The 57,671-nt window shown below is 69.8% G+C and carries 43 protein-coding genes, 5 pseudogenes and 1 riboswitch (1 of these 49 only partly in view); of the genes and pseudogenes, 28 read left to right on the forward strand and 20 right to left on the reverse strand.

Annotated elements, in window-relative coordinates; genetic code table 11:
- The 7 genes and pseudogenes from HW130_RS02415 to HW130_RS35565 form a co-directional block, all read left to right on the forward strand.
- Positions 1 to 1,427, forward strand: partial view of a VCBS repeat-containing protein gene (locus HW130_RS02415; RefSeq protein WP_309140296.1) — the 3' portion only. Its footprint begins 19 nt before the window's first position; the window shows 1,427 of its 1,446 coding nt (coding positions 20–1,446); its start codon lies beyond the left edge, outside the window; it ends in the stop codon at positions 1,425 to 1,427.
- 742 nt (positions 1,428 to 2,169) lie between these two features.
- Complete coding sequence (locus tag HW130_RS02420; protein ID WP_256355788.1) at positions 2,170 to 3,726, forward strand: VCBS repeat-containing protein; 1,557 nt, start codon at positions 2,170 to 2,172, stop codon at positions 3,724 to 3,726.
- A 23-nt stretch (positions 3,727 to 3,749) separates the two neighbouring features.
- Positions 3,750 to 7,394, forward strand: a complete 3,645-nt coding sequence (locus HW130_RS36630) for a LamG domain-containing protein (RefSeq protein ID WP_177147665.1) — start codon at positions 3,750 to 3,752, stop codon at positions 7,392 to 7,394.
- A 189-nt stretch (positions 7,395 to 7,583) separates the two neighbouring features.
- Positions 7,584 to 14,396, forward strand: coding sequence for a polymorphic toxin-type HINT domain-containing protein (locus HW130_RS02430; protein ID WP_177147666.1), 6,813 nt, complete (start codon positions 7,584 to 7,586; stop codon positions 14,394 to 14,396).
- A 32-nt stretch (positions 14,397 to 14,428) separates the two neighbouring features.
- On the forward strand, positions 14,429 to 15,334 hold the full coding sequence (locus tag HW130_RS02435) for a hypothetical protein (RefSeq protein WP_177147667.1): 906 nt from the start codon (positions 14,429 to 14,431) through the stop codon (positions 15,332 to 15,334).
- Positions 15,335 to 15,500: 166 nt separating this feature from the next.
- Positions 15,501 to 15,722, forward strand: coding sequence for a hypothetical protein (locus HW130_RS02440; RefSeq protein ID WP_256355789.1), 222 nt, complete (start codon positions 15,501 to 15,503; stop codon positions 15,720 to 15,722).
- Positions 15,723 to 15,824: 102 nt separating this feature from the next.
- Positions 15,825 to 16,051 (forward strand): annotated as a pseudogene (locus HW130_RS35565) (XRE family transcriptional regulator); the annotation flags it as partial.
- 41 nt (positions 16,052 to 16,092) lie between these two features.
- On the opposite strand, the pseudogene HW130_RS35570 reads toward HW130_RS35565, so the two are convergent.
- The 11 genes and pseudogenes from HW130_RS35570 to glgX form a co-directional block, all read right to left on the reverse strand.
- Positions 16,093 to 16,251, reverse strand: a pseudogene (locus HW130_RS35570) (site-specific integrase); the annotation flags it as partial.
- A gap of 150 nt (positions 16,252 to 16,401) precedes the next feature.
- Positions 16,402 to 16,494 (reverse strand): annotated as a pseudogene (locus tag HW130_RS35575) (integrase); the annotation flags it as partial.
- 420 nt (positions 16,495 to 16,914) lie between these two features.
- Positions 16,915 to 18,000, reverse strand: a complete 1,086-nt coding sequence (locus tag HW130_RS35580) for a hypothetical protein (RefSeq protein ID WP_305737791.1) — start codon at positions 17,998 to 18,000, stop codon at positions 16,915 to 16,917.
- Positions 17,989 to 18,657 (reverse strand): annotated as a pseudogene (locus HW130_RS36920) (glycosyltransferase family 2 protein); the annotation flags it as partial. The pseudogene HW130_RS36920 and the gene HW130_RS35580, both read right to left, overlap by 12 nt.
- A 26-nt stretch (positions 18,658 to 18,683) precedes the next feature.
- A pseudogene (locus HW130_RS36925) lies at positions 18,684 to 18,938 on the reverse strand (glycosyltransferase family 2 protein); the annotation flags it as partial.
- 78 nt (positions 18,939 to 19,016) lie between these two features.
- On the reverse strand, positions 19,017 to 19,292 hold the full coding sequence (locus HW130_RS02455) for a hypothetical protein (RefSeq protein ID WP_177147671.1): 276 nt from the start codon (positions 19,290 to 19,292) through the stop codon (positions 19,017 to 19,019).
- Between the two features lie 66 nt (positions 19,293 to 19,358).
- Positions 19,359 to 20,096, reverse strand: coding sequence for a Clp protease N-terminal domain-containing protein (locus tag HW130_RS02460; RefSeq protein WP_177147672.1), 738 nt, complete (start codon positions 20,094 to 20,096; stop codon positions 19,359 to 19,361).
- Between the two features lie 128 nt (positions 20,097 to 20,224).
- A complete protein-coding gene (locus HW130_RS02465) occupies positions 20,225 to 22,249 on the reverse strand; it encodes a M4 family metallopeptidase (RefSeq protein ID WP_177147673.1) in 2,025 nt (674 codons plus the stop codon).
- Positions 22,250 to 22,496: 247 nt separating this feature from the next.
- Entirely contained in the window at positions 22,497 to 24,707 is a 2,211-nt protein-coding gene (locus tag HW130_RS02470) for an ABC transporter ATP-binding protein (RefSeq protein ID WP_309140297.1), read from the reverse strand.
- Positions 24,704 to 26,536, reverse strand: coding sequence for an ABC transporter ATP-binding protein (locus tag HW130_RS02475; RefSeq protein WP_177147674.1), 1,833 nt, complete (start codon positions 26,534 to 26,536; stop codon positions 24,704 to 24,706). Before HW130_RS02475 ends, HW130_RS02470 begins: the two co-directional genes overlap by 4 nt.
- Positions 26,537 to 26,637: 101 nt before the next feature.
- The gene (gene glgX / locus HW130_RS02480) at positions 26,638 to 28,920 is read right to left on the reverse strand and encodes a glycogen debranching protein GlgX (protein ID WP_177147675.1); all 2,283 of its coding nucleotides are present in this window, start codon (positions 28,918 to 28,920) and stop codon (positions 26,638 to 26,640) included.
- A gap of 216 nt (positions 28,921 to 29,136) precedes the next feature.
- Here glgX and HW130_RS02485 point away from each other — a divergent pair, with 216 nt between their 5' ends.
- The 5 genes from HW130_RS02485 (at position 29,137) to HW130_RS02505 (ending at position 35,130) form a co-directional block, all read left to right on the forward strand.
- Entirely contained in the window at positions 29,137 to 30,363 is a 1,227-nt protein-coding gene (locus HW130_RS02485; RefSeq protein ID WP_177147676.1) for an Ig-like domain-containing protein, read from the forward strand.
- 233 nt (positions 30,364 to 30,596) lie between these two features.
- Positions 30,597 to 31,841 carry an Ig-like domain-containing protein gene (locus tag HW130_RS02490; protein WP_177147677.1) on the forward strand — a complete coding sequence of 415 codons (1,245 nt, stop codon included), beginning with the start codon at positions 30,597 to 30,599 and terminating at the stop codon, positions 31,839 to 31,841.
- A 108-nt stretch (positions 31,842 to 31,949) separates the two neighbouring features.
- On the forward strand, positions 31,950 to 32,717 hold the full coding sequence (locus HW130_RS02495; protein ID WP_177147678.1) for an enoyl-CoA hydratase/isomerase family protein: 768 nt from the start codon (positions 31,950 to 31,952) through the stop codon (positions 32,715 to 32,717).
- 260 nt (positions 32,718 to 32,977) lie between these two features.
- Entirely contained in the window at positions 32,978 to 33,481 is a 504-nt protein-coding gene (locus tag HW130_RS02500; RefSeq protein WP_256355790.1) for an ATP-binding protein, read from the forward strand.
- 455 nt (positions 33,482 to 33,936) lie between these two features.
- Entirely contained in the window at positions 33,937 to 35,130 is a 1,194-nt protein-coding gene (locus HW130_RS02505) for a YncE family protein (RefSeq protein ID WP_177147680.1), read from the forward strand.
- 36 nt (positions 35,131 to 35,166) lie between these two features.
- Here the strand turns inward: HW130_RS02505 and HW130_RS02510 are convergent, their stop codons facing one another.
- A complete protein-coding gene (locus HW130_RS02510; RefSeq protein ID WP_177147681.1) occupies positions 35,167 to 35,805 on the reverse strand; it encodes a GNAT family N-acetyltransferase in 639 nt (212 codons plus the stop codon).
- A 102-nt stretch (positions 35,806 to 35,907) separates the two neighbouring features.
- On the opposite strand from HW130_RS02510, the gene HW130_RS02515 reads away from it, so the two are divergent.
- Positions 35,908 to 36,123, forward strand: a complete 216-nt coding sequence (locus HW130_RS02515; RefSeq protein ID WP_177147682.1) for an EF-hand domain-containing protein — start codon at positions 35,908 to 35,910, stop codon at positions 36,121 to 36,123.
- 79 nt (positions 36,124 to 36,202) lie between these two features.
- On the opposite strand, the gene HW130_RS02520 is transcribed toward HW130_RS02515, so the two are convergent.
- From HW130_RS02520 to gcvT, 4 genes are all read right to left on the reverse strand, one after another.
- On the reverse strand, positions 36,203 to 37,570 hold the full coding sequence (locus tag HW130_RS02520; protein ID WP_177147683.1) for an L-serine ammonia-lyase: 1,368 nt from the start codon (positions 37,568 to 37,570) through the stop codon (positions 36,203 to 36,205).
- A gap of 156 nt (positions 37,571 to 37,726) precedes the next feature.
- A complete protein-coding gene (gene glyA, locus HW130_RS02525) occupies positions 37,727 to 38,986 on the reverse strand; it encodes a serine hydroxymethyltransferase (RefSeq protein ID WP_177147684.1) in 1,260 nt (419 codons plus the stop codon).
- Between the two features lie 23 nt (positions 38,987 to 39,009).
- Positions 39,010 to 39,384, reverse strand: a complete 375-nt coding sequence (gene gcvH / locus HW130_RS02530; protein WP_177147685.1) for a glycine cleavage system protein GcvH — start codon at positions 39,382 to 39,384, stop codon at positions 39,010 to 39,012.
- A 58-nt stretch (positions 39,385 to 39,442) separates the two neighbouring features.
- On the reverse strand, positions 39,443 to 40,558 hold the full coding sequence (gene gcvT / locus HW130_RS02535; RefSeq protein WP_177147686.1) for a glycine cleavage system aminomethyltransferase GcvT: 1,116 nt from the start codon (positions 40,556 to 40,558) through the stop codon (positions 39,443 to 39,445).
- Positions 40,559 to 40,703: 145 nt separating this feature from the next.
- Positions 40,704 to 40,800, reverse strand: a riboswitch (glycine riboswitch).
- A gap of 148 nt (positions 40,801 to 40,948) precedes the next feature.
- On the opposite strand from gcvT, the gene HW130_RS02540 reads away from it, so the two are divergent.
- From HW130_RS02540 to HW130_RS02585, 10 genes are all read left to right on the forward strand, one after another.
- Positions 40,949 to 41,620, forward strand: coding sequence for an AAA family ATPase (locus tag HW130_RS02540; RefSeq protein WP_177147687.1), 672 nt, complete (start codon positions 40,949 to 40,951; stop codon positions 41,618 to 41,620).
- 196 nt (positions 41,621 to 41,816) lie between these two features.
- A complete protein-coding gene (locus HW130_RS02545; RefSeq protein WP_177147688.1) occupies positions 41,817 to 42,596 on the forward strand; it encodes an enhanced serine sensitivity protein SseB in 780 nt (259 codons plus the stop codon).
- Between the two features lie 119 nt (positions 42,597 to 42,715).
- Complete coding sequence (locus HW130_RS02550; RefSeq protein ID WP_177147689.1) at positions 42,716 to 43,504, forward strand: enhanced serine sensitivity protein SseB C-terminal domain-containing protein; 789 nt, start codon at positions 42,716 to 42,718, stop codon at positions 43,502 to 43,504.
- Between the two features lie 189 nt (positions 43,505 to 43,693).
- The gene (locus HW130_RS02555; protein ID WP_177147690.1) at positions 43,694 to 45,361 is read left to right on the forward strand and encodes an ABC transporter substrate-binding protein; all 1,668 of its coding nucleotides are present in this window, start codon (positions 43,694 to 43,696) and stop codon (positions 45,359 to 45,361) included.
- Between the two features lie 84 nt (positions 45,362 to 45,445).
- Positions 45,446 to 46,450, forward strand: a complete 1,005-nt coding sequence (locus tag HW130_RS02560; protein ID WP_177147691.1) for an ABC transporter permease — start codon at positions 45,446 to 45,448, stop codon at positions 46,448 to 46,450.
- Between the two features lie 10 nt (positions 46,451 to 46,460).
- Entirely contained in the window at positions 46,461 to 47,414 is a 954-nt protein-coding gene (locus HW130_RS02565; protein WP_177147692.1) for an ABC transporter permease, read from the forward strand.
- Positions 47,415 to 47,420: 6 nt separating this feature from the next.
- Positions 47,421 to 48,419 (forward strand): ABC transporter ATP-binding protein, encoded by a 999-nt coding sequence (locus tag HW130_RS02570; protein ID WP_177147693.1) that lies wholly within the window; start codon positions 47,421 to 47,423, stop codon positions 48,417 to 48,419.
- Positions 48,416 to 49,771, forward strand: a complete 1,356-nt coding sequence (locus HW130_RS02575; RefSeq protein ID WP_177147694.1) for an ABC transporter ATP-binding protein — start codon at positions 48,416 to 48,418, stop codon at positions 49,769 to 49,771. The genes HW130_RS02570 and HW130_RS02575 overlap by 4 nt, the downstream gene beginning before the upstream one ends.
- A gap of 34 nt (positions 49,772 to 49,805) precedes the next feature.
- On the forward strand, positions 49,806 to 50,477 hold the full coding sequence (locus HW130_RS02580) for a trimeric intracellular cation channel family protein (RefSeq protein WP_177147695.1): 672 nt from the start codon (positions 49,806 to 49,808) through the stop codon (positions 50,475 to 50,477).
- Positions 50,478 to 50,499: 22 nt separating this feature from the next.
- A complete protein-coding gene (locus HW130_RS02585) occupies positions 50,500 to 51,354 on the forward strand; it encodes a thioesterase family protein (protein WP_177147696.1) in 855 nt (284 codons plus the stop codon).
- 118 nt (positions 51,355 to 51,472) lie between these two features.
- Here the strand turns inward: HW130_RS02585 and HW130_RS02590 are convergent, their stop codons facing one another.
- Complete coding sequence (locus HW130_RS02590; RefSeq protein ID WP_177147697.1) at positions 51,473 to 52,087, reverse strand: TetR family transcriptional regulator; 615 nt, start codon at positions 52,085 to 52,087, stop codon at positions 51,473 to 51,475.
- A gap of 94 nt (positions 52,088 to 52,181) precedes the next feature.
- Here HW130_RS02590 and HW130_RS02595 point away from each other — a divergent pair, with 94 nt between their 5' ends.
- The 3 genes from HW130_RS02595 to HW130_RS02605 all read left to right on the forward strand — a co-directional run bounded on the left by HW130_RS02595 (position 52,182) and on the right by HW130_RS02605 (position 53,939).
- Positions 52,182 to 52,334, forward strand: a complete 153-nt coding sequence (locus tag HW130_RS02595) for a hypothetical protein (protein ID WP_177147698.1) — start codon at positions 52,182 to 52,184, stop codon at positions 52,332 to 52,334.
- A 32-nt stretch (positions 52,335 to 52,366) separates the two neighbouring features.
- Complete coding sequence (locus HW130_RS02600; protein ID WP_375256501.1) at positions 52,367 to 52,639, forward strand: DUF4190 domain-containing protein; 273 nt, start codon at positions 52,367 to 52,369, stop codon at positions 52,637 to 52,639.
- A 136-nt stretch (positions 52,640 to 52,775) separates the two neighbouring features.
- Positions 52,776 to 53,939 carry a cysteine desulfurase family protein gene (locus tag HW130_RS02605; RefSeq protein ID WP_177147699.1) on the forward strand — a complete coding sequence of 388 codons (1,164 nt, stop codon included), beginning with the start codon at positions 52,776 to 52,778 and terminating at the stop codon, positions 53,937 to 53,939.
- Here HW130_RS02605 and HW130_RS02610 read toward each other — a convergent pair.
- Positions 53,936 to 54,634 carry an N-acetylmuramoyl-L-alanine amidase gene (locus HW130_RS02610; RefSeq protein WP_177147700.1) on the reverse strand — a complete coding sequence of 233 codons (699 nt, stop codon included), beginning with the start codon at positions 54,632 to 54,634 and terminating at the stop codon, positions 53,936 to 53,938. The two genes, HW130_RS02605 and HW130_RS02610, sit on opposite strands and share 4 nt — an antisense overlap.
- A gap of 60 nt (positions 54,635 to 54,694) precedes the next feature.
- Here HW130_RS02610 and mnmA point away from each other — a divergent pair, with 60 nt between their 5' ends.
- Positions 54,695 to 55,834, forward strand: a complete 1,140-nt coding sequence (gene mnmA / locus HW130_RS02615; RefSeq protein ID WP_177147701.1) for a tRNA 2-thiouridine(34) synthase MnmA — start codon at positions 54,695 to 54,697, stop codon at positions 55,832 to 55,834.
- Positions 55,835 to 55,927: 93 nt separating this feature from the next.
- Complete coding sequence (locus tag HW130_RS02620; protein WP_177147702.1) at positions 55,928 to 56,263, forward strand: hypothetical protein; 336 nt, start codon at positions 55,928 to 55,930, stop codon at positions 56,261 to 56,263.
- Positions 56,264 to 56,323: 60 nt separating this feature from the next.
- Here HW130_RS02620 and HW130_RS02625 read toward each other — a convergent pair whose 3' ends face one another.
- On the reverse strand, positions 56,324 to 56,530 hold the full coding sequence (locus tag HW130_RS02625; RefSeq protein ID WP_177147703.1) for a DUF397 domain-containing protein: 207 nt from the start codon (positions 56,528 to 56,530) through the stop codon (positions 56,324 to 56,326).
- A gap of 12 nt (positions 56,531 to 56,542) precedes the next feature.
- A complete protein-coding gene (locus tag HW130_RS02630) occupies positions 56,543 to 57,394 on the reverse strand; it encodes a helix-turn-helix transcriptional regulator (RefSeq protein ID WP_177147704.1) in 852 nt (283 codons plus the stop codon).
- Positions 57,395 to 57,671 lie beyond the last annotated feature (277 nt).

Consider the following 57,671-nt stretch of genomic DNA (forward strand, 5'->3'; position numbering starts at 1 on the left):
GTGGCGTGGAGTCGGACTTCAACGGCGACGGCATCCGTGACACGGCGATCGCCGATCCGGAGGCGACCGTCGCGGGTCACGCCGAGGCGGGACTCGTGAGGATCGTCTACGGCGGAGGGAAGGGGACGTACGAACTCTCGCAGGACTCGCCGAACGTACAGGGGTGGGCCGAGCGGGGCGACCGGTACGGATTCGCCCTCGCCGTCTACGACGCCGACGCCGACGGCTGTGCCGACCTGGCCGTCGGTGCCCCGTACGAGGACGTCTCCACCAACGCCGACGCCGGCCTGGTGCACATCGTCTACGGCTCAGCCGCAGGCCTCAACGGCGGCAAGGTTCCCAAGGAGCACCTCCAGGGGGAGGGAACGACCATCGGCGGTGCGGCCGAGCCGGGTGACTGGCTCGGGTACGCACTCGCCGCGGGCAGGACGTCCACGGGAAGCCCGTACCTCATCGCAGGCGTACCGGGCGAGTCCATCGGCACCGTGGAGGACGCCGGCGGCTTCGTCTACATCCACGGGACCGCGCAGACCGTCGTCGGCATCATCCACCAGGACGTCGAGACCGGAGGTGCGGTGCCGGGTGTCGCCGAGCCGGACGACCGGTTCGGCGCGTCGCTCGCCACCACGCCGACCCACTTCGCCGCGGGCACCCCGGGCGAGGCGCTCGGCACCGTGCCGTTCGCCGGTGGCGTGGCCGTCTTCAGCCACACGCTGTCCTCGGGCTACCCCAAGCCCCTTGCCGGCCTGGCCCAGGACCAGGACGTGATCACCGGGGCCGAGGAACCGGGCGACGGCTTCGGGACCGCTCTCGCGATGGTTCCGTACCGGGCGTCGGGTGCCACGTCCACCACCGAGTCCCTCCTGGCCGTCGGGGTGCCCGGTGAAGACCTGTCGACGACGGTCGACGCGGGAGCCGTGCAGATCTTCAAGATCTCCGCGAGCGGTGCCTTCACCGAGACGCTGTGGATCGACCAGAACACCGCGAACGTCGAGCAGGGGGGCGAGGCGGGCGACTTCTTCGGGCAGCGCCTGGCCGCCGTCAACACCGCTCCGAGCAGCACCAGTTCGGGGACGAACACCCGGCTCGCCATCGGCGTCCCCGGTGAGGAGCCGACCGAGGAGCACCGCGAGAAGGGCGGCGTCCACATCGTGCCCATGGTCGGCGCGCCCGGCGCGTCCGACTCCTGGATCGACCCGGGCTGGGGCATCCCCGGCGAACCGGCGCCGCTCCAGCTCGCGGGACTCAGCCTGGCGGCGACCCCGGGAGGGCTGTACGTCGGCATGCCGTACGGCCCGCAGGCCGGTCACGCCGTCCACCTCTTCCCGTGGAACGCGGCGAACGGCGGCGCGCCCACCCAGACCTTCAAGCCCGGTGAGGGCGGCATCCCCACGGGTGACACCTCCTTCGGTACGGCGGTGCGCTGATGAGCAACAGGAAGAACGGATACCTGTCCAGGCGCATACGACGCAGCCTCGTCCTGCGCGACGCGGTCGCCGCGGTGGCGGCCGGCGTCGTACTGACCGGGGGCTTCAACGCACTTCCCGGCGACTCAGACCGAACAGCACCGTGCCCGAGTAGTAGACGGTTGCTGCAGGCAAGCCGGTGCAGACAGAGGCCGAGGCGCTCACGATCGCCAAGAAGAGCGGCAAGAAGGTCGAGATTCTCGGCATGCGCACGGCTCGCCGTGAGATCTACGCCGAGCCAATGGCACGTTCACGGCCCAGGAGTACACCGACCCTATCCGTACCCATCAGAACGGCTCGTGGGTCGACATCGACAGGCCCCGTCGGCAGGTTCTACAGCGGAACGGTGCCCCATTCCGTTCCGTGAGACCACCGCGGATGCAGAAGCGGTCCAGCGGCCGACCGATCCGCATGGGGCGTGCTTCTGAACTGAAGGCCAGTGCGTGGTGTGGCATTCCCGACGACGGATGAGCCATCAGCTACCCCGACACCACGCAGGCGGCTGTGCTGCCTGTTCTGCCGTGGCGCGACTCGCCATCGAACGGATGTTCATATGTGGCGTCAACTCGGTGGTCCATCGACCGCACGCGAGCCGGTCGTATGCCTCCAGACCGGCAAGTAGTACCCGAATCTGGCTATTTCGGTTCAGATTTCGAAGACGTCCGGCGGTGAACCGCCGACCACCTAAGGGAGGACCAGTCCATTGGACATCAGAACGCCCCTGCGGCTGCGGGCCGTCCGACGGCGAACGGCGCTCGCCGCGAGCGCACTCGTCCTGACCGCCTCCGCCCTCGGTCTCGGCCCGGCGACGACCGGCGCGGTCGCCCCCGGCTGTTCCGGCGTGGAGTCGGACTTCAACGGCGACGGGATCCGCGACACGGCGATCGCCGATCCGGAGGCGACCGCCAACGGCAAGACGCGCGCGGGCGTCGTGCACATCGTCTACGGCGGCGGCAAGGGGGCCCTGCAGCTGTCACAGGAGACCCCGGGAGTCCCCGGCGGCTCCGAACCTGGCGACCAGTACGGCTTTGCCCTCGCCGTGTACGACGCCGACTCCGACGGCTGCGCCGACCTGGCCGTCGGCTCCCCGTACGAGGACCTCTCCACCAACGCCGACGCCGGCTGGGTGCATATCGTGTACGGCTCTCCGGCTGGTCTGAATGGTGGCAAGGCCGTCAAGGAGCACATGCAGGGCGACACAGCGACCCTGGGCGGCGCCGCCGAACCCGGCGACTGGGCCGGGTACGCACTCTCCGCCGGCAAGACGTCCGCGGACGTGCCGTACCTGATCGTCGGCATACCGGGGGAGTCGATCGGCACGGTGGAGGACGCCGGCGGCTTCGTCTACATCCACGGGACCGCGCAGACCGTGGCCAGCGTCAACCAGGACGTCGAGACGGGCGGAGCGGTACCTGGCACGGCCGAGGTGGACGACCGTTTCGGCGCGGCGATCGCCTCCACACCGACGCACTTCGCCGTCGGAACGCCCGGTGAGGCGATCGGCTCGGCGAGGTTCGCGGGAGGCGCGGCCGTCTTCAGCCACACGCTGTCGTCCGGTTCCCCCAAGCCGCTGTTCGGCTTGGGCCAGGACCAGGATGTGATCGGGGGCAGCGAGGAGCCTGGCGACGGCTTCGCGACATCACTGGCCATGGTCCCCTACCGCCCGGCAGGGGCGACGTCGACCACGGAGTCACTGCTCGCCGTCGGCGTCCCCGGCGAGGATCTGTCCACGACGGTCGACGCGGGTGCCGTCCACGTCTTCCGGGTCACCGCTTCGGGCACCTTCACCCAGACCATGTGGCTCGACCAGAACTCCGCCGACGTAGAGCAGGAGAGCGAGCCGGGCGACTTCTTCGGCCAGCGCCTTACGGCCGTCAACACCGCTCCCAGCAGTACCAGTTCTGCCGGCAATACCCGGCTCGCTGTCGGCGTCCCCGGTGAGGAGTCGTCGGAGGAGCACCGCGAGAAGGGCGGCGTCCACGTCGTGCCCATGGTCGGCGCGCCCGGGGTCTCCGACGCCTGGTTCGACCCGGGTTACGGCATCCCGGGCGAACCGGCCCCCAACCAGCTTGCGGGCCTCAGCCTGGCCGCCGCGCCGGGCGGTTTGTACGTCGGCATGCCCTACGGGCCCGCGGCGGGCCACGCGGTCCACCTCTTTCCGTGGAACGTCGCCAACGGCGGCGCCCCCACGCAGACATTCAAGCCCGGCGAGAGCGGTATCCCCGCCGGCGGCACCGCCTTCGGTGCGGCGGTCCGCTGATGAACCACAAGGAGAACGGACACGTGTCCAGACGTATACGACGCGGCCTCGGGCTGCGCGGCGCGATCGCCGCGGTGACGGCCGGCGTCGTACTGACCGGCGGCTTCCACGCGCTGCCGTACGAACCGGATGGTGCGGACGCCGCACCGAAGCAGTCCGCCGTCGGCGCGGGGACCCCCGTGCAGACGGAGGCCGAGGCCCTCGCGGTCGCGAAGAAGAGCAACAAGAAGATCGAGATCCTCGGCATGCGCACCGCGCGCCGGGAGATCTACGCCGAGCCCAACGGGACGTTCACGGCCCGGGAGTACACCGATCCGATCCGCACCTTCCGGGACGGCTCGTGGGTCGACATCGACAAGACCCTGGTGCGCCGGTCCGACGGCAGTGTGGCGCCGAAGGCGACCGCCGTGGCCCTGTCGTTCTCGGACGGCACGGCCGGCAAGCCGTTCGTCAGGATGAACCAGGCGGGCCGCGAACTGTCCCTGACCTGGCCGTACGGAAAGCTGCCGGCACCGGTCCTCGACGGTGAGACGGCCACGTACAAGGACGCGCTGCCCGGTGTGGACCTCACGGTGCGCGCGGAGGCCGACGGCTTCGGCCACCTCCTGATCGTCAAGACCCCCGAGGCCGCCGCCGATCCGAGGATCGCCCGGGTCGACCTGGGCCTCACGACCGACGGACTGAAGGTCACCGAGGCTGCCACCGGCGCGCTCAAGGCCGAGGACGCCGCCGTCGGCGGCACCGTCTTCGAGGCCGGCAAGCCCGTCATGTGGGACTCGGCCGCCGTCAAGGAGGCCGCCGCCAGGAAGCAGGGCCCGCGGGCCGTCTCCAAGGCGCTCGCCGCCGCGTCCGCGGACGCGGCTCCCGCCCCGGCCGTCGCCCCGGAGCCCGCGCTCGCCGGTCCCGGCGGTGGGGGCAAGACCTCGCCGCTCGGCGTCCAGGTCGGCAAGGGGAAGCTGTCCCTGGTGCCCGACCAGAAGCTTCTCAAGGGCAAGGACACCGTCTTCCCGGTCGTCATCGACCCGATCCAGCGCACCACCTCGCGCACCGCGTGGACCGGCGTGATGTCGGGCATGCCGACCGAGCAGGACTGGAAGTACTCCGGCAGCGCCGGTGTGGGCAAGTGCCCCACCGACTACAACCCGGTGTCCTGCAACGGCGTCGGCGTCCGCCGTGTTCTGTTCACCATGCCGATGTCGTTCTACTCGGGCAAGCAGATCCTCGGCGCGACGTTCTCCGCACGCGTCGAGCACATCTACAGCGCGACGCCGACCGCCGAGCCGATCCGGCTCTACCGCATCGGCGGCAAGAACTACAGCATCACCTCCTCCTCCAACTGGTCCAACACCTCGGACGACTGGCTCGACCACATCGGCACGGTCGAGAAGGCGATCTCGCCGACGAGTTGCTCCAGCCAGGCCAACCTGCACTTCGAGGCCGGCGCCACGGGCGAGCTGACCACCGAGGTGAAGACGGCCGCAGCCGAGGGCTGGTCCTCGATGACGCTCGGCCTGCGAGCCGCCGACGAGACCCGGCTGCCGGAGTGGAAGCGGGTCTGCGGCAACGCGTATCTGTCGATCAGCTACAACAACCTGCCGCGGAAGATCACCACGCTGTCGCAGAACCCTGGCGGTGTGTGCGCCACGGGCGCCGGCCGCCCCTATGCGGAGGTCCCGCCGCAGCTGCAGGCGGTGGCGAGCGACCCCGACCATGCCAACGGTCAGACCGACAAGGTCAAGGTCGAGTTCAAGGTGGACTGGACGGACCCGGTCACCAAGGAGGCGAAGAGCTACACGTACCTCACCCCGAGCTGGCTCGCGCCGACGCCCAGCACCAAATTCACGCACACGGTGAAGTCGACGATCCCGCAGAACACCGTCATCTTCTGGAGCGCACGCGCCTACGACGGTGACGGTTACGGGCCCTGGAGCTATGACGGCGACACGGTCCGCTGCGAGTTCATCTACGACAAGACATTGCCGGGCAAGCCGAACGTGCTCTCCAAGGAGTACCCGTCCGACAGCGTCTACCACGACGGCGTCGGCACCTACGGCTCGTTCACCTTCTCGCCCAACCCGAACGACTCGGTGCCGGACACCGATATCGTGAAGTACCGGTACGCGTTCGACAGTACGGCCTCCCCGGCTACGACTGTCAACGCCACGTCGGCAGGCGGTCCCGCGACCGTGACGTGGATGCCGCCCCGTGCGGGACGCCACTGGGTCGACGTCATCGCCGTCGACAAGGCGGAGAACCCCAGCACCAAGGCGCACTACGAGTTCCTCGTGACCGAGGGCACCCCCGTCACCGCCCAGTGGAACCTCGCCGACGCGCCGACCAGCACCGAGGCGCACGACGAGACCGGAGCCTTCTCCGCGAACGCGGGCACGGGCGTCACCTTCGGCGTGGAGGGCCCCGGCGGCAAGGTCGACGCGGCCGCCCGCTTCGACGGCACCTCCGCCGCCTACGCGGACGTCAACGAGACGGTCCTCGACTCCTCGAAGAGCTTCAGCGTCAGCGCCTGGGTCCGCCCGAAGGGCACCCCGACCCGTGACATGGCCGTCGTCAGCCAGGACGGCACCGGCGAGCCCGGCTTCACCCTCGGCTACGACCACACCGCTGGCACCTGGGCGTTCTCCGTCCCGGTGACCGACGTCGACTCGCTCGGCGAGTGGAAGGCGGTCGCCACGGGTGTCAGCGTCGTACCGGACCAGTGGATCCAGCTGACGGGTGTCTACGACGCGACCAAGTCCGAACTGCGGCTCTACGTCAACAAGGACTCCAGGGGTGTCGCCTCCCGCCGCTCGGTGTGGCGGTCCTACGGCCCGCTGCAGCTCGGCCGCACCACGGCGAAGAGCGGATACCGCGACAACTTCGACGGCGACCTCGCCGAGGTCCGCATCTTCGACCGCGTCCTGCCCGCCGCGCAGGTGGCGGAGATGATGACGGTCAAGCCGGAGCGCAAGAACTACTGGCAGCTCGACTCCTCCTCCTCGGGCTCGTCCCCGGACACGGGGACGGGGCAGGCGCTGACGCTCGCCGGCAACGCGTTGATCTTCACCATGCCGGAGGACCCGCTTTACGACGGCTACGGCCCGATGGTGGGAGCCGGTCATCTGCAGCTCGACGGCGACGGTGACTATGCGTCGACCGGGACGGCTCCGGTCAGCGGCGCGGCGAGCTTCACGGTGTCGGCACGTGTGCGGCTCACCACGCTCGACCCCGCAAGGGCGCAGACGGTGTTCTCTCTGCCCGGAATGGCAGCCAATCGTTTGAGTGTCCGGCAGCGTCCGGCGCCGGATGCGCAGACCCCGTCGATGTGGGAGCTGGCCGTCGCCGAGTCCGACTCGGCCACCGCCGCCGTGAAGACCTTCACGGACAGCCAGGCACTGCCGGAAGCCGATCCGGAAGGGCAGCACCTTGCCGTCGTCTACGACGCCTTCGGCAACACGATCCGGCTGTATGTGAACGGCCTCCTCGCCAGTGAGGCGTACGGGGAGGACAGCACCCTCTGGAGTGCCACGGGCGGTCTCCAGGTGGGCCGTTCGGCACTCGGCGGCAGCGAGTACTTCGCGGGCGCGATCGACGAGGTCCGCGTCTACAGCGGAGCCGCGGACAAGACCGCGATCCAGCAGATGGCCAGCCTCACGGTCCTGCCGGACATGTGATCCCGGCGGCGGGCGCGCCGGCCTTCCGGGGCCGGCGCACCCGCCTGTTGCCATTCCATCCCTTTCTACGTGTGGAGACACGTGATGCCATTTCGTGGCCGGTTGCTGAACCGGCGCATACCCAGGCGGCTGCTTGCAGCGACCGCCTTGGGGGTGACCATTGCCCTGACCGGCGGTACGGTCCAGGCGATGCCGCTCACCCTGCAGGAGCAGGGCCGGGGCAGACCCGGCGTGCAGGACTTCGGCGACCCCATCGAGGGCAAGGACGCCAAGGCCGCACCACGTCCGGCCGATCCGGCGAAGAAGGCCGCGGTCAGGGCGCTCGACAAGGCGGTCTGGCCCGGCGGCGGCAGCGCCGAACTCGCCGTCGCGTCCACCGCGCCGAAGGAGACGACGGTCGGCGGACTGCCGGTCGCGGTCTCCTCGGTGCCGGCCAAGGCAGCGAAGTCGGCACGCGCCGGCAGCGCCTCCGCCCCAGCCGCCCCGGCCGAGGTGAAGGTCGACGTGCTGCCCGCCAAGCGGGCAGCCGAACTTCACTCAGCCGCGCTGCTGCGCATTGAGCGCGCCGACGGCAAGGCGAAGGACGCGAAGGTGCGCCTGACCGTCGACTACTCCTCCTTCGCGGAGGGCTACGGCGGCTCGTACGCCTCCCGCCTGCACCTCGTCCAGCTGCCCGCCTGTGCGGCCGTAGCAACCCCCGGCAGCAAGGCGTGCCCCGAGCTGCCGAAGCCGCTGCCGACGGTCAACGACCCCGAGGACCGCACGGTCTCCGCCACCGTCGTCGCTGCCCCCGCTCGGGAGTCCGGCCCGTCGACGATGGCCGTCGAGGGCACGGAGATCGTCGCGCTCGCGGCCGGTCCGTCCTCGGCGCAGGGCACGTACAAGGCGACCTCGCTCTCCCCGTCGGCGAGCTGGAATGTTGCCAACTCGTCCGGCGGCTTCAGCTGGAACTATCCGATGCGGACGGTGCCCACGCCGGGCGGCCAGACGCCGACCGTGGGCCTCGGCTACTCGTCCCAGTCGGCCGACGGCCGTACCTCCGCGACCAACAATCAGGGTTCGTGGATCGGTGAGGGCTTCTCGTACGACGCGGGCTACATCGAGCGTCGCTACAAGCCGTGTGCCGACGACGGCCACTCTTCCTCAGGCGAGCAGTGCTGGGCGTTCGACAACGCCACGGTCATGCTCAACGGCAGCTCCAGCGAGCTGATCAAGGACGACAAGACCGGCGACTGGAAGTTCTCGTCCGACGACGGTACGAGAGTGGAAAAGCTCACCGGCGCCACGCACAATGGCGACAACGACGGCGAGCACTGGAAAGTCACCACTTCCGACGGCACCGAGTACTGGTTCGGTCTCAACCGTCTGCCCGGCTGGGCCACCGGTAACGAGCAGACCGGCTCCACGTGGACCGTCCCCGTCTTCGGTGACGACTCCGGCGAGCCCTGTTACAACGCCACCTTCACCAGCGCGCACTGCAAGCAGGCCTGGCGCTGGAGCCTGGACTACGTCAAGGACACCCACGGGAACGTGATGTCCTACTTCTACGCACCCGAGACGAACCACTACGCCCTCAACGGCAAGACGGACGTCAACGGCACGGCATACCACCGCGGCGGCTATCTCAAGCGGATCGACTACGGCGAGCGCGACGGCTCCGTCTACGCGGCCGATGCACCCGCCCGCGTCGTTTTCAACGTTCTCGAACGCTGCCTGCCCACCACGGACTTCGATTGCGCGGAGTCCAAGCGCACCAAGGCGAACGCCGCGTACTGGCCGGATACACCGGTCGACCAGGAGTGCAAAGCCGACACCAAGTGCACCGTCGGACAGACCTTCTGGACGACGAAGCGGCTGACCGGCATCACCACCCAGATGCGCAAGGACGCGGCCACCTACCAGGACGTGGACGCGTGGACGTTCACCCACCTTTTCACTGACAACGGCGACGACTCGAAGACCCTGTGGCTGTCGAAGATCGACCACGAGGGACGGGTCGGCACCGCGGCGAAGCTGCCCACGCTGGAGCTGTACGGCGAGCAGCTGGTCAACCGGGTCGACGCGATCGGCGACAACATCGCGCCGTTCCACCGCTACCGCCTCGCAGCCGTCCTGAGCGAGACCGGGGCCCAGCTCGACATCAACTACGCGCCGACCGAGTGCACCAAGGACGCGCTGCCCAAGCCGGGTGAGTCGACCAAGCGCTGCTACCCGGTCAAGTGGGCACCGCCCGGAACGATCGAGCCGATCACGGACTGGTTCCACAAGTACGTCGTCGCCGAGATCGTGGAGACGGACCGCACCGGTGGCGGCGACAGCCTGGTCACCCGGTACGCCTACCAGGGTGACGCGGCCTGGCGTAAGGCGAAGCCGGACGGCATCACCGAGGACAAGTACCTCACGTGGGGCGGCTGGCAGGGCTACGGCAAGGTCACCGTCACCTCGGGCAGCGCAGACAAGCAGACCTCGCGGATCGACTACACGTATCTGCAGGGCATGGACGGCGACAAGGACTCCGCCGGCGCCACGCGTTCGGTGAAGGTCAAGGACTCCACCGGCGTCGAGTACACCGACTCGGAGGAGTTCACAGGCCACCAGCTGGAGGCGCACACCTACGACGGAACCAAGCTCGTCTCCAAGGTGATCAACCAGCCCTGGAAGTACACCACCGCAACACAGACCCGCAGCTGGGGCACATCGCACTCGGTCATCGTCCGCTCCGACACCGAGCGTGGCTACAGCCTGCTGTCCGACGGCACCTGGCGCGAGACGAAGAGCACCACGAAGTACGACACCACCAACGGCACCGGCCGGGTGCTGGAGGTCGACGACCAGGGTGACGTCTCCACGACGGCCGACGACACCTGTACGCGCACCTGGTACGCCGACAATGTCGGGGCGAACATCCTCTCCCTGCCCTCCCGCAGCGAGGCCGTGGGTGTAAAGTGCTCTGCCACACCCGACCGAAGAACTCAAGTCCACGCGGACGAGCGCACCTCCTACGACGGCAAGGCGTTCGGCGAGGCCCCCACCAAGGGCGATGCCACCAAGACTGAGCGCCTCACGTCGCACGACGGAACCACGGGCACCTACCAGGTCACCGGCACCACCACGTACGACGCCTTCGGCCGCCCGCTGTCTCAGACGGACGCGTCCGGAGCCGAGACCAAGACGGCTTACACGGACGTCAACGGCCTGATCTCGCAGACCAAGAACACCAATGCGCTGGGCCACGTCACGACCACCGACTATGTCCCGGCCTGGGGCATGTCGACCGGCCAGACCGACCCCAACGGCAAGCGCACGGACCTTGCCTACGACGCTCTCGGCCGCCTGACCTCGGTCTGGCTCCCCGACCGGGCCAAGATCCAGACCCCGAGTATCAAGTACTCGTACAACGTCCGCCGCGACAAGGTCACAGCGATCCGGACGGAGAAGATCGAGAACGACGGTTCATACGGCTCTGAGTACCAGCTGTACGACAGCCTGCTGCGCCCGCGCCAGATCCAGACCGAGGGGCCGGGCGGGACGCGGATGGTCGCGGACTCGTTCTACGACGGCACGGGCAAGGTCAAGAAGACCTACGCCACGTACAACGCGGCGGGCGTGGCCTCCGACGAACTGCTGATCGTCCGAAACGGCGAGGTCGGCCAGCAGAGCCTGATGGAGTACGACGGCCTCGGCCGGCCGACCGCGCAGATCATGGCGGTCTCGGGCGTCGAGCAGTGGCGCACCACCACGACGTACAACGGTGAACGCACCACCGTCGACCCGCCGAAGGGCGGCGTACCCACCACGACCATCACGGACTTCGCCGGCAATACCAAGGAGATCTGGCACTACCGGGACGACTCGCCGAACCCGTTGTCCGGCTACGACGTCACGAAGTACACCTACACCCCGAAGAACCAGCTCGAGACGGTCACGGACGCCAAGGGCAACCAGTGGCGCTACGAGTACGACCTGCTGGGCCGGAAGACGAAGAGCGTCGACCCGGACGCGGGGACCTCGACCACCCAGTACGACACCCTCGACCGACCCGTCTCGGCGACCGACAGCCGTGGCAAGAAGATCTCCACGCTGTACGACAAGCTGGGTCGTCCGCTTTCCACCTGGCAGGGTGACGTCACGACCGGCACCCGGCTGACCGAAACCCGGTACGACAAGGCGGGGATGCTCGGCCACGCGTGGGCCGACATCAGCTACGTCACGCCGACGGAGTACTTCGCCACCACCATTCAGCTGGCGGACAACTTCTACCGTCCGCTCAAGACCAACTACGTGGTGCCTGCCTCGCAGGGATCGCTGGCCGGCACGTACACGTTCACCTCGGCGTACAACCGGGACGGCACCCTGCAGTCGAGCGGCATGCCCGCCGCAGGCGCCTTGCCCGCCGAGGTGCTGGTCAGCGGTTACGACGACCTTCAGCGCCCGACGACGCTGACAGGCACGACGCCGTACGTCACCAACACCGTCTACTCCAACCGGAGCCACGTCCAGCAGCTCGAGCTGAACACGGGCGGCAAGAAGGTCTGGCAGACCTTCGACTACGAGACCGGCACGGACCGGCTCACGCGCATGGTGGTCGACGTCTACGGCGCGTCCGCCCCCGCGAAGGAGGCGAACTACTCCTACGACCAGGCCGGCAACGTCCTGTCCATCGCGGACACGTCGAACACCGCCTCACCCGACGTCCAGTGCTTCGGCTACGACTCGCGCAAGCGTCTTGCCGAGGCATGGAGCCCGGCGTCGACCGTGGCCACCGCGTCCGGGAACGGCACGATCGGCTCGACCGCTCCCGTCGAGGGTTCCGGGCCGACGGCCTGCCAGGCCGCCCCGGGCACGAACCCGCTGGGTGGCCCGGCTCCTTACTGGAAGTCGTACGTCACGGACGCCATCGGCAACCGGACGTCCGAGACGGTCCACGACACCGGCCTCAACCCGGTGAACAACATCACCCGCACCTACACCTACGGCGGGGCCGGAGCCCTCGGCAACGGGCCGCACCAGGTCACCAAGGTCATCGAGAACACCCCGACCGGTGACAAGCAGTCGACTTACGAGTACGACGCCACCGGCAACACCACCAAGCGCATCGGCGGCGACGCCCAGGTGCTGGAGTGGACCGACACGGGCAAGCTCGCCAAGGCGAAGGAGGCCAACGGGTCCGAGACGACCTACCTGTACGACAGCGGCGGCAACCGGGTCCAGCGCAAGGACCCGACCGGAACGACCGTCTACCTGCCCGGCATGGAGCTGAAGCTCTCCGCCGACGGCACCAAGAAGGAAGCCACCCGCTACTACTCCCACGCCGGCCAGACGGTCGCGGTCCGCACGAACGACAACAAGGTGTCGTTCGTCGCCTCCGACCACCACGGCACGGGCGAACTCGCCATCGACGCCACGACCGGTGCGGTCTCGCAACGCCGCTTCGACCCCTTCGGGGTCGAGCGGGGCCAGGCGACCGGTACATGGCCCGGCGAGAAGGGCTATGTCGGTGGCACGATCGACAAGTCGACCGGGCTGACACACCTGGGCGCACGTGAGTACGACGCGGTCATCGGCAAGTTCATCTCCGTCGACCCGATCATCGACCACACCCAGCCACAGCAGATCAACGGCTACGCCTACGCCAACAACAGCCCGGTCACCCTCGCCGACCCCAGCGGCCTGTATCCATGTGCGCCTGGGCTTCCGGACACCCCGACGTGTGGCAGCTGTGGAATGTTGTGCTTGCCGGAGGCCGAGGAGAAGGAAGAAGCCGAGGTCCAGGTTGCTCAGGCGGAGGGCCAGCAGTCCCAGGCCAAGCAGCGGATAAAGCAGGCGGCCACGACTCTGGTGAAGATCGCCCGAGACATTCTCGGGGTCGATGCCGCTCTGGACTGCATATCCAGCGGTGACTTGGGCGCCTGTGGGGAAACCCTGCTCAATATCGCGGGCAGCTTCGCCGGCGGTTTGGCAGGCAAGATCCTCGCCAAGTATGGGGTGCCATGGAAGTGGGCAGATGGTGCGAAGCTCGCCAAGCGAGTTGCGGGCCTGGTCGGTGACCTCATCGGAGGCGTCAAGGACTACTTCAAGGCCTCCAAGGCCGTCGACAAGGCCAAGGACCGGCTAGCCAAGGCGAAGGATGCCCTGGCGGCGGCGAAGAAGAAGGCCGCGCGGGCTCTCGGGAAGGACAAGTGCCACAGCTTCCTCCCCGGCACCCTGGTTCTTCTCGCCGACGGCACAAAGAAGGCGATTGAGGACGTCGAGCTCGGCGACAAGGTAATTGTCACCGACCCGGAGACGGGCGAGACGACGGTCCGCGAGGTCGCTGGCACGATCGTCACCGAGGATGACAAGCACTTCGTCGACCTCACAATCGTCGACGAGTCCGGAACGCCCGAGGCGCTGATCGCCACCACGACGCACCCGTTCTGGGTGATGTCCGAAGGCGAGTGGGTCGAGGCGGGCAATCTGCGTCCCGGCATGACCCTGCGTACCGCCGCGGGTGACACGGTCGAGGTCACGGACACGCGCCACTTCGACAAGAGGCAGCGCACCCACGACCTCACGGTGACGGGCATCCACACGTACTATGTGCTGGCGGGCGCCACTCCGGTCCTCGTCCACAACTGCGGTGACCAGCTTGAATTTGCTCACGGAACGACTGCATCGCATGCCGACGATATTGCGGCAAACGGCCTGAGTAGCGAAGCAGCAAGAGCCGCTACGAGCGGTGGTGGTGTGGGGCAGCCAGGGAACCTGTTCTCCTACAGGGTCTCGGGAGGGTCCGATCCCAATTTCAGTACGGCGGCGCAGTGGGGTGTAACCCGGAACCGCGGTAAACAGAATGGGGCTGCGGTTCTCGTCTTCCAAATGTGCAAATGCACCTATGGTCGGCTGGTGAGTGAGGGGCACATCACCACAAGAACCACAGGTGATGGGATGCCCGAAGAAGTAATATTCGGGCCAGGCGCAATGCCTTTCTTGCGCAAGGTTGCCGACGTACGTCTAGGTTAGTAGAAAAACCTCTTAGCGGTCAGGATGCGTTCATGAGTTTCGACTGGAACAGCTTCGATGCAGTCCAAATGAATGTCGCATCCTGGCCCCTGGGTGAGCCTGACGGGTCCGGGCTCGTTCGGACCGAGTGGGAGATTCGGACACTCGGCGACGTCCCGGGAGGCCCAGTGGGTGATCAGATGAGCCTGCATCACCTGTCAGGCGACATGTCTTTCGATCTTCAGGTCCTGGGCCCGCGGGTGTTGAGTATGACGTGCGTGTGCCCCGAGGAGATGCCAGGCCCTGCCAGGCTGGGGGCGGCGTCGGTGGCTTGGAGATTCCTTGACGAGCAGGTCTCAAGGCTTTGGATGATCGGAAAGTACCCCAGAGCCGTCCTTCCAGAATTTATGAGGCAGAGGCGAGGGTTGGTGGAGCAGATCCCGGCATCCATTAGGGAGGTGTGGGTTTGGCTTTCACTGATTCGCTCCGAGCCTTTGTTGAGTGAAATGGCAGGACAATCGAGTCAGGCTGAGCGTCTGATCTCCATCGTTGGTAATTCGCCCAAGAGTCCCGTTCTCGCCGAATCCTTCTCCGAGTTGGGCTCTCGCCTTTCCGTCAGGGCCGAGACTGGGCGATCCCGGGGGCTAGGGCTGAGGCGAATTCAGAGAGCGGCCATCGAGTTCGGAGTGCGTGGAGCTAGTGATGGCTCGGTGGATTCCATGGCTTACGCCACGGAGCGGCTGTTTGATGCGCTCTTCGTTCTGGAGCGTTCGCTCGGCGTTGAAGTATCGGGCGGCCTCTCTATGGAAGAAGACAGGGCATGGTTCGATGATGCTGCGAGTCTTGCGGAGTTCGAGAGTCTGTCTTCTGGAATCCTTGACCGGAGCCGCCTTTTCTGTGGCCGGCTGGTGGACTTCTGCTCCAGCGAAGGCGCTCAACTTGCACTCAGGAATGAGTAGCGGAGCGGGTGGGACCGAACGCGTACTCAGGCAGGTGAGAAGTACCCGACGCGGCAGAAGCCAAGAGGGCTCGCAAGCTGCTTGGCGATTTCCTGATCACCAGCATTAGAGTGAGAGTTGTCCCCGATTGGAACTCACGCACGTTGTGGCGCGCGCTTTCTCCAGCATGGCTGTGTCCATCGACCTGGCGGACGACGGCGACATTGACCCGGACATCGCGACGGACATCATCGAGGCGGCTGCGGCGCTGTTCAAGGAGCTTTCAGAAGATGACCGCCGGGCGTTGGCCGCGATCATCCTCGAGGTCTCCGAGCTGGAGAGTGATCCGGTGCGAAAGAGGTGGATGCTGCACCTGCCGGAAGAGATGAGTCTCCTCGAGAGGGAATGATCCTTGGCGGCCCCCGCAGCCGCCCGATCGGACCGGAGCCAAAGCCTCCTATTAGCGACTGAAAAGCCTCGCCCACTATCTGTGGGCGAGGCTTTTCGGCAGGCCGGCACCCCCGGCATTGAAGTCCGCACCCACAGCACCACGCTCTACAACTCCCTCTACCGCGCTGACGACCAGCAACTCGTCAACGCACACGTCTGGGCGTCAACGCCTACGCCGCCCCCGTGTGGCACCTTCGCCGACACGAGACAGGCGGAATGTTCGACACCTACGCCAACAGCTTCGACGCCGTATGGGCGACCGCAACCCCCGTACACCAGGAAGGCTGACCGTGGCCCGCACCGAGTACTACGACGACCCCACCGCACCCAAGTCGGTCGCCGCTGGCCGTCTGGAGAAGCTGCCTGGCCTCGGCCGCGGTGAGGGGTCGGAAGCGTCTGGGGCGAGGCGTCGCGGTCTTGACGTTCCGGGCGACGTTGCGCGGCAGTTCGTCCTCGCGCACGACATGCTCCAGGGCGGACTTGAGTACGTGAGCCTGGGGCTGGTGAGGGCACGCGCGAGCAAATATGAAGCCCCGCCAGGTCTTTTCTGGCGGGGCTTCTGCACGTCGTGACGGAAGTAGTTGACGGCAACGCCAGCGGACGACGGCGGCGCAGGATGGCGGTTCATCGCCGTCCCAGAGGGGCGCGGTCGAATGCCGGAGGTCGTGGAAGCGGATGCGGCGGCGGCCGGCCTTGCGGAGGAGCCTGGTGAAGGTCCGGGTGAGATTGGTTCGGGTCGATCGGTCAGCGCGTCCGGCGCGTATCCCATCGCAGCTTCCACGTCACACCCCCCTCTTCATGTATCAGGCGGAGCATGTGGCCCAGGTCGAGGCGGGCCGCGTGCTCCGAGCTCAGGCCGAGCAGATCCAGCACCGCCGCCGAGACAGCGAACGATGCCCTGCCCCGGCCCCCGGCAGGGGCCGGAGCGCCCTGGATTAGCGAGGTCACCGCCCACAACCGCGCCTGCGGGCCGCCCACGGAGTCGGACCCCGCACTGCGGCCAAGTTGCTGGTCACGGCAGGGGGCAATCCCGAAGGCATGCGGACCGAAGCTTCCTTGAAGGCGGCCCTCCTCTGATCCTGTGCTCCGTCACAGATGCCGTGCTCGTCGGCCTGGCTCTGTGGGGGGCGGCGGCGCAGGCCACCACCGGGTCAGGGCAGCAGCCGCTTCACGCGCCGGGCGAGCGCTTTGGCGACGGCCACGCGTCCGACGCGTAGGACGAGGCCGTCATCTTCGATGGGCTTCGCGTACGTGGGGAGTCCCCGGTGCCGCCAACGACCGCCCGGCAGCCTCGGCTGGGCCGGTACCCGCCAGGTCCACCGCGCCACGCCGTCGCCTGCGGTCAGCACCACGGCGAGGCGCCAGGTGCCGAGCGCCAGACGGTGCACCGGCACGGCGACCGAGAAGGTGCCGCCGTCCACGACGCCGGGGACGGCGACCGTACGCCCCGCCTCGTCGCGGAGCTCCACGCCGAGAGTGCCGGCCGGAGGGGCGGCGAACCGCAGGTCGCCGAAGACCTCCAGGATGCCCGTCTTCCCCTGGGCCCACCGGGCACCCTTGATCCGCAGCTTGTCGGGGACCTTGTGCACGTTCTCGCCGACGTCGACGGTGAGGTTGCTGTACGGGTGGGTGTAGTACAGCGCCACGCCGAAGATGTCGTCGTCGCCGTCGGCCACCACGTACGTCCGCTGCGTGCTGACGACCTCGGGGAGGCGCTGGTTACCGATGCGGATCTCCCTGGTCAGTCCCTGCACGCGGACGGCGAGAAACGCGTCCCACAGGCCACGGGGCAGCCGCGTGCCGTCGCCGGCTGCGGTCGTCAGGTCGATCTCGGCGATGAAGCCGGCACCGGAGTAGTCGTACCCGCCGCCGTCCTGATCCTCGCCCAGCCCGGGAACGGTGATCCGGGTGGTCGGGAACCGGTGCTCCGCGCCGGACTTCCGCTCGCGCAGGAGGAGTTCGATGCCGGTGTCGTCCTGCGGCATGCGCCGCAGGTAGCCGTGGCCGCGGAGGGTCAGCCGACCGGTGCCGGGGGCCAGCTCGACGGAGTCCAGCCGGTGGGCGGACGGAATCCCGCCGGTGATCTCGTAGATCTCGTCCGGGAGGTCTCTTTCCGGGTCACGGAAGAAGGGCAGCCGGGCGTAGGCCCGCTCGCCGTCGACCAGGATGCCGTGCTGCACACCGCTTGCCGCTTCTCGGCGGACCTCGGCCTCCAGCTCGACGGACTCGTCCAGCATGCCGCGCAGGGCGAGAGCGCAGCGCAGCCGGGCGAGGGGCGCGAGCCGCTGCGTGAGCGCGTCGGAGCAGTGCCGCTCCAGCACGGTGCGCAGCTTCGCGTAGTGGGCGCGCCGCAGCTCGTCGTCGGGCTCGAGAACCAGGTCCTTGAGTACATCGCCCATATCCACGGCGATGTGACGCTCGGTCAGCTTGTCGCGGTCCGGCCCGGCGGGGAAGTGCTCCGCCACCAGCTCGATCAGGGCCTCCTGGGCCTCGATGCGGCGGTCGATGTCCGTGGTCGCGCTCGTGATGTTGCCGCCGTCGTCCCGCTTGACGACGAACAGGCAGTCGTAGTCGGCGACGACGGAGATGCCGTCCGCGAGGAAGTAGCCGCGGGCGACGAAGAGCTGGTCCTCGTACACCCGGTACTCGGTCGGGAAGCGCAGCCCGTGCTTCTCGACCAGCGAGCGCCGGAACAACTTCAGGGGGCTGAGGGTCCGGTAGACCCGGGACGCGAGGACATCCGTACGAGCCTGGTTGTGGCCGAACATGGCTGTGGCGACGCCGCGCCCGTTGACGCCGACGACCTTGCCGAGGACCACGTCGGTGTTGTTCTTGTCGGCCACCGTGAGCATCCGCTCAAGTGCCTCGTCGCCGAGGAAGTCGTCGGCGTCGAGGAAGAAGACGAACCGTCCGCGCGCGCGTGGTCGAGGCCCTTGTTGCGGGGTGCGGCGGGCCCACCGGAGTTCTCCTGGTGAAAGACCCGGAAGAGCCCCGGGTACGCGGCGGCGAACCGCTCCAGCTCCTCACCGGTGCCGTCGGTCGACCCGTCGTTGACGGTAATGACCTCCAAGCGGTCGCGGCCCAGGGACTGCCGCACCACCGAATTCAACGTCTCCGTCAGATAGGGCATCGCGTTGTAGGCCCCAATAATCACGGATATGTCAGGGTTGGTCACAGTCCGTACCGCATTCCTCTCGCGCAGCCCAATCCAGGTAACCGCGGATGTGGGTGAGTGTTTTACGCGCTTACTACATCACGCTCCGGCGGGGAATGATGGCGTCGGCCGGCCGAGCCTGCTGGAGTCGACGGCCTGGGCCCCAGCGGCCCAGACCCTGGCCGTCTCGGGCGTCCAGCAGTGGCGCACCACCACCACGTACGACGTTGAGCCACCACGGTCGACCCGCCCACGGGTGGCGGGCCCACCGCCACGATCACGGACCTGGCCGCCTCTGCCGAGGCCGGACTTGAGCACGACGAAGCCGGCGAGGACCACCCGCAGGGTCAGGTGGATGAGGCGTTCGCGCGGCATGTCTGCGCATGCCCCCACCCCGCCGAAGGCTCCGCGTCCGGCGCCCCTGACGAAAGTGAGGAGGGGCTACTGCTGCTTGGCGGCCAGGAACGCGGCGAGCGCCTCCGTCACCTGCTGCTCGGTGGCGCTCTTGTCGATGCCGAGCGCCGAGAGCGGGCCGTTGCCGTCCTCCGCCTCCAGCAGGGCCAGCAGGATGTGCTCGGTGCCGATGTAGTTGTGGCCCAGCCGCAGAGCCTCGCGGAAGGTGAGTTCCAGGACCTTGCGAGCCCGGGCGTCGTACGGCGCCACCTCCGGGAGTTCCTCGGCGGCCGGGGGCAGCGCCGCGGTCGCCGAGGCGCGCACCTGGTCGGTGCCGACGCCCTGCGCGGCGAGCGCCTTGACGGCGAGACCCTCGGGCTCGGAGAGCAGACCGAGGGCCAGGTGCTCAGCGCCCACGTGCGTGTTGCGGGCCGCGCGGGCCTCGTTGGCGGCCGCCGCGACGACGTTCCTTGCGCGCGGCGTGAAGCGGTTGAAGCCCTGGCTGGGGTCCAGGTCGAGCGGCTGGTCGGACTCCTTGGTCACGAAGCGTTTCTGGGCGGCCTGCTTGGTGACACCCATGGACCTGCCGATGTCGGTCCAGGACGCGCCCGAGCGGCGGGCCTGGTCCACGAAGTGGCCGATGAGGTGGTCGGCGATGTCGCCGAGGTGGTCCGCCGCGATGACCGCGTCGGACAGCTGGTCGAGGGCGTTGGCGTGGGACTTCTTGATGGCTTCTATCAGATCGTCGAGCCGTACGGGATGGGTCAGACGCACAGGATCGGTCATGCGACAGACGATGAGTGGATCGTCAACCATCGGTTGACGATCACTGCGCGGTCGCCCCGCGACGGAGCCGCCCGGGGTGCGGGCACCCCGGGCGGCTCGGCTGGCGTGTGCTCAGAAAACCGCCGGGCTCAGAAGGTGAGCTTCCAGCTGTTGATGTAGCCCGTGTCGTAGCGCGCCACGTCCTGCACGCGCAGCTTCCAGGTGCCGTTCGCCACCTCGCTGGAGGCGTTGACCGTGTACGTGGTCTGGACGTTGTCCGCCGAGTCCGAACCGCTGGAGTTCTTCAGGCGGTACGCGGTCCCGTCCGGGGCCAGCAGGTCGATGACCAGGTCACCACGCCAGGTGTGGACGATGTCCACGCCGACCTTGAGGGTCGAGGGCGCGTTGCCCGTGCGGCCGGTGACGTTGATCGAGGAGGTCACGGCCGCACCCGGGGAGTCCGGGATGGACACGTCGGCCGTGTTCTCGAAGACCGTGCCCGGGTCCGGGTCGCCGCCGCCGGGCCGGGAGCCGACGTTGATGCCGGCCCAGGCGTCGGTGACCGACTTGACCTCGGCGCTGGTCGCTCCGTACAGCTCCGTCGCCACGGCGATGGTGCCGGTGCGGGCGCCCGCGTAGTCCGTGCGGGAGCTGAACTTCGTGGTGAGCGCCTTGAACCAGATCAGCGCGGCCTTGTCACGGCCGATGCCGGTCACCGGCAGGCCGTCGGAGGTCGGCGAGTCGTAGTTGACCCCGTTGACGGTCTTGGCGCCGCTGCCCTCGGAGAGCAGGTAGAACCAGTGGTTCGCCGGGCCCGAGGAGTAGTGGACGTCGATGTTGCCGATGCCGGAGTACCAGTAGTCCTTGGACGAGCCGTCCTTGCTGGGCTTGTCCATGTAGCGCAGCGGGGTGCCGTTGCCGCGGATGTCGATCTTCTCGCCGACCAGGTAGTCGCCGACGTCCTTGGTGTTGTTGGCGTAGAACTCCACGGCCGCGGCGAAGATGTCGGAGGTGGCCTCGTTCAGGCCGCCGGACTCGCCGCTGTAGACCAGGCCCGCCGTGTTGGACGTGAGGCCGTGCGTCATCTCGTGCGCGGCCACGTCGATGGACGTGAGCGGCTTGGTGTTGTTCGCACCGTCGCCGTAGGTCATGCAGAAGCAGGAGTCCGACCAGAAGGCGTTGACGTACGCGTTGCCGTAGTGGACCCGGGAGTACGCGCCGACGCCGTCGCCGCGGATGCCGCTGCGGCCGTGCACGTTCTTGTAGTAGTCCCAGGTGAGGGCGGCGCCGTAGTGGGCGTCGGCGCCCGCGGTCTCGGCGTTCTGCGGGGTGCCGTCGCCCCAGATGTCGTCCGCGCCCGAGAACAGCGTCCCGGTGCCGGACGTACCCCGGTTGAGGTTGTACGTCTTGTGGTTGCCGCGCCCGGTGTCGGTCAGGGTGTACGACGGGGCCGTGCCGAGCGTGACCTGGCCGCTGTACTGGGTGTTGCCCGTACCGTTGTGGACGGCCTGGCGCTCGAAGAGCTTCTCGCCCGTGGTGGCGTCGGTGATGACGTGCAGCTCGTTGGGCGTCCCGTCGTGCTGGAGTCCGCCGACGACCGTCTCGTACGCCAGCGTGGGCCTGCCGTCCGCCAGCCAGATGACCTTGCGCGGCGCGCGCTCGGCCTCGGTCTCGGCGGACCCCTCCGCCTTGGCCGCGCTCACCGCCTGCTTCTCGGCCGTGGCCGGGGCGATGCCGGCGCTGGTGTCGACGTTCTTCAGGGCGGCCCTCGACGCCTTGCTGACGGACTCGGTGGCACCTGCCGCCGTCCGGGACACCACGAGGTCGCCGCCGAGGACGGGCAGGCCCGCGTAGGTGCGCTCGTAGCGGGTGTGGGTGGTGCCGTCGCGGTCCTGGACCACGTCCCGGACGACGAGCTTCTCCTGGGCCCCGAGGCGGAGTTCCTTCGCGGTGGCGGCCGTGGTGGCGGTCGCCTCACGGATCAGCTCCGCGCGCTGGGCCGGGGAGAGGTTCTTGGGCAGGGCGCCCGGGTCGGCCTTGCCCGCCTTCGCCGCGGCGGGCGCCGCCACGGGCTGGGCGGCCGATGTGCCGGTCTGGAAACCGACCGCGAGAAGAGCGGCCGTGGCGATGAGGGCTCCCGTCGCTGTGGCGCGACGGCGATGCGTGGGTCTCACGCGGACTCCTTCTGCGAGGGGGGTACCGGCCGGCTGGGTGGGACGGCCGGGCAGAGCTGCGAAGCAGTGGAGCGGTCGAACGGTGGTGCGTTCGAACGTGATTGCGCGGAACGGGGGAAGAGTGGCAGCCGTGCACGGTTCCTGTCAGGAGCGCGACAAGAACTTGGCCGGAATTCGTCCGTTGCTCGAAAGGTCGTGTTCGTTGAGCGAACGTTTTGACGAGCCGCGGCCGGACCGGGAGGTCCGGTCAGCCCACCACGCTCTCCCGCCATGCCTTGTGCAGACCCGCGAACCGGCCCTCGCCGCCGATCAGTTCGGCGGGCGGCCCGTCCTCGACGATCCGTCCCCGCTCCATCACCAGCACGCGGTCCGCGATCTCCACCGTGGAGAGCCGGTGCGCGATCACCACGGCCGTACGCCCCTCCAGGACGGTGTCCATCGCACGCTGCACCGCCCGCTCACCGGGGATGTCCAGCGAGCTCGTCGCCTCGTCGAGGATCAGCACCGCCGGGTCGGCGAGCAGCGCACGCGCGAAGGCCACCAGTTGGCGCTGTCCCGCGGAGATGCGCCCGCCCCGCTTGCGCACGTCCGTGTCGTAGCCCTCGGGCAGCGAGGCGATGAAGTCGTGTGCCCCGATCGCCTTCGCCGCCTGCTCGATCTCCGCGCGGGTCGCCTCCGGGCGGCCGATCGCGATGTTCTCCGCGACCGTGCCGGAGAACAGGAACGCCTCCTGCGTCACCATCACCACACCGCGGCGCAGTTCCCGCGTGGACAGCTCGCGCAGGTCCGTCCCGTCGAGCAGCACGCGCCCCTCGGTCGGGTCGTAGAAACGGGCCAGCAGCTTGGCCAGGGTCGACTTGCCCGCGCCCGTCGAGCCGACGACGGCGACCGTCTGCCCGGCCGGGATCGTCAGGTCGAAGCGCGGCAGGACCTCACCGCCCGTGCGGTACCCGAAGCCGACCCCCTCGAAGACCACCTCGCGCCCGGGCCGGTCGTCGTCGCGCACCGGCAGCTCGCGCGGCCGCACGGCCTCCGGCACGGACGGGACCTGGGCCAGCAGACCGGCGATCTTCTCCAGCGACGCGGCCGCCGACTGATAGGAGTTGAGGAACATGCCCAGCCGGTCGATCGGGTCGTACAGCCGCCGCAGGTACAGCACGGCCGCCGCCAGCACACCCAGGGCCAGCGTCCCCGACGCCACCCGGTAGGCGCCCCACAGCACGATCCCGGCCACCGCCGTGTTGGCCACCAGCCGGGAACCGACCACGTAGCGCGCCATCTCCAGCAGCGCGTCGCCGTTGCTGCGCGCGTGGCGCTCGTTCAGGACGCGGAAAGCGGCGTCGTTGGCCCGCTCACGGCGGAAGGCGCGCACCGGCCGGATGCCGTTCATCGTCTCGGCGAACTTCACGATCACCGCGGCGATCGCCGTGGACCGCCTCATGAACACCGACTTCGCACGCCGCTGATAGAGCCGCACCAGCAGATACAGCGGCACGAAGGACAGCACCGCGAGACCGCCGAGCCCCACGTCGAGCCAGAGCAGCATGGCCGAGATGCAGACGAACGCGAGGACGACGCCGATCAGCTCCTGCAGCCCCTCGCTCAGCAGCTCCCGCAGGGACTCGACGTCCGTGGTCGACCGGGAGATCAGGCGGCCCGAGGTATAGCGCTCGTGGAAGTCCACGCTGAGCGCCTGGGCATGGCGGAAGATCCGTCCCCGCAGGTCGAGCAGCACGTCCTGGTTGACGCGGGCGGAGGCGCGGATGAAGGCGTACTGGAGGGAGCCCGCCGCGAGCGCGCACAACGCGTATCCGGCGCCGACAGCGATCAGGGGGCCGTGGTCGTCCGCCCGGAAGGCGGGCACGCCGCGGTCGATGGCGTACGCGACGAGCAGGGGACCCGCCTGGATCGTCGCCTGCTGGAGCAGCAGAAGCACGGCCGCGAGCACCACGCGCGCGCGGCGCGGCGCGAGCAGCGAGCGCAGCAGGGCGCCGGTCGCGCCCTTGGGCGCGGGCAGCGCGTCCCGGTCGAAGGGGTCGCCCGCGGCCCCGGGCCGCCGCCCCGGCTTCCCGTCGGCTCCTGCGCCGACATCGCGCGATCCCCGGCCCCGGCCGGTCCCGCCCCGGACCGCGGCGTGGGTCCCGACGCCCGAGCGTGCCGCCGCCCCCGCGGCGTCGGCTGACGCGTCGTCGGACGGGCTCGCGTGCGTCGGCGCGGCGCCGGAGGTGCCGGCCTCGTTCGGGACGGCCGGGCCGCTCGCCCCGGCTGCGGTCTCCGCCTCGCCTGCGGCGGGACCCGGGTGAGGCGCCGGGCCGGCGGCCGTGTCCGCATGCGTCGTCGCGGCGAGATCCGGACATGCCGCTGCCCCCGCGGCGTCCGGAGGCGGCCCCGGTGTCCCGTCCGGGCCCGGCCCCGGCGTCGCGCCGGCCGGTGAGCCCGTCGTCGAACCCGTCGTCACCGGGCCCTCCCTTCCGCGCCCGTGGCGCTCCTCACGGCCGGCTCCGGTGCGCCGGTGGTTCCCGGGTCCGCGCCCGACATCAGCCAGGCGTACTCCCCGTTGGTCCGCAGCAGTTCGTGGTGCGTGCCCACCGCCGTGATCCGGCCGCCGGACAGCAGGGCGACGCGGTCGGCGAGCATGACCGTCGAGGGGCGGTGCGCCACCACCAGGGCCGTCGTGCCCTCCAGGACGCGGCGCAGCGCCGCCTCCACCAGCGCCTCGGTGTGCACGTCGAGCGCCGAGAGGGGGTCGTCGAGCACCAGGAAGCGCGGCTGCCCGACGACCGCGCGGGCGAGCGCCAGCCGCTGGCGCTGACCACCGGACAGGCTCAGGCCCTGTTCGCCGACCTGCGTGTCCGCCCCCTGCGGCAGGTCGTCCACGAAGCCCGCCTGCGCGACGTCCAGCGAGCGCCGCAGGTCCGCGTCCGTCGCGTCCTGCGCGCCCATCAGCACGTTCTCGCCGACGCTCGCCGAGAACAGCGTCGGCTCCTCGAAGGCCACGGACACCAGCTCGCGCAGCCGCTCGCGGGGCAGCGCGGTGACGTCCTGCCCGTCGAGCGTGATGCGCCCGGCCGTCACGTCGTACAGCCGCGGCACCAGTGCCGTGAGCGTGGTCTTGCCGCTGCCGGTGCCGCCGACGAGCGCCATCGTCTCGCCGGGGCGCACGTGCAGGTCGATACGGGCGAGGACGGGCGGGGCGTCCTCGGGGGCGTCGGGGTAGCGGAACTCGACGGCCTCGAAGCGCAGTCCGCCGCTTTCGGCCGGCGCCTTTGCCGGGATGTCCCCGGACGTCTCCCGCTCCTCGGGAGCGTCCAGCACCTCGAAGTACCGGTCGGCCGCCGTGGCCGCCTCCTGGCTCATCGCCAGCAGGAAGCCGATCGACTCCACCGGCCAGCGCAGCGCCAGCGCGGTCGACAGGAACGCCACCAGCGTGCCGGCCGACAGCCCGCCGTCCGCGACCTGCACGGTGCCCAGCACGAGCGCCGCGCCGATCGCCAGCTCGGGGACGACCGTGATGAGTGCCCAGACGCCGCCGAGCAGCCGGGCCTTGCCCAGCTCCGTGCCGCGCAGCCGCTCCGACAGGGCCCGGAACGCCTCGGCCTGGCTGCGGTGCCGGCCGAAGCCCTTGACGATACGGATGCCGAGGACGCTCTCCTCGACCACCGTGGTCAGATCGCCGACCTGGTCCTGCGCGCGGCGCGCCACCAGCGCGTACCGCCTCTCGAAGGCGGAGCACGCGACGACGAGCGGCACGATCGGCGCGAGCAGCACCAGCCCCAGCGTCCACTCCTGCTGGAGCAGGATCACGAAACCGACCAGGATCGTCGTCCCGTTGACGAGGAGGAACGTGAGCGGGAAGGCGAGGAACATCCGCAGCAGCATCAGATCCGTGGTGCCCCGCGAGAGCAGCTGCCCCGACGCCCACCGGTCGTGGAAGGCGACGGGCAGGCGCTGCAAGTGCCGGAAGAGATCGGCCCGCATCGCCGCCTCCACCCCGGCCAGCGGCCGGGCGACCAGCCACCGCCGGAAGCCGAACAGCGCGGCCTCCGCAAGGCCGAGCAGCAGCAGCGTCAGCGCCCCGAGCCACACACCGCCCGGATCGCCGCCGGCCACCGGGCCGTCCACGATCCACTTGAGGACCAGGGGGATGACCAGGCTCAGGCAGGAGGCCACTATCGCGACGAACGCCGCGCTGAACAGCCGGGCGCGCACCGGACGTACGTAGGGCCACAGGCGCAGGAGCGACCGCACGGTGGAGCGGTCCTGGGGGTCCGAAGGTGTCGTGGGCATCAGGTGCGAGCCTACGAGTCACCACTGACAGCCCTCATGTGGTTTTCCGGCGACGCGGGGCCCTGTGCGGACGTTCACCCGAAGACGTTCACCCGGCAGGCCTACGTCCGCACGCGCAGCAGCAGCACGCAGCGGGCGGGCACCCGTACCACCGCACCCCCCTCGTGCACCGTCCCCGGCGCCTGCGCCTGCTCCTCCAGCGAGGTGTCCACCACCACCTCGTACGCCTCCGCCCACGGCGGTCCCGGCAGCCGGAAGTCCACCGGCTCGCCGGCGGCGTGCAGGACCGTCAGGAAGCTGTCGTCCGTCACCTGCGCCCCGCGCGCGTCCCGCCCCGGGATGTCGCGGCCGGACAGGTAGAGCGCCAGCGTCGCCGAGGGCGCGTACCAGTCGCCCTCGGTCATCTCCGTGCCCTGCGGGGTGAACCACGCCAGGTCCCGCAGTCCGTCCGGCGCCTGCGGACGGCCCGAGAAGAACGCACGGCGGCGCAGCACCGGATGGGCGTGCCGCAGGGCGAGAAGCCGCCGCGTCAGCTCCAGCAGTCCGCGCCCGGTCGGCTGCGCCGGCAGCGTCCAGTCCACCCAGCTGACCTCGTTGTCCTGGCAGTACGCGTTGTTGCTGCCGCCCTGGGTGCGGCCCATCTCGTCGCCCGCCACCAGCATCGGCACACCGGTCGACAGCAGCAGCGTTGTCAGCAGGTTCCGCAGCTGCCTGCGGCGCAGCGCGTTGATCCGCGGGTCGTCGGTGTCGCCCTCGGCGCCGCAGTTCCAGGACCTGTTGTCGTTCGTCCCGTCCCGATTGCCCTCGCCGTTGGCCTCGTTGTGCTTGTGCCCGTAGCTGACCAGGTCGCGCAGGGTGAAACCGTCGTGCGCGGTGACGAAGTTGATCGACGCGTACGGGCGGCGCCCGCCCCACGCGTACAGATCGCTGGAGCCCGACAGCCGGTAGCCCAGATCCCGCACGTCGTGCAGCGCACCGCGCCAGAAGTCCCGCACGGAGTCGCGGTACCGGTCGTTCCACTCCGTCCACAGCGGAGGGAACGCGCCCACCTGGTATCCGCCGTTGCCGACGTCCCACGGCTCGGCGATCAGCTTCACCCGCCGCAGCACGGGGTCCTGGGCGATGACGGCGAGGAACGGGGAGAGCATGTCGACGTCGTGCATCGAGCGGGCGAGCGCCGCCGCCAGGTCGAAGCGGAAGCCGTCCACGCCCATCTCGGTGACCCAGTACCGCAGAGAGTCGGTGATCAGCCGCAGCACATGGGGCTGCACCACGTGCAGGGTGTTGCCGCAGCCCGTGTAGTCGGCGTACCGCCGGGCGTCCGCCTGGAGGCGGTAGTAGCCGCGGTTGTCGATGCCGCGCAGGGACAGCATGGGGCCCAGCTCGCCCGCCTCCGCCGTGTGGTTGTAGACGACGTCGAGGATGACCTCGATCCCGGCGGCGTGCAGCGCCCGCACCATCCGCTTGAACTCGCCGACCTGCTGACCCGCCGTGCCGGAGGCCGCGTACGCGGCGTGCGGGGCGAAGTAGCCGATGGAGTTGTAGCCCCAGTAGTTGACGAGCCCCCGCCGCAGCAGATGGTCCTCGTGCGCGAACTGGTGCACGGGCAGCAGTTCCACCGCCGTCACGCCGAGGTCCACCAGGTGCTCGATCGCCGCCGGGTGCGCGAGCCCCGCGTACGTGCCCCGCAGCTCCTCGGGGATGCCGGGGTGCAGCTTGGTGAAGCCGCGCACATGCAGCTCGTAGATGACCGAGTCGGCCCACGGCGTCTTGGGCCTGCGGTCGTCCATCCACTCGTCGCCGTCGGCATCGTCGTGGACCACGACGCCCTTGGGCACGAACGGCGCCGAGTCCCGGTCGTCGCGCACGGTGTCGGCGACATGCTGCTGCGGCCAGTCCCGCACGTGCCCGTAGACCTCCGGCGGCAGCCCGAAGTCGGCGTAGTCCCCGTCGACCGCGCGGGCGTACGGATCGAGCAGCAGCTTCGCCGGGTTCCAGCGGGCCCCCGTCCACGGGTCCCAGCGGCCGTGCACGCGGTAGCCGTACCGGTGACCGGGCCCCACACCGGGCACGAAACCGTGCCAGATGCCGTGCGTCAGCTCCGTGAGCGGCACCCGCGTCTCGGCGGCCGACGGTCCGGGGCCGTCGAACAGGCACAGCTCGACGGCCTCCGCCCCGCCCGCCCACAGCGCGAAGTTGGTGCCCGCGACCCCGTCGGGCCCGACCCGGTACCGCGCGCCCAGCGGGGTCGGGGCCCCCGGCCAGGCCGGCGCGGCGCGCACGGCCGCCCGGCGGCCCTCCGCGCCGGCCGCCGCCGAAGGAGCACGCGGCGGCCCGCCCCGTACTCCTTCGTCCACCGTCTCCTGCTCGGCTGCGCTCGACACCTGTCGGCCTCCCGCGGCTCGTCGGGCCTGCCGGGAGGGCCCCTCCCGGCACGAGGCCGTCCGGCCGCCACGGCCGGACAGCCCCACGGGCCGCCGCGGCGTCCCTTCCGCGGCGGCCCTCGTTCGGTCTTTCACCATTTCTGCCCGCGCGGCACTCGTCCCAACATCGCCCCGCCCCCACGTTGCCCGCGGAGGGGGGCAGTCGTTGGTCGGTACGTGAGACATGTACTGAAGCGGGCAGGGCGGTGCGCGGCCCTCGCCGTGGCCGGGGCAGGACTCGTCGTGGGGCTCGCCGGCTGCACCGGCGGGACGCTGGACATCGGCAGCAAGCCACGGGCACCCGAGGACTCGATCCGGGTGACCCCCGAAGACGGCGCCAAGGGCGTCGGTCCCGAAGCGCCGGTGCTGGTCAAGCTGCCCAGCGGCCGGCTGGAGCGGGTGAAGGTGACCAGGGTCGAGGCGGCGGGCCGCACCGATGTGCCGGGTTCCGTCTCGGACGACGGGCTGCGCTGGACGCCCGCCGAGGGGACGCGGCTGGAGCTCGCCGCGAAGTACAGCGTCGACGTCGTCGCCCTCGACAGCCACGGGCGCCGCACGGCACGCCACACCACCTTCACCACGGCGGTCCCCGAGCACCACTTCACCGCCTACTTCAAACCGGAGAACCGTTCGACCGTCGGCACGGGAATGATCGTCTCCTTCACCTTCAACCGGCCGATCGAGAACCGCGCCGCCGTCGAGCGCGCCATCCGCGTCACGTCCTCGCCCCCGGTCGAGATCGTGGGCCACTGGTTCGGCCACGGGCGGCTCGACTTCCGGCCGCAGACGTACTGGGAGCCGGGCACACGGGTCACCATCGACATGCGCCTGCGGGACGTGGAGGCCGCGCCCGGGGCGTACGGCATCCAGCAGAAGACGATCGCCTTCACCGTGGGCCGCTCCCAGGTCTCCACGGTCGACGCGGCGGCGCACACCATGCGGGTCGTACGGGACGGGCAGCTGCTGGCGACGGTGCCGATCACGGCAGGGGCGCCCAAGACGACGACGTACAACGGCAAGATGGTCGTCACCGAGATGTTCGACGTGACTCGGATGAACGGCGCGACGGTCGGCTTCAAGAAGAAGGACGGCAAGGGCGAGTACGACATCAAGGACGTGCCGCACGCCATCCGATTGACGACCTCGGGCACCTTCCTGCACGGGAACTACTGGGCCGCGGCCGAGACGTTCGGCACGGCGAACGTCAGCCACGGCTGTGTGGGGCTGCGCGACGAGAAGGGCGGCAGCAGCGTGTCCCCGGCGGGGTGGTTCTTCGACCGCACGCTGATCGGCGACGTGGTCGAGGTGGTCAACTCCAAGGACAGGACGGTCGCACCCGACAACGGGCTCGGCGGCTGGAACATGGACTGGCCGCAGTGGAAGGAGGGTTCGGCCCTGGAGTGACGCGGTGCCCCTCCCGCGGCCGATGAGTCCCGCCCCCGGATCGCCTCCGCCGCCCCGCTGACCCCTGGCAGCAGTTTTCGGTGCCCGTCCGATGGACAGGTTGGGACTGAACGGTGACATTCGTGGGGACTTCCGGTGACCTGCGGTGTGATTTTCTGGCTGCGTGCGTGTGTGAGGCACGCGGGGGTGCGGGGCCTGGCATGGCCAGGCCGTGCTGAGGGGAGAACACAACAGTGAACGGGCAGCCGATATCGGGGGCATCGGCCGGAGCCGGACGACGCGGGCGCGGGGGCGCCCGGGTGTCCGCGCTGGCGCTGGGGGCGTTGCTGGTGCTGACGGCCTGCGGGGGCGGGGGATCGGGCAAGGGCGACGACGGCGCCGGCAAGAAGGACGGCGGCAAGGTCGAGAACGCGGCCTCCCGGGCCGTGGTGACGATCGCGCCCAAGGACGGCGCCGACGCCGTCGCCACGAGCGGTGCCCTGAAGGTCACCGCGGCCGGCGGGAAGCTGACCACGGTCGCCGTGCAGGACGACAAGGGCACGAGGATAGACGGCCGGATCTCCGGCGACGGCGCCTCGTGGGAGCCGCTGCAGCACCTGGCCGGCTCCACCAAGTACAAGGTGCACGCGGTCGCGAAGGACTCCGACGGCCGTGAGTCGGCCAAGGACACCACGTTCACCACCCTCGTTCCGCAGAACACCTTCATCGGCCACTACACGCCCGAGGACGGTTCGACGGTCGGCGTGGGCATGCCGGTGTCCGTCAGCTTCACCCGGGGCATCACGAACCCCGAGGCCGTGGAGAAGGCCATCAAGGTCACCGCCGAGCCGTCCGTGCCGATCGAGGGCCACTGGTTCGGCAACGACCGCCTCGACTTCCGCCCCGAGAAGTACTGGGCCGCGGGCACCAAGGTCACGGTCAAGCTGAACCTGGACGGCGTCGAGGGCCGCCCCGGCGTCTACGGCAAGCAGGCGAAGAGCTTCTCGTTCACCATCGGCCGCTCCCAGGTCTCCACGGTCGACGCGTCCGCGCACACCATGCGCGTCGTGCGCGACGGCAAGGAGATCAGGAACATCCCGATCACCGCGGGCGCACCGTCGACCACCACGTACAACGGGCAGATGGTCATCAGCGAGAAGTACAAGGTGACCCGGATGAACGGCGCCACCGTCGGCTTCGGTGGCGAGTACGACATCAAGGACGTGCCGCACGCGATGCGCCTGTCGACCTCGGGCACGTTCATCCACGGCAACTACTGGGCCTCGGCGGGCACGTTCGGTTCGGCGAACGTCAGCCACGGCTGCGTCGGCCTGCGCGACGTGCGCGGCGCGTACGACAACGGCACCCCGGCGGCCTGGCTCTACAACAACTCGATCATCGGCGACGTGGTGATCGTGAAGAACTCCAAGGACAAGCAGATCGCCCCGGAGAACGGCCTGAACGGCTGGAACATGCCGTGGTCGGAGTGGATCGCGTAACCGGCATCCGAGGGGGCCCGGCGCTGTGAGGCTGTGTCTTTTGGGGGATCCCCCCAAACCCCCCATGCACCGGGCCCCGTGCCGTTAACCGCGGCTAACCTTCCCTCCATGACCGTTTCCCTCGAAGTCTCCCAAGGTGTCGGCACCATCCGCCTGGACCGGCCCCCGATGAACGCCCTCGACATCGCCGTGCAGGACCGGCTGCGCGAGCTCGCCGAAGAGGCGACCCGGCGCGAGGACGTACGCGCCGTGATCCTCTACGGCGGCGAGAAGGTGTTCGCGGCCGGCGCGGACATCAAGGAGATGCAGGCGATGGACCACACGGCGATGGTCGTGCGCTCCCGTGCCCTGCAGGAGTCCTTCACCGCCGTCGCCCGCATCCCCAAGCCCGTCGTCGCCGCGGTCACCGGTTACGCGCTCGGCGGCGGTTGCGAGCTCGCGCTCTGCGCCGACTACCGGATCGCGGCCGACAACGCCAAGCTCGGCCAGCCCGAGATCCTGCTCGGCCTGATCCCGGGCGCGGGCGGCACCCAGCGGCTGTCCCGGCTGATCGGTCCGTCCCGGGCCAAGGACCTGATCTTCACCGGCCGGATGGTCGCGGCCGACGAGGCGCTCACGCTCGGCCTGGTCGACCGTGTCGTCCCGGCCGCCGAGGTCTACGAGCAGGCCCGCGCATGGGCGGCGAAGCTGGCCAAGGGCCCGGCGCTGGCCCTGCGGGCCGCGAAGGAGTCGGTGGACGCGGGCTTGGAGACGGACATCGAGACGGGCCTCGCCGTCGAACGGAACTGGTTCGCGGGCCTGTTCGCCACCGAGGACCGCGAGCGCGGCATGCGCAGCTTCGTCGAGGAGGGCCCGGGCAAGGCCAAGTTCCTCTGAACCACCGCCAGTTGACGGCTCCGAGGCCCGCGTCAATCGCGTGCCCGGATCGTCCCGGCCGGGGGAGGGAATGCGTACGCAACCGGCCCGCGTGCGCCGAGGACGTCCACAGAAGTCCCGTCGCCGCAGGTCAGGGCGGGTACTGATGCCGGATGAGGTCAGTGGCATATGCCGGGAGGCTCCCTTGGAATCAAGCATTCCGGGGGGCCTATTCCCTTGGAACGGCCACGGGGGCAGCTGATTACGGCCATGATGGAGGCATGGCGGGCCTGGAGGGCGTGGGACAACCGCGGCAGCGCGTCGGCGCGACCGCCGGGCGGTGGATCCCGGCCGTGGACGACGAACAGGCGCTGAAGGCGCTGGAGTTGTACGGCAATCCGACGGAGGAGGAGGTCCGGCTGCCGTCGCGCCCCGAATCCGCGGGCATCGCGCGGCGGCTCACGCAGTGCGTGGTGCTGCGTCAGTGGGCGCTGCCGGCCCAGACCTGCGAGCACGCGGTGCTGCTCGTCTCGGAGTTGGTGGGCAACGCGGTGCGTCACACCGGGGCGCGCGTCTTCGGTCTGCGGTTGCTGCGCCGCCGCGGCTGGATCCGGGTCGAGGTGCGCGACCCGTCGCGCGGACTGCCCTGCTTGATGCCGGTGCACGACATGGACACCAGTGGCCGCGGTCTCTTCCTCGTCGACACCCTCTCCGACCGCTGGGGCGTCGATCTGCTGCCGCGCGGCAAGACCACGTGGTTCGAGATGCGGGTGGTCGACCGCTGAGACGCGTCGGCCGTACCGGACGTGAGGACGCACAGAAGCCCCCGCGCGCCGTCGGCGCGTCGGGGGCTTCTGTGGGGAGCGCCGTGGATCGGGGGGGGTGTATCCACGGCGGCTGATGACGACCTGGCCCGGGTCGATGGGGGTCGTGCCTCGACTATGACAGACGGGCGCCTCATCTTCAAAACTCCAGATGCTGGCAAAGTTGAATGAATCGGACGTCTTGTGGATGGATCGTAGGCAAAAGAGAGCGTAGACCTTGTAATCGACGCATAAGTATCAGGCTCTGCGAGTGTTTCATCGGTCAGTGATCCTGGTTGCGGGCATGGGGCCGGCGACCCGTAGTACGGATGAATTGGGTCAATCATTACCTTTCGCCCTGTCCGCCCCTACTGTGCATCCGTCACCCCGAACCGCCGCGGACAGCGTGCGGTGACCACCACGGAGCTGCTGAGCTGATGCATCCGACGACCTCCCTCACCCAGCGGACCACGGCGCTCCTCGTGGGCGCCCTCCTCGTTCTGCTCGCCGGCTGCGGCTCGGGCGGCGAGCAGAACGAGGCACGCGGCACCGAGCAGGCCGCCCCGCCCGTCAAGCCAAGGAAGGCCACGGCCGCCCCCGCCGGGCTGCCCGGCATGCCGCCGGTCCAGGATCCCCAGGACATCTACGCGGCCGACCGGCCGGGCATGCTCTCACCGGTCGTCAAGAACTTCCCCTCCCGGGTGTACGTCCCCAACACCAACTCCAACACGGTCTCGGTCATCGACCCCGCGACGTACAAGGTCATCGACACCATTCCGGTCGGCGTGCAGCCGCAGCACGTCGTGCCCTCCTGGGACCTGAAGACGCTGTGGGTCAACAACAACCGCGGTCACACGCTCACGCCGATCGACCCCGCGACGGGGAAGGCGGGCGAGCCGGTCGACGTCCACGACCCGTACAACCTCTACTTCACGCCCAACGGCAAGTACGCCGTCGTCATGGCCTCCCTCGACCGCGAGCTCGTCTTCCGCGACCCGCACACCATGGAGACCAGGCACACCGAGCCGGTCTCCTGCTACGGCGTCAACCACGCGGACTTCTCCGCCGACGGCCGGTACTTCATCGTCTCCTGCGAGTTCTCCGCCGAACTGCTCAAGGTCGACACGGAGAAGATGAAGGTCGTAGGCCGGCAGCGGCTGCCGTTCGAGGGCGCCATGCCCCAGGACGTCAAGCTCTCCCCGGACGGCAAGACCTTCTACATCGCCGACATGATCGCGCACGGCGTATGGGTCCTCGACGGGGAGAAGTTCACCGAGCCCGCGCTGATCCCCACCGGCAAGGGCGCCCACGGCCTCTACATCAGCCGCGACTCCAAGGAGATGTACATTCCCAACCGCGGCGAGGGCTCGATCTCCGTCTTCGACTTCGCCCGCAACAAGCTGACGAAGAAGTGGTGGCTGCCGGACGGCGGCAGCCCGGACATGGGCGGCGTCTCCGCCGACGGCAAGGTGCTGTGGCTCTCGGGGCGCTACGACGCCGAGGTGTACGCCGTCGACACGAAGACCGGCAAGCAGCTCGCCCGCATCCCCGTCGGCAGCGGCCCGCACGGGCTCGCCGTCTACCCGCAGCCCGGCCGCTACTCCCTCGGCCACACCGGCGTCTTCCGGTAGCCCGGACAACGCGCCGGCGGGCGGCCGCGTAGCCGCTCAGTGCGCCGTGAGGACCGCCTCCGAGCCGACGGGCCGGTAACCGGCCGCCTGGAACGCCCGTACGCTGCGGGCGTTGCCCGGCGCCTGCTGCGACCACACCACCGGTCCCGGCACCAGATGCCGTGCGGCACGCGCCAGCGCCTGGCCGAGGCCCTTCCCGCGCGCCTCCTCGTCGACCTCGACCGATGCCTCCCAGCGGCCCGCCACTCCGCGGCCGAGGATCAGCAACCCTGCGTCGGCGGCCCACACCCGCACGTCCCGGCGGTGCTCGAGCGCACGAGCCACGCGGGGATGCTCCCGGTCCACCAGCTCACGCAGCCGGAGACCGGGGTCACCGGGCAGCGAGCCGGCGACGGTCACCAGGTCGATGGTGTCCATACGGCGGCCCGTGCGGGCCATCAGGGCATACAGGAACCCCGGGTTCATCGCCGCCGCGAGCGGATCGGCCGCCGTCGCGGCCAACTGCTCCCGTACCCACGCCGGATCCTCGTCCGTGAAGACCACCGAGTGGGCGGTGAAGGCCACTACGCCCGCGTCCCGGGCGTCCGGCTGCCCGACCACCGTCACCGATCCGTCCGGCGGCGGAAACCGTCCCTCCGCCGCGGCTTCGAGAATCTCCGCCAGTTTCCCGCTCATCGCACGCCTCCCCACGCCCCTGGTCCCGGGCTCCCCTCCATGATCACTCAGGTGGGCCGATAATCTGACCCCCGTCAGTAATGCACCAAGAAGGGGTGGACTGTGGCGGACATCGAGGAAGCACGCAAGGCGTTCGACCGTTACGACGCGGACGGCGACGGCTTCATCACTGCGGCCGAGTACAAGACGGCGATGGCTCAGATGGGTGACTGGAACGTCACCGAGTCCGTCGCCGAGGCCGTGATCGCCTCGCAGGACACCGACGAGGACAAGCTCCTGTCGTTCGACGAGTTCTGGGGCCACCTGAACAAGGCCTGAGCGCCGAGACCTCAGGGGGTCCGCCGGGTCCCGTCCACGACGGGGACCCGGCGGACACAGCCGAGGCCGTGTCGGGCGCTCAGCACTCGATGATGTTCACCGCGAGACCGCCGCGCGCGGTCTCCTTGTACTTCACCGACATGTCCGCGCCGGTGTCCTTCATCGTCTTGATGACCTTGTCCAGGGACACCTTGTGGGTGCCGTCGCCGCGCATGGCCATACGTGCGGCGGTGACGGCCTTGACCGCCGCCATGCCGTTGCGCTCGATGCACGGGATCTGGACGAGGCCGCCGACCGGGTCGCAGGTCAGGCCCAGGTTGTGCTCCATGCCGATCTCGGCGGCGTTCTCGACCTGCTCCGGGGAGCCGCCGAGCACCTCCGCGAGCGCGCCCGCGGCCATCGAGCAGGCGGAGCCGACCTCGCCCTGGCAGCCCACCTCGGCGCCGGAGATGGAGGCGTTCTCCTTGAAGAGCATGCCGATCGCACCCGCCGCGAGCAGGAAGCGGACGACACCCTCCTCGTCGGCGCCGGGGACGAAGTTCATGTAGTAGTGCAGGACCGCCGGGATGATGCCGGCCGCGCCGTTGGTCGGGGCGGTGACGACCCGGCCGCCGGCCGCGTTCTCCTCGTTCACGGCCATCGCGTAGAGCGTGATCCACTCCATCGCGAGCGCCTGCGGGTCGCCCTCGGAGCGCAGCTTGCGGGCCGTGGTGGCCGCGCGGCGGCGCACCTTGAGACCGCCGGGCAGGATGCCCTCGCGGGACATGCCGCGCGCGACGCACGCCTCCATGACCCGCCAGATGTCCAGCAGACCCTCGCGGATCTCGTCCTCGGTGCGCCAGGCCTTCTCGTTCTCCAGCATCAGCGCGGAGATCGACAGGCCGGTCTCCCGGGTGAGGCGCAGCAACTCGTCACCGGTGCGGAAGGGGTGCTTCAGCACGGTGTCGTCGAGCTTGATCCGGTCTTCGCCGACCGCATCCTCGTCGACGACGAAGCCGCCGCCGACCGAGTAGTACGTCTTCTCCAGCAGGGCCGTGCCGTCGGCGTCGTACGCCCACAACGTCATGCCGTTGGCGTGGTAGGGCAGCGCCTTGCGGCGGTGCAGGACCAGGTCCGTATCGAAGTCGAAGCCGATCTCGTGCACGCCGAGCAGACTGATCCGCTTGTCGCTCTTGATCCGCTCGACCTGGTCGTCGGCGCTCTCGACGTCGACCGTGCGCGGAGAGTGGCCCTCGAGGCCCAGCAGGACGGCCTTGGGGGTGCCGTGGCCGTGGCCGGTCGCGCCGAGCGAGCCGTACAGCTCGGCCCGTATCGAGGCGGTGTGGGCCAGCAGGCCCTCGTTCTTCAGCCGCCGGGCGAACATCCGGGCCGCGCGCATGGGGCCCACCGTGTGGGAGCTGGACGGGCCGATGCCGATCGAGAACAGGTCGAAGACCGAGAGGGCCACGGAGAACTCCTTGTGGGTGGTAGACGCCGTTGTCTGCCGGGTGGTGCAGAGGCAATGCGTGCAAACGTGGTGCTTACGTGGTGCAGGGCACCGCGCTCACGGTCCAGTGTGCGCGGTGCCCCTTTTGTTTCGCTCCGGGGTGTTACGGGAGATCCGTCACAGTCCGGGGTAGAGCGGGTGCTTCGCGGCCAGGGCGGTGACCCGGCCGCGCAGCGCGGTCACGTCGTACGACGGCTTCAGCGCCTCGGCGATGATGTCGGCGACCTCGCGGAAGTCGTCGGCCTGGAAGCCGCGGGTGGCGAGTGCCGGGGTGCCGATCCGCAGGCCGGAGGTGACCATCGGGGGCCTCGGGTCGTTCGGGATGGCGTTGCGGTTGACCGTGATGCCGACCTCGTGGAGGCGGTCCTCGGCCTGCTGGCCGTCCAGCTCGCTGTTGCGCAGGTCCACCAGGACCAGGTGCACGTCGGTGCCGCCGGACAGGACGGAGACGCCGTGCTCGGTGACGTCGGCCTGGACCAGGCGCTCGGCGAGGATGCGGGCGCCGTCCAGCGTGCGCTGCTGGCGCTCCTTGAACTCGTCGCTCGCGGCGACCTTGAAGGACACCGCCTTGGCCGCGATGACGTGCTCGAGGGGGCCGCCCTGCTGGCCGGGGAAGACCGCGGAGTTGATCTTCTTGGCGAGCTCGGCCGTGGACAGGATCACACCGCCGCGCGGACCGCCGAGGGTCTTGTGCGTGGTGGTGGTCACGACGTGGGCGTGCGGGACCGGGTTGGGGTGCAGGCCCGCGGCGACCAGGCCCGCGAAGTGGGCCATGTCGACCATCAGGTAGGCGCCGACCTCGTCCGCGATCCGGCGGAACGCCGCGAAGTCCAGCTGGCGCGGGTAGGCGGACCAGCCGGCGACGATGAGCTTGGGCTTGGACTCCTTGGCCAGGCGCTCGACCTCGGCCATGTCGACCTGGCCGGTGGCGTCGTCGACGTGGTAGGCGACGACGTTGTAGAGCTTGCCGGAGAAGTTGATCTTCATGCCGTGGGTCAGGTGACCGCCGTGGGCCAGGTTGAGGCCCATGATCGTGTCGCCCGGCTTGAGCAGCGCGAACATGGCGGCGGCGTTGGCCTGCGCGCCGGAGTGGGGCTGCACGTTGGCGTGCTCGGCGCCGAACAGCTCCTTGATGCGGTCGATCGCGATCTGCTCGACCACGTCGACGTGCTCGCAGCCGCCGTAGTAGCGGCGGCCGGGGTAGCCCTCGGCGTACTTGTTGGTCAGGACGGAGCCCTGGGCCTCCATGACCGCGACCGGGGCGAAGTTCTCCGACGCGATCATTTCCAGGGTGGACTGCTGACGGTGGAGCTCGGCGTCGACAGCGGCGGCGACATCCGGGTCCAGCTCGTGAAGAGGGGTGTTGAGAAGCGACATCACTCGGTCCCTAAGGTCTTGGGTCAGCCCGCGAAATCGGTGTACTCGTCGGCGGAGAGCAGGTCCTTCGGCTCCTCGCTGACGCGCACCTTGAAGAGCCAACCGCCCTCGAAGGGCGCCGAGTTCACCAGCGACGGGTCGCTGACGACGTCCTCGTTGGTCGCGGTGACCTCACCGCTGACCGGCGAGTACAGGTCGCTGACCGACTTGGTGGACTCCAGCTCGCCGCAGGTCTCGCCCGCGGTCACCGTGTCACCCACTTCGGGAAGCTGGACGTACACCACGTCGCCGAGCGCGTTGGCCGCGTGCTCCGTGATGCCGACCGTCGACACGCCGTCCTCGGCGACCGACAGCCACTCGTGCTCCTTGCTGTAGCGAAGCTGCTGGGGGTTGCTCATGACCTGAATTCTCCTGTACGCGGGGGAGTGGTGGTGAACGAAGAGAGGGTGCGGACGATCACTTCTGGCGCTTGTAGAACGGCAGCGCCACGACCTCGTACGGCTCGTGCGTGCCGCGGATGTCGACACCGACGCCCGGCGTGCCCGGCGCGGCATGGGCGGCGTCCACGTACGCCATGGCGATCGGCTTGCCGAGGGTCGGGCTCGGCGCGCCTGAGGTGACCGTGCCGACGACCTTGCCGTCGGCGACCACGTCCATGCCGGCGCGCGGGACCCGGCGGCCCTCGGCGATCAGGCCGACGAGCTTGCGCGGCGGCGCCGTCCCGGCGCGCTCGGCGGCGGCCGTGAGCGCCGCGCGGCCGACGAAGTCGCCGTCCTTCTCGAACTTCACGACCCGGCCGAGGCCCGCGTCGAACGGGGTGAGCGCCGTGGTCAGCTCGTGCCCGTACAGCGGCATGCCCGCCTCCAGGCGCAGCGTGTCGCGGCAGGACAGGCCGCAGGGGATCAGGCCGGCCGGCGCGCCCGCCTCGGTCAGTGCCTGCCACAGCTTCTCGGCGTGCTGCGGCTCGACGAACAGCTCGAAGCCGTCCTCGCCGGTGTAGCCCGTACGGGCGATAAGGGCCGGGACGCCCGCGACGGTGCCGGGGAGGCCCGCGTAGTACTTCAGGCCGTCGAGGTCGGCGTCGGTGAGCGACGCGAGGATGCCGGGGGACTGCGGGCCCTGGACCGCGATCAGCGCGTAGGCGTCACGGTCGTCGCGTACCTGCGCGTCGAAACCGGCCGCGCGCTCGGTGAGCGCGTCGAGGACGATCTGGGCGTTGCCGGCGTTGGCGACGACCATGTACTCGGTCTCGCCGAGGCGGTAGACGATCAGGTCGTCGACGATCCCCCCGTCCTCCCGGCAGATCATCGTGTAGCGGGCCCGGCCGAGGCCAACCGTGCCGATGTTGCCGACGAGCGCGTAGTTCAGCAGGTCGACGGCCTGCGGGCCCGTGACGGTGATCTCACCCATGTGCGACAGGTCGAAGAGGCCGGCCGTCGTGCGGACGGCGTTGTGCTCGTCGCGCTCGCTGGCGTAACGCAGCGGCATGTCCCAGCCGGCGAAGTCGGTCATGGTCGCGCCCAGAGAACGATGCAGGGCATCGAGGGCAGTACGACGGGGGGCGTTGCTCATAGGTATGGCTCCCAGGGCATGGCTGCGAGGACAATCCTCCCCATCTGTCATCGGAACCTGAGAGGTTCGCCGCGACCCTGCGTTCGGATGGTCGTGGCTTGCACCTTGGGTGGAGCCGCGGGACGGCTCGCTTTTCAGATCTGCCTCATCGCACGCGGTACGGGGCCTGAGAGATTCAAGGGAGGAACTTGCTCCTTCGGCGCCCGCCACACAGGTGGCCGGGACTCTCCCGCGCGGATTCAAGCGGCCGGTATGCAGTTGGCGCGCACATCATTGCATGCCTGCGGCGGGAGTGGGGGCGCGCGGACCGTGGCAAAGTCCGTTGTCCTGTATTACCAGTTCTTTACACTTCATGGGCAAGGGTGGGGTGACCCGACTTGGGGGAGCGTGATGATGTTGCAGCGGTCCGGCGCATACGCCGCCACGGCCGCGGGGATGCCCGTCCAGCAGGGCGCCTCCGTCAGTGGCCTGCTCGGGGCGCCCGCGCCCGTCCTGCGCGACCTGCGGGCCCGTGCGGGCCGCAGTCCGCGCGCCCTGGTGTTCGCGGCCGGTGACGTGGTGGTCGTCTCCGGGCTGCCCGGGAGCGGCAAGACGACGCTGATGAAGCGCGCGGTGACCGGGCGCGGGATCGACTCGCAGGACACCCGCGACCGGTGGGACGCGGGCACGCCGCGCTTCCTGCCGTACGCCGTCTACCGCCCCCTCGTGCGCCTCGCGCACTACGCGGGTCTGTGGCGGGCCCTGCGCTCCGGCGAGAGCGTCGTCGTCCACGACTGCGGTACGCAGGCGTGGGTGCGGCGCTGGCTCGGGCGGGAGGCGCGGCGGCGCGGGACGTCGCTGCATCTCGTGCTGCTGGACGTGCCGCCGCGGGTGGCGCGGGAGGGCCAGCGCGAGCGCGGCCGCGGGGTGTCGGGGTACGCCTTCGCCCGCCACCGCCGGGCGGTGGGCCGCCTGATCGCCGACGCGGAATCGGGCCGTCTGCCGCGGGGCTGCGCGGCGGCGGTCCTGCTGGACCGGGAGGCGGCGGGAAGGCTGCGCGTCCTCGGCTTCACGGCGGACTGACCCCGAGGGGGGTGTGGCCGGGGGCCCCGCCCCAGCGCCTCGCCGCCCCGGCTCGGAGCCCCGGCTCGGCGCGCGGCGCTCTCGCCGGGGCTCCGCCCCGAGCCCCGCGCCCCACGCGCCGGCGGGGCTGGATTATCGTCGACGCCGCGAACACGCACGGCCGGGGTGCGTGCCCCGGGGAGGAAGAGACGAGCGCATGGAGAATCCGTACCGCGGCTGGCCCGGGAACGAGCTGGAAGAGGTCCTCGCCGCCTCCGTCGGCAGTCCCTCCGCCGGAGCCCGCCTCGTCGAGGTGCTCGGCCGCAGCAGCCTCTGGGTCCCCCTGCCCAACGGGGGCGGGCCCGACAGCATCGCTCTCGACCTGCCCACCATGGAGATCGAGGGCGCCGCCTACGTCCCCGTCTTCAGCTCCGAGCAGCAGTTCCTCGCCGTCGTGGGTTCCCCCATGTCGTTCACCGTCGCCCCCGCCCGCGAGTTCGCCCGTGGCCTGCCCCCGCAGCTCGGCATCGCCGTGAACCCGGGCGGCACCGTCGGCGTCCCCCTGCCGCCGCCTGCCGTCGCCGAGTTGTGCCGCGCGGGCCGCCCCCCGCACGGGGGCGCCTCCCATGCCGGAGGCCACGAGGGAGGCACCGCGTCCGGCGGGCGTGTGCGGCTCTTCGAGCCGGACTGGCAGGAGGAGCCCGTCGACTTCCTCACCGCCGCGGCCGGCGAGTTCGAGGCCGCCGGCGTCGTGCTCACCGCCCGCCGGGTGCTCGCCTCCGTCGAGGGCGAGGCGCCGGCCCTCTTCGTGGGCGTCCAGCTCTCCTCCTGGGAAGGCGCCGACCCGAACGCGCCCATGGACGCGCTCGGCCGCGCGCTCGGCCGCGTCCAGGTCCCCTGGCCGGTGAATCTCGTCCTTCTGGATGTCGCGCAGGACCCGGTGGGCGACTGGATGCTGGAGCGTGTACGCCCCTTCTACCAACGACATCACGTGTAGAAGTCAAGCCGGTGCCAGGACTGCCGCTTAAGCTGGTTTGATGACCTGGCCGGAGGTCCCCTGACACAGGGACGGAGCACTCGGGCACGGGTACGGATCGAAGAGGGGCGGAATCCAGGGTGAGCGCGTCAGGCACCGCGGCGACCGGGCAGGTCGAGCACATGCTGCGCCAGGTGACTCCCGGGCGCTACGACGCGTACGAGGCACTGCTGCATGCCCTCGCCGACCCCGCCGGTGGCCGGATCTGGATGCTGCTGTGGCACGGACAGCCCGGTTCCCCCGATGCGCAGTACGGGAACATGGAGGTCGACGGCGTCGGCTACGCGCCGTGCGTCACCTCCGCGCAGGAGCTCGCCGTCTCCGGCTGGAGCCGCGCGCACGAGGTCGTCACCGGCCGGGACATCGCCCGTGCCCTGTACCCCGAGCGCTGGGGCATCTGGCTCAACCCGCACGCGCCGGGCGGCGGTGTCGGCATCCCGTGGCTGGATCTGCGCCGCATCGCCACCGGACTCGACCGGATGCCCGCGGGCCCGCTGCGACTGTCGGACCCGGCCGTCGAGATCCCCCAGTTCTACGCGCTGCTCACACAGAACGCGCACCGCACGCCGGCCGTGCGCTCGCTGCGCCGCGCCTGGGTGCAGCCGTCCGTCGGGGCCGCGTACCTCGCCATCGGGCTCGATCTGTACGACACCGGACGGCAGGCGGTCGACGCGGCGCGGGCGATGATGCAGCAGTCGATCGGCGCGGTCCCGGACGGACTGCCGGTCTCCACGGTCGCGCTGTCCGACGAGTACGACCCGGTGACGATGTGGATGCGGGCGAACGCCCGGCCCTTCTACGACCGCGAGGCGCACGGCGGGGCCCAGCCGGCCGGCGGTTACGGTTACCCGCCCGTGGGCGCTCGCTGACCGGTTCTCGAACTCTTGCGGACGATGGGGGCTTTCGTCCCCCGCGTGGGGATGTCCCGTATCCGGCCGGTTTGTTGAGCGTCCGGGTCTCGACTAGGTATCACCGCTATCCGGACCGTTCTCCCAGGTGACTCCCGTCTGTAGTGTTCGGCCGGTCAAGACTCCACATGGTGAACCAGGGGTGGACCCATGCGAATATTCAAGTCCGGGCCTGTCCGGGCGATCACGGCGGCGGTTGCCGTCGGCCTGATCGCGACAGGTTGCGCCAGCGAGCGGGACAAGGGCGGTGACAAGGCGGCGAAGGACACCTTCGTCTTCGCCGGTGCCGGTGACCCCGGTTCTCTCGACCCCGCTCTCGCGAGCGACGGTGAGACCTTCCGTGTCACGCGCCAGGCCTTCGAGGCGCTGCTCGAGCACGAGTCCGGTGGCAGCAAGCTCGTCGGCGGGCTCGCGGAGAAGTGGTCCAGCAACCCGGCCGGCACCGTGTGGACGTTCAACCTCCGGAAGAACGTGAAGTTCCACGACGGCGAGGCGTTCGACGCCGCCGCCGTCTGCGCGAACTACGACCACTGGTTCAACTGGAAGGGTACGTACCAGTCCAGCGCGGTCTCCTACTACTGGCAGACCATCATGGGCGGGTTCGCGAAGAACGAGGACCCCGAGGCCCCGAAGGCGAACTACAAGTCCTGCACCGCCAAGGACGAGAACACCGCCGTCATCGAGGTCAACGAGCCCTCCGCCAACCTGCCCGGAGGCTTCTCCCTGCAGGCCCTGGCGATCCACTCGCCGAAGGCGATCAAGGAGTACGCGAAGCAGGACGCGACCGCCAAGGGCGACGCGATCACGTACCCCAAGTACAGCCAGGAGGCCGGCACGGTCGCCGGCACCGGCCCGTACAAGATCGTGAAGTGGAACAAGGGCAACAAGGAAGTCTCCCTCGAGCGCTTCGACGACTACTGGGGCGAGAAGGCCAAGATCAAGAACCTGGTCTTCCGCACGATCGACACCGAGGAGGGCCGTCGCCAGGCCCTGCAGGCCGGTGACATCAACGGCTACGACCTCGTCGCCCCGGCCGATGTGAAGACCCTCGAGGGCGAGGGCTACCAGGTCCCGACCCGTGACGTCTTCAACCTCTTCTACGTCGGCATGACGCAGTCGAAGAACCCGGCGCTGAAGAAGCCCGAGGTCCGCCAGGCCATCACGCACGCCATCGACCGCGAGCACCTGGTCAAGACCCAGCTGCCCGAGGGCGGCAAGGTGGCGTCCCAGTTCATGCCCGACACGGTCGCCGGGTTCTCGGACAAGGTGAAGACCTACCCGTTCGACACCAACAAGGCCAAGGAGCTCCTCAAGAAGGCGGGTGAGGAGAACCTCAAGATCGAGTTCTGCTACCCGACCGAGGTCACCCGCCCGTACATGCCCGCCCCGCAGGACATGTTCGAGCTGATGAAGGCCGACCTGGAGAAGGCCGGCATCACCGTCACCCCGAAGGCCATGAAGTGGGCCCCGGACTACCTGGACGCCACCGAGGCGGGCTCCTGCGCCCTGCACATGCTCGGCTGGACCGGTGACTTCAACGACGGCTACAACTTCATCGGCACCTGGTTCGCCGGGCCGGACAAGCAGTGGGGCTTCAAGGACAAGAAGGTCTTCGACGCCGTCAACGCCGCCTCGAAGGTCACCGACCCCGCCGGCCGCACCGAGGCCTACAAGAAGGCCAACGAGGCGATCATGGAGTACGTCCCGGGCATCCCGATCTCGTCCTCCCCGCCGGCCATCGCCTTCGGCAAGAACATCAACCCGCCGAACGTCTCCCCGCTGACGCAGGAGAACTTCGCCGAGACCTCCTTCAAGTAATCGCACACCAGCGGGTCCGCCCGGCCACTGCTCCAGGTGGCCGGGCGGACCCGCATCGACGCACGTTAGAAAGGGGCATGCGGGGTGCTGCGACTTGTCATACGACGACTGCTACAGCTCATTCCCACCCTGCTCGGCCTGTCGGTTCTCCTCTTCCTCTGGCTGAACCGGCTGCCCGGCGGACCCGCCTCAGCGATCCTGGGCGAGCGGGCGACCGAAGCCGAAGTGGCACGCATCAACCGAGCGCTGGGACTGGACGAGCCCGTCCACGTCCAGTACTGGCGCTTCCTCAAGCGCATCTTCGAACTGGACCTCGGCACCTCCACCCAGACCGGCCAGCCGGTGTGGGAGGAATTCACCCTGCGCTTCCCCGCCACGGTGGAACTCAGCATCGCCGCGATCCTCATCGCGGTCGCCGTCGGCATCCCGCTCGGCTACCTGGCCGCCAAGCGCCGCGGAGGCTGGCTCGACGTCGCCTCGGTGTCGGGATCGCTGATCGGCATCTGTATCCCGGTGTTCTTCCTCGCCCTGCTCCTCAAGGGCATTTTCGCCGTCGAGCTGGGCATCTTCCCGAGCTACGGGCGGCTGTCGACCGGTCTGAACGCCACGGACGTCACCGGATTCGCGGTCCTGGACGGTCTGCTGACCGGCGAACTCGACGCCAGCTGGGACGCGATCATGCACCTGGTGCTCCCCGCCGTGGCGCTCGCCTCCATCCCGCTCGCGGTCATCGTGCGCATGACCCGTGCCAGCGTTCTCGAGGTCCTCGGCGAGGACTACATCCGCACCGCCGAGTCCAAGGGTCTGGACAAGCGCGTCGTGCGAGGCCGGCACGTCCTGCGCAACGCGATGCTGCCGGTGGTCACCGCCGTCGGTCTGCTGACCGGCAGCCTGCTGTCGGGTGCGGTGCTGACCGAGTCGGTGTTCTCCTTCGGCGGCATCGGCTCCTTCATCCGCACCTCGATCGACGCCCGGGACTACCCGGTGCTCGTCGGGTTCATCCTCTTCATCGCGATGGTGTACGTCCTCATCAACCTGCTGGTCGACCTGGCGTACAGCATCATCGACCCGAGAGTGCGGGTGCACTGACGTGACGACCATGACCAAGAAAGCTGACAGGATCGACCGGCTCGCCGAGTTGATGCAGCAGACCGAGGTGACCTCGGGCGCCAGTCTGTGGCGCGAGGCGATGCGGCGCCTGAAGTCCAGCAAGATGGCCGTCATCGGCGTGGTCATCATCGCCGCGTTCGTCGTCCTTGCGGTCATCGGCCCGTGGATCGCCCCGCACGCCCCCACCGCACAGACCTGGCGCGACGAAGTCCTGGCCAACCAGGGCAAGTTCGTCGGCATGCGCGGCGAGAACTGGTTCGGCCTGGACCACCTCGGCCGTGACATGTTCTCCCGCATGCTCGTCGGAGCCCGGCAGACCCTGCTCGTCGGCGTCGTCTCGATGCTCATCGGCCTGGTCGTCGGCGCGGTCGTGGGTGTGGTGTCCGGCGCCGCCGCCACCCTCGGCGGCCGGCCCGGCCAGCGGCTCGACACGGTGATCATGCGGATCACCGACATCATGCTGTCGCTGCCCTCGCTGCTGCTCGCGGTCTCCATCGCCGCGGTGATGGGCCAGTCCCTGACGACCGTGATGATCGCCGTGGGTGTCGTCCAGATCCCCATCTTCGCCCGTCTGCTGCGCGGTTCGATGCTCGCCCAGGGCGGCGCCGACTACGTACTGGCGGCGAAGGCGCTCGGCGTACGCCGGAAGCGGATCGTTCTCACCCAGATCCTGCCGAACTCGCTGAGTCCGGTCATCGTCCAGGCGACGCTCAGCCTCGCCACCGCGATCATCGAGGCGGCCGCCCTGTCCTACCTGGGCCTCGGCAACCCCGACCCGGCGATCCCGGAGTGGGGCGTCATGCTCTCGCAGGCACAGCGGTTCTTCGACAACGAGCCGATGATGGCGGTCTATCCGGCGGTCGGCATCATCATCACCGCCCTTGGCTTCACCCTGCTCGGCGAGGCCATGCGCGAAGCCCTCGACCCGAAGCTGCGAGGCTGAAGTCCCATGGCACTGCTTACTGTTGACGAACTGAGCGTCACCTTCGGCGGCCGTGGCCGCAAGGACTCCACGGCGGTCGACGGCGTCTCCTTCGACGTCGACCAGGGCCAGGTGGTGGGACTGGTCGGCGAGTCGGGCTGCGGCAAGTCCGTGACCTCGCTCGCGCTGATGGGCCTGCTGCCGGCCAAGGGCGTGAGGATCGGCGGACGTGCCGACTTCGACGGTCGGAACCTGCTCACCATGAGCCCGCGCAAGCTGCGGGACATGCGCGGCAGCCAGCTGGCGATGATCTTCCAGGATCCGTTGTCCTCGCTGAACCCGGTGGTGCCCATCGGCGTCCAGGTCACCGAGATCCTCCAGCGCCACCGCGGACTGAAGGGGGAGGCCGCCCGCAAGGAGGCCGCTCACCTGCTGGACAGGGTCGGCATCCCCGACCCGAACCGGCGGCTGAAGGAGTACCCGCACCAGCTCTCCGGAGGCATGCGCCAGCGCGCGCTCATCGCCATGGCGGTGGCCTGCGCGCCTCGGCTGCTCATCGCCGACGAGCCGACGACCGCGCTGGACGTGACCATCCAGGCGCAGATCCTCGAACTGCTCAAGGAACTGGTCGACCAGGAGGGCACCGCCCTGCTGATGATCACCCACGACCTGGGTGTCGTCGCCGGTCTGTGCGACCAGGTCAACGTGCTGTACGCGGGCCGGGCGGTGGAGTCCGCGGGCCGCCGCGAGCTGTTCGCGCACCCCACCCACCCGTACGCGCACGGTCTGCTCGGCTCCATACCGCGGCTCGACGCGCCGCGCGGCGAGCCGCTCAACCCGATCCGCGGATCCATCAACGACAAGATCGCCTGGGCCGACGGCTGCGCCTTCGCGCCCCGTTGCGACTTCTACACGATGGAGTGCCTGACCGGCACACCCGAACTGACCGAACCACGCGCGGCCGGCCACCAGGTGCGCTGCGTCAACCCGGTCCTTCCCAAGCCCAAGGCGGAGGTCTCGGCATGAGCTTGCTCGAACTCGACGATGTGAAGGTCCATTTCCCGGTCAGGAAGGGCGTCTTCTTCGACCGCACCGTGGGCCACGTGTACGCCGTCGACGGTGTCTCGCTCAAGGTCGAGGCGGGGCAGACGTACGGTCTGGTGGGCGAGTCGGGCTGCGGCAAGACGACTCTGGGCAGGGCGGTCCTGCGGCTGGTGGACATCACCGGCGGCGAGGTCGTCTTCGACGGCACGGATCTGGCGAAGCTGCCGAACGAGGAGATGCGCGGCTTCCGCCGCCGGCTGCAGATGGTCTTCCAGGACCCGCTGGGCAGCCTCAACCCGCGGCAGAACATCGAGTCGATCCTGAGCGAGGGCATGGCCGCGCACGGGATCGGCAAGGACCAGAAGGAACGCCGCGAGAAGATCAAGGAGATCCTGGCGAAGGTCGGTCTCCCGGCGAACGCGCTGTCCCGTTACCCGCACGAGTTCTCGGGCGGACAGCGCCAGCGCATCGGCATCGCGCGTGCGCTGGTCCTCGAACCGGATCTGATCATCTGCGACGAGCCGGTGTCGGCGCTCGACGTCTCCATCCAGGCGCAGGTCATCAACCTCCTGGAGGAACTGCAGGAGTCCCTCGGGCTGACGTACCTCGTCATCGCCCACGACCTCGCCGTCGTCCGGCACATCTCCGACGTCATCGGGGTCATGTACCTGGGCGGCCTGGTGGAGGAGGCGCCGAGCGACGCCCTCTACGCGGGGCCCAAGCACCCGTACACCAAGGCGCTGATGTCCGCGGTGCCGGTGCCGGACCCCGAGGTCGAGGACCGGCGGGAGCGGATCCTGCTCCACGGCGACCTGCCCTCGCCCGCCAACCCGCCGGCCGGCTGCCGCTTCCACACGCGGTGCCCCTGGGCGCAGGACACGCTGTGCGCCACGGACCGGCCGAAACTGACGGACCTGGGCGACGGTCACAAGGTGGCCTGCCACTTCGCGAAGGAGATCGAGGAGGGAACGGTCGCGCAGACCCGAGCGACCGGGATCGAGGCGGTCGTGGGCACGGAGTCGGTCGCCGCCGAGGGCCCCGGCGCGGTGGCCTCCGAGGAGGACGGTGCGGCGGAGGCGGCGGGGGCGGAGAAGCCGGTGACGGCGTCGGGTGCCGTCGCCGTCGCGGCCGGCGACGCGTCCGACGATGCGGCCGGTACCGAGCCGGTGGCCGAGGAGCCGAGCGACGAGCCCGACGCCACGGACGGCGCAGAGACAGAGGACTCCGCAGAGGAGGCGCCCGTGGACACGGCGACGGTCCCTGAACAGCCCGTAGCAGACGATGCGGCCGCGCCCGCAGAGACCGCAGCCAAGGGGGCCGCCGCGTCCGACTGACGGGCGGGACCACCGGACACGGCACAATCGTCCGGTGTTTCAAGAACTGTTCACGCCCTCCGTCCAGCATGCGCTCGACCTCGTCGGGATCTTCGTCTTCGCGATCTCCGGGGCGCTGCTCGCCGTACGCAAGAACTTCGACGTGTTCGGCATCGCCGTGCTCGCCGAGGTCACGGCGCTGGGCGGAGGGCTGCTGCGTGACCTGATCATCGGGGCCGTGCCACCCGCGGCCTTCACCGATCTCGGGTACTTCCTGATGCCGCTCGTGGCCACGGTCCTCGTCTTCTTCCTGCATCCGCAGGTGGAGCGCATCCAGGCCGGCGTCAACGTCTTCGACGCGGCGGGTCTCGGGCTGTTCTGCGTGACCGGCACGACCAAGGCGTACGAGTACGGTCTCGGCCTCACGTTCTCGGCGGCGCTCGGACTGGCCACGGCGGTCGGCGGCGGTGTGCTGCGCGACGTGCTGGCCAACGAGGTTCCGTCGCTGCTGCGCTGGGACCGTGACCTGTATGCCGTGCCCGCGATGGTGGGCGCGACGATGGTCGTCCTGTGCATTCGTTTCGACGCCCTGAACGCGGTGACGAGCGGACTGGCGGTGGTGACCGCGTTCGTGCTGCGGCTGCTGGCGATGCGGTACCACTGGCGCGCGCCGCGCGCCTGGAACCGGCGGTCGGAGGCGACCGAAGAAAAAGCTACCGCTCAGTAATTGTTTGTTGTACGGTACCGGCATGGCTGAGGCAGCACAGACGGCGCGCGCGACCGTCGGGGACAGCGAGTTCGACCGCGACACCGCGGTCACCCTGCGCGAGACCGGTGTCTACGACGCCGAGCTCTCGGCGGGCTGGACGATCATCCACGCGGTGAACGGCGGCTACCTGCTCGCGATGCTGGGCCGGGCGCTCGGGGACGCGCTGCCGCACCCGGACCCGTTCACGGTCTCCGCGCACTACCTCACGGCGTCCCAGCCGGGCCCGGCGGTGATCCGTACCGAGGTGATCCGCACCGGCCGCACGCTCTCCACCGGTCAGGCGTCGCTCTTCCAGTTCGAGGAGGACGGCACGGAGGTGGAGCGCATCCGGGTGCTCGCCTCGTACGGCGACCTGGACTCGCTCCCGGACGATGTGCGCACCTCGGCGAAGCCGCCGGCGATCCCGCCGGTGGAGCACTGCCTCGGCCCCTCGGACGGTCCGGCGCCCATCCCCGGCAGCTCGGCGATCACCGAGCGCCTGGACATCAAGCTGGACCCGGCGACGGTCGGCTGGGCGATCGGCGCGCCGTCGGGCAAGGGCGAGATGCGGGGCTGGTTCGCACTGGCGGACGGGCGTGACGCGGACCCGCTGTCGCTGCTGCTGACGGTGGACGCGCTGCCGCCGACGTCGTTCGAGCTGGGCCTGAAGGGCTGGACGCCGACCGTGGAACTGACGACGCACGTGCGCTGCCGCCCGGCGCCGGGCCCGCTGCGCGTGTCGATCACGACGCGCAACCTGGCGGGCGGGTTCCTGGAGGAGGACGCGGACGTCTGGGACTCGGCGGACCGCCTGGTGGCCCAGTCCCGCCAGCTCGCCAAGGCTCCCCGCAGCTGACGCCCGGGGCGCTGCCCCCCTGCCGTGATGCGCCCGCGCGCATCCCTCTCCCGCGCCCGTGAGGCTGTCCTCGCGGGCGCTGCGCCGTTCACGGGTGCCCCCCGGAGGGCCGCCCCCCTCAGTCCAGCCAGTGCTCCCGCCCCAGGTGCACCAGCCTCAACCGCCTCCGCGCCAGCCCGCTCACCCGTTCCTCGCCCTCGGGCCCCGCCTCCAGGAACGACGACGCCGTCATCATCATGTGGTCGACGTACATCCCGGCCAGCATGTGCAGATCGTCCTCGCTCCATCCCTCCGCCCCCGCGTCGTGCGCGAACACCGCCGCGACCTCGTCGGTGAACCGCCGCAGCTGATCGGCTATCGCTTCCCGTACCGGCGCCACACCGCCATGGCGTTCGCGCGCGACGAAGCGCACATGGGCCGGCGAGGTCCGCACCAGGTCGGCGACCAGCGCCACCGTGCGGTCGATGCGCGCCGAGTCCGCGGGCTCGGTCAGGGCCTCCGCGATCGTCGCGTGGAGGCTGCCGAGCGTCTCCTCGACGAGCGCGACGCCGAGGTCGGCCATGTCCCGGAAGTGCCGGTAGAACGCGGTCGGCGCGACACCCACGGCCCGGGTCACCTCACGCAGTCCCAGGCTGTTCAGGCTCTGCTCCTCCAGCAGCCGCAGCGCCGCGTCGAGGAGCGCCTGACGGGTCTTCTGCTTCTGTGCCTGCCGGATGCCGACGGTGTGACTCATGACATTCAGTAAACAACCGTTCTGTGGGAAGCCGAAGAATAGACTGGTGAGTCAGTGAACACTCGTACTCTGAAAGTTCACCGAAAGGACGACCGTGATAGTCCTCGTCGCAGCACTCCTCCTCATGGGCGTGATGCTGGGCGCCGTGGTCCAACTCCCCACCCCCGTCTCCCTCGTGGCGGCCGCCGTCATCGGCTGCTGGCTGCTCGTCTTCGCGGTGCGCGAGCGCCGCGGCCACCGCAACTGACCCCACAAGCGCCCCGGAAGGAGAAGAACGTCGTGCAACTCGCCACGCCCGGACGCACGGACGAGCGGCGCAGGGACGCCGACGGCATGGCCGTCGCCGCTTTCGTGCTCGGCCTCGTCGGGCTCCTCGTGATGAACATCGTGCTCGGCCCCACGGCCGTCGTACTCGCCGCACTCGCGCTGCGGCGCGGCACCGGACGCCGCCGTCGCGCCCTCCTCGGGCTCGCCCTCGGCATCGCCGACCTCGTGGTCCTCGCCGTCCTCGTGACGGTGAACGGCTCGGTCGTCTGGGGCTTCGGCGCCTGAGCCGCCACCGGGCGCCGTCACCGGGCCCGCACCGGGGAGAGCCGCCCCCGGCCCCCGCCAGGGACGCGCGCAGGACGACCGTGCACCCCTGCGCCGCAGCCGCGCCCCCACAGCGCCTCGTAGAATCGAGGCCACCATGGCATACCTCGACCACGCCGCGACCACTCCGATGCTGCCGGAGGCGGTCGAGGCGATGACCGCCCACCTCGCCGTCACCGGCAACGCCTCCGCGCTGCACGCCGCCGGGCGACGCGCCCGCCGTACCGTCGAGGAGGCCCGCGAGACGCTCGCCGAGGCCCTCGGCGCACGGCCCAGCGAAGTCGTCTTCACCTCCGGCGGCACCGAGGCCGACAACCTCGCCGTCAAGGGCCTGTACTGGTCGAGGCGCGACACCGACCCGGCGCGGACCCGCGTCCTGGCCAGCCCCGTCGAGCACCACGCCGTCCTCGACGCCGTCGACTGGCTCGCCGAGCACGAGGGCGCGTCCGTCGAGTACCTGCCGGTCGACACGTACGGCAGGGTCCACCCCGACGCGCTGCGCGAGGCAATCGCGCGCAACCCCGACGACGTCGCGCTGGCCACCGTGATGTGGGCCAACAACGAGATCGGCACGGTCTTCCCCGTCGCCGAACTGGCCGAGGTCGCCCGGGAGTTCGGCATTCCGCTGCACGCCGACGCCGTACAGGCCGTCGGTCAGCTCGACGTCGACTTCGCCGCCTCGGGGCTCGCCGCGATGACCGTCTCCGCCCACAAGATCGGCGGCCCGTACGGCATCGGCGCGCTGCTGCTCGGCCGCGAGTACAGCCCCGTTCCCGTCCTGCACGGCGGCGGCCAGGAGCGGCACGTGCGCTCCGGCACGCTCGACGCCCCCGCCATCGCCTCCTTCGCCGTCGCCGGGCGGCTGGCCGCCGAACGCCGCGAGGACTTCGCCCGGGACATCGGTGCGCTGCGCGACGAGCTCGTCCGCGTGGTGCGCGCGGCCGTGCCGGACGCGATCCTCGGCGGCGACCCGGTCGACCGGCTGCCGGCCAACGCCCACTTCACCTTCCCCGGCTGCGAGGGCGACTCCCTGCTCCTGCTGCTGGACGCGCAGGGCATCGCATGCTCCACGGGCTCCGCCTGCACGGCGGGGGTCGCCCAGCCCAGCCACGTACTGCTCGCGACCGGCGCCGATCCGGACCTGGCCCGCGGGACGCTGCGCTTCAGCCTCGGCCACACCTCGACGAAGGCCGACGTGGACGCGGTTGCCCAGGTCATCGGACCCGCGGTCGAACGGGCCCGTACGGCGGGACTCAGCTAGCGGGCCTCCGCGGGGGCGTGCCCTCGGGCAGTGCCCTGCTCGGCCGCCGCCTCCCGCACCAGCTTCATGTAGCGCTTCCAGTCCCAGTGCGGTCCCGGGTCCGTGTGGTCGGTCCCCGGGACCTCGATGTGGCCGATGATGTGCTCGCGGTCGACGGGTATCCCGTACCGCGCGCAGATGCCCGCCGTCAGCTTCGCGGACGCGCGGTACATCGCGTCCGTGAAATCCTGCGGGCGGTCCACGAAACCCTCGTGCTCGATGCCGATGCTGCGTTCGTTGAACGAGCGGTTGCCCGCGTGGTAGGCGACGTCCAGCTCCCGGATCATCTGCGCCACATGACCGTCCTTGCGGACCACGTAGTGCGTCGCCGCCCCGTGGAGCGGATCCTTGAAGACCTTCAGCGCCGTCGGATAGCTGCCCTGGACGACGTGGATGATCACGCGGTCGATCGTGTAGTCGTCGGGGCGGTCGGCCAGCCGCCAGTTCGCCGCGTTCGCCGAGATCCACTGCGCCCCGGCATGGTCGATCTCGCCCGGCTTGCGCGGCGTGCGCACCCACGGCATACCGCGCCAGACACGGCGTATCTCCTCGCCCGCCACCACCCCGCCGCCGACGATCACGGCCCCGCCCCCGATCAGCACGGCCCGCCGGCTCACGCCGCTCCTGCGCTTGCCGTGCTTCTTATCGCTCCCCATGACGACCACAACGCATACTCAGGAGTCATCGGTTCCCGGGGCCCGTACCCTGGTAGGGCTATGACTGAGACTTTCCCGCGGACCGAGACCTCCCCGCGCCCCCTCCGTGTGCTCGCCGCCATGTCCGGCGGCGTGGACTCCGCTGTCGCCGCCGCCCGCGCCGCCGAGGCCGGGCACGACGTCACGGGGGTCCACCTGGCGCTCTCCGCGAACCCGCAGTCCTTCCGTACGGGCGCCCGCGGCTGCTGCACCATCGAGGACTCGCGCGACGCCCGCCGCGCCGCGGACGTGATCGGCATCCCCTTCTACGTGTGGGACCTCGCCGAGCGCTTCCGTGAGGACGTGGTCGAGGACTTCGTCGCCGAGTACGAGGCGGGCCGGACGCCCAACCCGTGCCTGCGGTGCAACGAGAAGATCAAGTTCGCCGCGCTGCTCGACAAGGCGCTCGCGCTCGGCTTCGACGCCGTGTGCACCGGGCACTACGCGACCGTGGTCCTCAAGGAGGACGGCACGCGCGAGCTGCACCGAGCCAGCGACATGGCCAAGGACCAGTCGTACGTGCTCGGCGTCCTCGACGAGAAGCAGCTCGCCCACGCGATGTTCCCGCTCGGCGACACGCTCACCACCAAGGACGAGATCCGGGCCGAGGCCGAGCGGCGCGGGCTCGCGGTCGCGAAGAAGCCCGACAGCCACGACATCTGCTTCATCGCCGACGGCGACACGCAGGGCTTTCTGGCGAACCGCCTCGGCAAGGCGGAGGGCGACATCGTCGACGAGGCGGGCAACAGGGTGGGCAGCCACGACGGCGCGTTCGGCTTCACGATCGGCCAGCGCAAGGGCCTGCGCATCGGCCATCCCGCCCCGGACGGCAAGCCGCGCTACGTGCTCGACATCTCCCCGGTGAACAACACGGTGACGGTCGGTCCGGCCGAGGCACTGGACGTCACCGCCCTGACGGCGATCAAGCCCCGCTGGTGCGGCGCGGCCCCCGAGGGCCCGGCGACGTACACCGCGCAGCTGCGCGCCCACGGCGGCGAGACGGAGGCGACGGCGGAGCTGGTGGACGGAGAGCTGCACGTCACCTTCACCGAGCCGGTCCGCGCGGTGGCGCCCGGCCAGGCGATCGTGCTCTACGACGGGACGCGTGTGGTCGGCTCCGCGACGATCGCGACGACGCGGCGGGCGACGGCGGTGGCCTGAGGCCGCGACCGGCCGGCCGCTGAGTATCGGGGACACCGCGGTTGAGTACGCGGACCGGTGTGCCGGGCCGTGCGGCGGTGTGGGATCAAGGGCATGAACCCGACTGATTCCCTGCCACTGCCCGATGCCACCAAAGCCACGGACCGCATCCGCTTCTGGTCCGTACTGGCCGCCGTTCTCTTCGTGCCGGCGGCGTTGGCGGTCGGCGTACTGCCCCTCGCATCCGAAGGGGCGTCTCGCTGCCTGACGTACGGCGAGCAGTGCGGCACGCCGCTACCGGGCTGGCTCTTCGGCTGGGGCGTCGGCCTGGCGTTTGCGGCGTGGGTCGTCGCGCTGGCGGCACCTGCGGTGCGGGTGCGACGGGTGGCGTTCGCCGTGCAGCTCCTGGCCGAGTCCGCGGCGCTGGCGGTGATCCTCAGCCACGCGTGACGCGCGGGGGTCGCGAGGTCGAAGCGCCTCGTGACCCGGCGGCCCGGTTGGGCACTGGCGTCAGGCGCCGGAGCGCGCTGGGCGGTCGCTGCGCCCCGCGCTCGCGACGAAGGCCGCGAAGGCACGGCGGTCGACGGTGAACGTGTGGTGCGGGAACACGCTGTCGCGGATGGCTATGTCGGTGTCGGTGTCGGAGACGGCGACCTCGACGCAGGCGTTGCCGGAAGCCTCGGAGAACGAGGACTTGAACCACTTCAACTCGGACAAGTCTGGTACCTCTTACAGATCACCGGCGATTTCGAGGATGAGGTTCCTCGACTCATTCGGATTCAACGCCACCTGTTCGACCAAGTCCAGCCGCCGACGAAAGTTGGCCAGCTGCGTAGGTGAATCGAAGAAGACCGCGCCGATCGGTGAGTCCACTTCCACGGTGTCCAGGTGCGGATCGGTGGCCGAGGCGTACATCACCGTGTCACCGGCCATGGGGAATCCGCCGATCGTGAAAGGGATCACGAGCAGGCGCACGTTGGGGCGCTCACTCTCCTCGAGAAGCCGGCTCAGCTGTGCTCTTGCGGTTCGGCGGCCACCGATGCGCATCCTGAGCGCCGCCTCGTGGATCAGCCCCACGTACGGCACGCCGGGATCGTTTGCGACCACGCTGTGCCGAGCCAGCCGGTGGGCGACGCGCAATTCGACCTCCAGCCGGGGGAGTGCCGGCACGAACAGATCGAAGAGAGCGCGAGCGTGGTCCTCGGTCTGGAACAGGCCTGGAATGTGGGCTGTCTGGAGCGTCCTCAGGCCCGTGGCATGGTGTTCCAGTTCGGCCACGTCGAGAAAGTCCGGTGGGATCTTGCCCCGGTACTCGTCCCACCAGCCCTTTGAGCGCCCACCGGTCATCCGGGCCAAGGCGTCGACGAGTTCGGGGTTGTCGCATTCGTAGATGCTGGCGAGGCGACGCAACCGCTCTTCGCTGATGCCGAATCGTCCCGACTCGATGTTGGAGATCATCGTCCGGTCCGCGCCCAGACGCTCGGCAGCCGCTGGCGCCGACATGCCGGCGGCGTCCCGCAGTCGACGCAGCTCGGCGCCGAATCGGCGCTGGCGGATGGTCGGGTACTGCCTCGGTGCCATGGGTCAACTCCTCGCTTGCGCGGACAGTTTGCCGAGCTACGCGGTTGGCCGTCCACCGAAAACGTGAGTATGACTCGTTTTAGTGAAACTGGTAGCACCCGTTTTAGTCCTGCCGTTAGCGTGTGAACTGAACCACTCGCCAACCGTCTCGTTCCCGCGCGGGAAGCACACCTTCGCCCAACTCCCCGGCCGCTACGGGTGAACCGGCAAGCCGCCTGCAACGGAACGGCCCAATCCGGCGAATGGCGCCACAGCACCGATCCATCCGCGCCGCACA

Source organism: Streptomyces sp. PKU-EA00015, assembly GCF_013387495.1.
In the GTDB taxonomy this organism is placed as follows: domain Bacteria; phylum Actinomycetota; class Actinomycetes; order Streptomycetales; family Streptomycetaceae; genus Streptomyces.

Bases quoted from the DNA above. Each gene is read 5' to 3' on its own strand.
- HW130_RS35580 (WP_305737791.1), bottom strand. From the start codon at position 18,000: ATGCTGGACGAGTCCGTCGAGCTGGAGGCCGAGGTCCGCCGAGAAGCG.
- HW130_RS02605 (WP_177147699.1), top strand. From the start codon at position 52,776: ATGGCATACCTCGACCACGCCGCGACCACTCCGATGCTGCCGGAGGCG.
- HW130_RS02620 (WP_177147702.1), top strand. From the start codon at position 55,928: ATGAACCCGACTGATTCCCTGCCACTGCCCGATGCCACCAAAGCCACG.
- HW130_RS02430 (WP_177147666.1), top strand. From the start codon at position 7,584: ATGCCGCTCACCCTGCAGGAGCAGGGCCGGGGCAGACCCGGCGTGCAG.
- gcvH (WP_177147685.1), bottom strand. From the start codon at position 39,384: ATGAGCAACCCCCAGCAGCTTCGCTACAGCAAGGAGCACGAGTGGCTG.
- gcvT (WP_177147686.1), bottom strand. From the start codon at position 40,558: ATGAGCAACGCCCCCCGTCGTACTGCCCTCGATGCCCTGCATCGTTCT.
- HW130_RS02510 (WP_177147681.1), bottom strand. From the start codon at position 35,805: ATGAGCGGGAAACTGGCGGAGATTCTCGAAGCCGCGGCGGAGGGACGG.
- HW130_RS02455 (WP_177147671.1), bottom strand. From the start codon at position 19,292: ATGCCGCGCGAACGCCTCATCCACCTGACCCTGCGGGTGGTCCTCGCC.
- HW130_RS02575 (WP_177147694.1), top strand. From the start codon at position 48,416: ATGAGCTTGCTCGAACTCGACGATGTGAAGGTCCATTTCCCGGTCAGG.
- HW130_RS02630 (WP_177147704.1), bottom strand. From the start codon at position 57,394: ATGGCACCGAGGCAGTACCCGACCATCCGCCAGCGCCGATTCGGCGCC.
- HW130_RS02505 (WP_177147680.1), top strand. From the start codon at position 33,937: ATGCATCCGACGACCTCCCTCACCCAGCGGACCACGGCGCTCCTCGTG.
- HW130_RS02610 (WP_177147700.1), bottom strand. From the start codon at position 54,634: ATGGGGAGCGATAAGAAGCACGGCAAGCGCAGGAGCGGCGTGAGCCGG.
- mnmA (WP_177147701.1), top strand. From the start codon at position 54,695: ATGACTGAGACTTTCCCGCGGACCGAGACCTCCCCGCGCCCCCTCCGT.
- HW130_RS02495 (WP_177147678.1), top strand. From the start codon at position 31,950: ATGACCGTTTCCCTCGAAGTCTCCCAAGGTGTCGGCACCATCCGCCTG.
- HW130_RS02545 (WP_177147688.1), top strand. From the start codon at position 41,817: ATGGAGAATCCGTACCGCGGCTGGCCCGGGAACGAGCTGGAAGAGGTC.
- HW130_RS02570 (WP_177147693.1), top strand. From the start codon at position 47,421: ATGGCACTGCTTACTGTTGACGAACTGAGCGTCACCTTCGGCGGCCGT.
- HW130_RS02500 (WP_256355790.1), top strand. From the start codon at position 32,978: ATGGCGGGCCTGGAGGGCGTGGGACAACCGCGGCAGCGCGTCGGCGCG.
- HW130_RS02555 (WP_177147690.1), top strand. From the start codon at position 43,694: ATGCGAATATTCAAGTCCGGGCCTGTCCGGGCGATCACGGCGGCGGTT.
- HW130_RS02540 (WP_177147687.1), top strand. From the start codon at position 40,949: ATGATGTTGCAGCGGTCCGGCGCATACGCCGCCACGGCCGCGGGGATG.
- glyA (WP_177147684.1), bottom strand. From the start codon at position 38,986: ATGTCGCTTCTCAACACCCCTCTTCACGAGCTGGACCCGGATGTCGCC.
- HW130_RS02460 (WP_177147672.1), bottom strand. From the start codon at position 20,096: ATGACCGATCCTGTGCGTCTGACCCATCCCGTACGGCTCGACGATCTG.
- HW130_RS02585 (WP_177147696.1), top strand. From the start codon at position 50,500: ATGGCTGAGGCAGCACAGACGGCGCGCGCGACCGTCGGGGACAGCGAG.
- HW130_RS02590 (WP_177147697.1), bottom strand. From the start codon at position 52,087: ATGAGTCACACCGTCGGCATCCGGCAGGCACAGAAGCAGAAGACCCGT.
- HW130_RS02435 (WP_177147667.1), top strand. From the start codon at position 14,429: ATGAGTTTCGACTGGAACAGCTTCGATGCAGTCCAAATGAATGTCGCA.
- HW130_RS02440 (WP_256355789.1), top strand. From the start codon at position 15,501: ATGGCTGTGTCCATCGACCTGGCGGACGACGGCGACATTGACCCGGAC.
- HW130_RS02565 (WP_177147692.1), top strand. From the start codon at position 46,461: ATGACCAAGAAAGCTGACAGGATCGACCGGCTCGCCGAGTTGATGCAG.
- HW130_RS02475 (WP_177147674.1), bottom strand. From the start codon at position 26,536: ATGCCCACGACACCTTCGGACCCCCAGGACCGCTCCACCGTGCGGTCG.